Origin of the sequence: Nonlabens ponticola, assembly GCF_003966335.1 — a bacterium.
GTDB lineage: Bacteria > Bacteroidota > Bacteroidia > Flavobacteriales > Flavobacteriaceae > Nonlabens > Nonlabens ponticola.
In genome coordinates, this window is the sequence record NZ_CP034549.1 from 2660686 (window position 1) to 2718356 (window position 57671).

53 protein-coding genes and 1 other RNA gene (2 of these 54 only partly in view) are annotated in these 57671 nt (G+C 39.5%); 38 read left to right on the top strand and 16 right to left on the bottom strand.

Annotated elements, in window-relative coordinates; translation table 11 throughout:
* Window positions 1-1168, top strand: the 3' end of a protein-coding gene (locus EJ995_RS12045; protein ID WP_126448634.1) for a PEP/pyruvate-binding domain-containing protein. The gene continues 1364 nt to the left of window position 1, outside the view; the window shows 1168 of its 2532 coding nt (coding positions 1365-2532); its start codon lies beyond the left edge, outside the window; the stop codon is at window positions 1166-1168.
* Window positions 1161-2222: a hypothetical protein gene (locus EJ995_RS12050; protein WP_126448635.1), complete on the top strand. Its 1062-nt coding sequence runs from the start codon at window positions 1161-1163 to the stop codon at window positions 2220-2222. The genes EJ995_RS12045 and EJ995_RS12050 overlap by 8 nt, the downstream gene beginning before the upstream one ends.
* On the opposite strand, the gene EJ995_RS12055 is transcribed toward EJ995_RS12050, so the two are convergent.
* From EJ995_RS12055 to EJ995_RS12065, 3 genes are read right to left on the bottom strand one after another with little or no spacing between them, the layout of a single operon-like run.
* Entirely contained in the window at window positions 2211-3353 is a 1143-nt protein-coding gene (locus EJ995_RS12055; protein WP_126448636.1) for a phosphotransferase, read from the bottom strand. The two genes, EJ995_RS12050 and EJ995_RS12055, sit on opposite strands and share 12 nt — an antisense overlap.
* Window positions 3350-4480 (bottom strand): DUF3419 family protein, encoded by a 1131-nt coding sequence (locus EJ995_RS12060; protein ID WP_126448637.1) that lies wholly within the window; start codon window positions 4478-4480, stop codon window positions 3350-3352. Before EJ995_RS12060 ends, EJ995_RS12055 begins: the two co-directional genes overlap by 4 nt.
* Window positions 4477-5877, bottom strand: coding sequence for an AMP-binding protein (locus EJ995_RS12065; protein ID WP_126448638.1), 1401 nt, complete (start codon window positions 5875-5877; stop codon window positions 4477-4479). The genes EJ995_RS12060 and EJ995_RS12065 overlap by 4 nt, the downstream gene beginning before the upstream one ends.
* Window positions 5878-6263: 386 nt before the next feature.
* Between EJ995_RS12065 and EJ995_RS12070 the strand changes: the two genes are divergently transcribed.
* Entirely contained in the window at window positions 6264-6887 is a 624-nt protein-coding gene (locus EJ995_RS12070; RefSeq protein ID WP_126448639.1) for an HAD family hydrolase, read from the top strand.
* Between the two features lie 512 nt (window positions 6888-7399).
* Window positions 7400-7831, top strand: a complete 432-nt coding sequence (locus tag EJ995_RS12075; protein WP_126448640.1) for an FKBP-type peptidyl-prolyl cis-trans isomerase — start codon at window positions 7400-7402, stop codon at window positions 7829-7831.
* Between the two features lie 177 nt (window positions 7832-8008).
* Here the strand turns inward: EJ995_RS12075 and EJ995_RS12080 are convergent, their stop codons facing one another.
* Window positions 8009-8386, bottom strand: a complete 378-nt coding sequence (locus EJ995_RS12080; RefSeq protein ID WP_126448641.1) for a PH domain-containing protein — start codon at window positions 8384-8386, stop codon at window positions 8009-8011.
* 220 nt (window positions 8387-8606) lie between these two features.
* Between EJ995_RS12080 and ffh the strand changes: the two genes are divergently transcribed.
* From ffh to EJ995_RS12095, 3 genes are all read left to right on the top strand, one after another.
* Window positions 8607-9935, top strand: coding sequence for a signal recognition particle protein (gene ffh / locus EJ995_RS12085; RefSeq protein WP_126448642.1), 1329 nt, complete (start codon window positions 8607-8609; stop codon window positions 9933-9935).
* A gap of 140 nt (window positions 9936-10075) precedes the next feature.
* Window positions 10076-10465, top strand: coding sequence for a four helix bundle protein (locus EJ995_RS12090; RefSeq protein WP_126448643.1), 390 nt, complete (start codon window positions 10076-10078; stop codon window positions 10463-10465).
* A 77-nt stretch (window positions 10466-10542) separates the two neighbouring features.
* On the top strand, window positions 10543-11433 hold the full coding sequence (locus EJ995_RS12095) for a bifunctional 5,10-methylenetetrahydrofolate dehydrogenase/5,10-methenyltetrahydrofolate cyclohydrolase (RefSeq protein ID WP_126448644.1): 891 nt from the start codon (window positions 10543-10545) through the stop codon (window positions 11431-11433).
* A gap of 117 nt (window positions 11434-11550) precedes the next feature.
* Here EJ995_RS12095 and EJ995_RS12100 read toward each other — a convergent pair whose 3' ends face one another.
* A complete protein-coding gene (locus EJ995_RS12100) occupies window positions 11551-12351 on the bottom strand; it encodes a hypothetical protein (protein ID WP_126448645.1) in 801 nt (266 codons plus the stop codon).
* Window positions 12352-12398: 47 nt separating this feature from the next.
* Here EJ995_RS12100 and EJ995_RS12105 point away from each other — a divergent pair, with 47 nt between their 5' ends.
* The 8 genes from EJ995_RS12105 to EJ995_RS12140 all read left to right on the top strand — a co-directional run bounded on the left by EJ995_RS12105 (window position 12399) and on the right by EJ995_RS12140 (window position 18101).
* The gene (locus tag EJ995_RS12105) at window positions 12399-12893 is read left to right on the top strand and encodes a YkgJ family cysteine cluster protein (RefSeq protein ID WP_126448646.1); all 495 of its coding nucleotides are present in this window, start codon (window positions 12399-12401) and stop codon (window positions 12891-12893) included.
* A 102-nt stretch (window positions 12894-12995) separates the two neighbouring features.
* Complete coding sequence (locus EJ995_RS12110) at window positions 12996-13463, top strand: TlpA family protein disulfide reductase (RefSeq protein WP_241234648.1); 468 nt, start codon at window positions 12996-12998, stop codon at window positions 13461-13463.
* On the top strand, window positions 13463-14167 hold the full coding sequence (locus EJ995_RS12115; protein ID WP_126448647.1) for a thioredoxin family protein: 705 nt from the start codon (window positions 13463-13465) through the stop codon (window positions 14165-14167). Before EJ995_RS12110 ends, EJ995_RS12115 begins: the two co-directional genes overlap by 1 nt.
* Window positions 14168-14218: 51 nt before the next feature.
* Entirely contained in the window at window positions 14219-15616 is a 1398-nt protein-coding gene (locus tag EJ995_RS12120) for an MBL fold metallo-hydrolase (protein WP_126448648.1), read from the top strand.
* A gap of 2 nt (window positions 15617-15618) precedes the next feature.
* Entirely contained in the window at window positions 15619-15939 is a 321-nt protein-coding gene (locus EJ995_RS12125; protein ID WP_126448649.1) for a rhodanese-like domain-containing protein, read from the top strand.
* Between the two features lie 3 nt (window positions 15940-15942).
* Window positions 15943-16347: a rhodanese-like domain-containing protein gene (locus EJ995_RS12130; protein ID WP_126448650.1), complete on the top strand. Its 405-nt coding sequence runs from the start codon at window positions 15943-15945 to the stop codon at window positions 16345-16347.
* Window positions 16348-16353: 6 nt separating this feature from the next.
* Complete coding sequence (gene kdsA, locus EJ995_RS12135) at window positions 16354-17172, top strand: 3-deoxy-8-phosphooctulonate synthase (RefSeq protein ID WP_126448651.1); 819 nt, start codon at window positions 16354-16356, stop codon at window positions 17170-17172.
* A 251-nt stretch (window positions 17173-17423) separates the two neighbouring features.
* Window positions 17424-18101 carry a hypothetical protein gene (locus tag EJ995_RS12140; RefSeq protein ID WP_126448652.1) on the top strand — a complete coding sequence of 226 codons (678 nt, stop codon included), beginning with the start codon at window positions 17424-17426 and terminating at the stop codon, window positions 18099-18101.
* A gap of 392 nt (window positions 18102-18493) precedes the next feature.
* Here EJ995_RS12140 and EJ995_RS12145 read toward each other — a convergent pair whose 3' ends face one another.
* Window positions 18494-20746: a response regulator gene (locus EJ995_RS12145; RefSeq protein WP_126448653.1), complete on the bottom strand. Its 2253-nt coding sequence runs from the start codon at window positions 20744-20746 to the stop codon at window positions 18494-18496.
* A gap of 290 nt (window positions 20747-21036) precedes the next feature.
* Here EJ995_RS12145 and EJ995_RS12150 point away from each other — a divergent pair, with 290 nt between their 5' ends.
* The 3 genes from EJ995_RS12150 (at window position 21037) to EJ995_RS12160 (ending at window position 25595) form a co-directional block, all read left to right on the top strand.
* Window positions 21037-21726: a T9SS type A sorting domain-containing protein gene (locus EJ995_RS12150; RefSeq protein ID WP_126448654.1), complete on the top strand. Its 690-nt coding sequence runs from the start codon at window positions 21037-21039 to the stop codon at window positions 21724-21726.
* 123 nt (window positions 21727-21849) lie between these two features.
* Complete coding sequence (locus tag EJ995_RS12155; protein ID WP_126448655.1) at window positions 21850-25116, top strand: S41 family peptidase; 3267 nt, start codon at window positions 21850-21852, stop codon at window positions 25114-25116.
* 23 nt (window positions 25117-25139) lie between these two features.
* The gene (locus EJ995_RS12160; RefSeq protein ID WP_126448656.1) at window positions 25140-25595 is read left to right on the top strand and encodes a GNAT family N-acetyltransferase; all 456 of its coding nucleotides are present in this window, start codon (window positions 25140-25142) and stop codon (window positions 25593-25595) included.
* On the opposite strand, the gene EJ995_RS12165 is transcribed toward EJ995_RS12160, so the two are convergent.
* Complete coding sequence (locus tag EJ995_RS12165) at window positions 25583-25939, bottom strand: DUF1801 domain-containing protein (protein WP_126448657.1); 357 nt, start codon at window positions 25937-25939, stop codon at window positions 25583-25585. The two genes, EJ995_RS12160 and EJ995_RS12165, sit on opposite strands and share 13 nt — an antisense overlap.
* A gap of 316 nt (window positions 25940-26255) precedes the next feature.
* Here EJ995_RS12165 and EJ995_RS12170 point away from each other — a divergent pair, with 316 nt between their 5' ends.
* A complete protein-coding gene (locus EJ995_RS12170; RefSeq protein ID WP_164549918.1) occupies window positions 26256-26864 on the top strand; it encodes a fasciclin domain-containing protein in 609 nt (202 codons plus the stop codon).
* A 470-nt stretch (window positions 26865-27334) separates the two neighbouring features.
* Window positions 27335-27931 (top strand): fasciclin domain-containing protein, encoded by a 597-nt coding sequence (locus EJ995_RS12175; protein WP_126448659.1) that lies wholly within the window; start codon window positions 27335-27337, stop codon window positions 27929-27931.
* 75 nt (window positions 27932-28006) lie between these two features.
* Here EJ995_RS12175 and EJ995_RS12180 read toward each other — a convergent pair whose 3' ends face one another.
* Complete coding sequence (locus EJ995_RS12180) at window positions 28007-29227, bottom strand: NAD(P)-dependent oxidoreductase (protein ID WP_126448660.1); 1221 nt, start codon at window positions 29225-29227, stop codon at window positions 28007-28009.
* Between the two features lie 154 nt (window positions 29228-29381).
* Here EJ995_RS12180 and EJ995_RS12185 point away from each other — a divergent pair, with 154 nt between their 5' ends.
* The 3 genes from EJ995_RS12185 to EJ995_RS12195 all read left to right on the top strand — a co-directional run bounded on the left by EJ995_RS12185 (window position 29382) and on the right by EJ995_RS12195 (window position 31243).
* The gene (locus EJ995_RS12185; protein WP_126448661.1) at window positions 29382-29795 is read left to right on the top strand and encodes a hypothetical protein; all 414 of its coding nucleotides are present in this window, start codon (window positions 29382-29384) and stop codon (window positions 29793-29795) included.
* A gap of 293 nt (window positions 29796-30088) precedes the next feature.
* Window positions 30089-30487, top strand: a transfer-messenger RNA (tmRNA) gene (ssrA, locus tag EJ995_RS12190).
* A gap of 312 nt (window positions 30488-30799) precedes the next feature.
* Complete coding sequence (locus tag EJ995_RS12195) at window positions 30800-31243, top strand: hypothetical protein (protein WP_126448662.1); 444 nt, start codon at window positions 30800-30802, stop codon at window positions 31241-31243.
* A gap of 358 nt (window positions 31244-31601) precedes the next feature.
* Here the strand turns inward: EJ995_RS12195 and EJ995_RS12200 are convergent, their stop codons facing one another.
* Window positions 31602-34391 carry a T9SS type B sorting domain-containing protein gene (locus tag EJ995_RS12200; RefSeq protein WP_126448663.1) on the bottom strand — a complete coding sequence of 930 codons (2790 nt, stop codon included), beginning with the start codon at window positions 34389-34391 and terminating at the stop codon, window positions 31602-31604.
* A gap of 563 nt (window positions 34392-34954) precedes the next feature.
* Between EJ995_RS12200 and EJ995_RS12205 the strand changes: the two genes are divergently transcribed.
* From EJ995_RS12205 to EJ995_RS12240, 8 genes are all read left to right on the top strand, one after another.
* Window positions 34955-36268, top strand: a complete 1314-nt coding sequence (locus tag EJ995_RS12205) for a sensor histidine kinase (protein ID WP_126448664.1) — start codon at window positions 34955-34957, stop codon at window positions 36266-36268.
* Window positions 36258-36677 (top strand): response regulator, encoded by a 420-nt coding sequence (locus EJ995_RS12210; RefSeq protein ID WP_126448665.1) that lies wholly within the window; start codon window positions 36258-36260, stop codon window positions 36675-36677. The genes EJ995_RS12205 and EJ995_RS12210 overlap by 11 nt, the downstream gene beginning before the upstream one ends.
* A 205-nt stretch (window positions 36678-36882) precedes the next feature.
* On the top strand, window positions 36883-37725 hold the full coding sequence (locus tag EJ995_RS12215) for a bacteriorhodopsin (protein ID WP_126448666.1): 843 nt from the start codon (window positions 36883-36885) through the stop codon (window positions 37723-37725).
* 91 nt (window positions 37726-37816) lie between these two features.
* Window positions 37817-38227, top strand: a complete 411-nt coding sequence (locus EJ995_RS12220) for an HYC_CC_PP family protein (protein ID WP_126448667.1) — start codon at window positions 37817-37819, stop codon at window positions 38225-38227.
* A 66-nt stretch (window positions 38228-38293) separates the two neighbouring features.
* Window positions 38294-39058 (top strand): hypothetical protein, encoded by a 765-nt coding sequence (locus EJ995_RS12225; protein ID WP_126448668.1) that lies wholly within the window; start codon window positions 38294-38296, stop codon window positions 39056-39058.
* A 10-nt stretch (window positions 39059-39068) separates the two neighbouring features.
* Entirely contained in the window at window positions 39069-39725 is a 657-nt protein-coding gene (locus tag EJ995_RS12230) for a heavy-metal-associated domain-containing protein (protein WP_126448669.1), read from the top strand.
* On the top strand, window positions 39725-40552 hold the full coding sequence (locus tag EJ995_RS12235; protein ID WP_126448670.1) for an NHL repeat-containing protein: 828 nt from the start codon (window positions 39725-39727) through the stop codon (window positions 40550-40552). The genes EJ995_RS12230 and EJ995_RS12235 overlap by 1 nt, the downstream gene beginning before the upstream one ends.
* Before the next feature lie 63 nt (window positions 40553-40615).
* The gene (locus EJ995_RS12240) at window positions 40616-41359 is read left to right on the top strand and encodes a heavy metal translocating P-type ATPase (protein WP_126448671.1); all 744 of its coding nucleotides are present in this window, start codon (window positions 40616-40618) and stop codon (window positions 41357-41359) included.
* A 58-nt stretch (window positions 41360-41417) separates the two neighbouring features.
* Here the strand turns inward: EJ995_RS12240 and EJ995_RS12245 are convergent, their stop codons facing one another.
* Window positions 41418-41918, bottom strand: coding sequence for an OmpH family outer membrane protein (locus EJ995_RS12245; RefSeq protein WP_126448672.1), 501 nt, complete (start codon window positions 41916-41918; stop codon window positions 41418-41420).
* 112 nt (window positions 41919-42030) lie between these two features.
* Complete coding sequence (locus EJ995_RS12250; protein ID WP_126448673.1) at window positions 42031-43380, bottom strand: DEAD/DEAH box helicase; 1350 nt, start codon at window positions 43378-43380, stop codon at window positions 42031-42033.
* Window positions 43381-43575: 195 nt separating this feature from the next.
* On the opposite strand from EJ995_RS12250, the gene rlmF reads away from it, so the two are divergent.
* Both rlmF and EJ995_RS12260 read left to right on the top strand, forming a co-directional pair.
* Window positions 43576-44430 carry a 23S rRNA (adenine(1618)-N(6))-methyltransferase RlmF gene (gene rlmF / locus EJ995_RS12255; RefSeq protein WP_126448674.1) on the top strand — a complete coding sequence of 285 codons (855 nt, stop codon included), beginning with the start codon at window positions 43576-43578 and terminating at the stop codon, window positions 44428-44430.
* A complete protein-coding gene (locus tag EJ995_RS12260) occupies window positions 44430-44594 on the top strand; it encodes a Lacal_2735 family protein (protein WP_126448675.1) in 165 nt (54 codons plus the stop codon). The genes rlmF and EJ995_RS12260 overlap by 1 nt, the downstream gene beginning before the upstream one ends.
* Before the next feature lies 1 nt (window position 44595).
* Here the strand turns inward: EJ995_RS12260 and argS are convergent, their stop codons facing one another.
* Complete coding sequence (gene argS, locus EJ995_RS12265; protein WP_126448676.1) at window positions 44596-46380, bottom strand: arginine--tRNA ligase; 1785 nt, start codon at window positions 46378-46380, stop codon at window positions 44596-44598.
* Window positions 46381-46459: 79 nt separating this feature from the next.
* On the opposite strand from argS, the gene EJ995_RS12270 reads away from it, so the two are divergent.
* A complete protein-coding gene (locus EJ995_RS12270) occupies window positions 46460-46885 on the top strand; it encodes a hypothetical protein (RefSeq protein ID WP_126448677.1) in 426 nt (141 codons plus the stop codon).
* Window positions 46886-46942: 57 nt separating this feature from the next.
* Here EJ995_RS12270 and EJ995_RS12275 read toward each other — a convergent pair whose 3' ends face one another.
* Entirely contained in the window at window positions 46943-47527 is a 585-nt protein-coding gene (locus EJ995_RS12275; RefSeq protein ID WP_126448678.1) for a hypothetical protein, read from the bottom strand.
* Between the two features lie 159 nt (window positions 47528-47686).
* Here EJ995_RS12275 and EJ995_RS12280 point away from each other — a divergent pair, with 159 nt between their 5' ends.
* The 3 genes from EJ995_RS12280 (at window position 47687) to EJ995_RS12290 (ending at window position 53802) form a co-directional block, all read left to right on the top strand.
* Window positions 47687-48586 carry an ABC transporter ATP-binding protein gene (locus tag EJ995_RS12280; protein ID WP_126448679.1) on the top strand — a complete coding sequence of 300 codons (900 nt, stop codon included), beginning with the start codon at window positions 47687-47689 and terminating at the stop codon, window positions 48584-48586.
* 2 nt (window positions 48587-48588) lie between these two features.
* Window positions 48589-52257, top strand: a complete 3669-nt coding sequence (locus EJ995_RS12285) for an ABC transporter permease/M1 family aminopeptidase (protein WP_126448680.1) — start codon at window positions 48589-48591, stop codon at window positions 52255-52257.
* 117 nt (window positions 52258-52374) lie between these two features.
* Window positions 52375-53802: an SDR family oxidoreductase gene (locus EJ995_RS12290; RefSeq protein ID WP_126448681.1), complete on the top strand. Its 1428-nt coding sequence runs from the start codon at window positions 52375-52377 to the stop codon at window positions 53800-53802.
* An 18-nt stretch (window positions 53803-53820) separates the two neighbouring features.
* On the opposite strand, the gene EJ995_RS12295 is transcribed toward EJ995_RS12290, so the two are convergent.
* The 3 genes from EJ995_RS12295 to EJ995_RS12305 are packed head-to-tail and all read right to left on the bottom strand — an operon-like array spanning window position 53821 to window position 56421.
* Window positions 53821-54498, bottom strand: coding sequence for a hypothetical protein (locus tag EJ995_RS12295; RefSeq protein ID WP_126448682.1), 678 nt, complete (start codon window positions 54496-54498; stop codon window positions 53821-53823).
* Window positions 54499-54558: 60 nt separating this feature from the next.
* On the bottom strand, window positions 54559-55500 hold the full coding sequence (gene ctlX / locus EJ995_RS12300; protein ID WP_126448683.1) for a citrulline utilization hydrolase CtlX: 942 nt from the start codon (window positions 55498-55500) through the stop codon (window positions 54559-54561).
* Window positions 55501-56421 (bottom strand): dimethylarginine dimethylaminohydrolase family protein, encoded by a 921-nt coding sequence (locus EJ995_RS12305; protein WP_126448684.1) that lies wholly within the window; start codon window positions 56419-56421, stop codon window positions 55501-55503. It abuts the gene before it with no gap.
* Window positions 56422-56611: 190 nt separating this feature from the next.
* Here EJ995_RS12305 and EJ995_RS12310 point away from each other — a divergent pair, with 190 nt between their 5' ends.
* On the top strand, window positions 56612-57671 hold the 5' portion of the coding sequence (locus EJ995_RS12310; protein ID WP_126448685.1) for a DUF4198 domain-containing protein. Its footprint extends 101 nt past the window's final position; 1060 of the gene's 1161 nt are visible here — the first part of the coding sequence; it begins with the start codon at window positions 56612-56614; the stop codon falls past the right edge of the window.

A 57671-nucleotide genomic window follows, 5' to 3' on the forward strand; every position in this document is an offset into this window, starting at 1 on the left:
ATTAGATGAATTATTGTATCAATGGGACGTGCCTATCATCAACGACTTTAAGGTCATGATGAGCAATGGTAAGGTAAAACGGGCATTGGAAAGCATAGGTATCAAGAAAACGGAAGCTTTTCTAGCCCTTTATTTATCAAATGATCATGAGATTGAAAGTGCCTTTCCTACCAGACTTATGATTGATCTAGCAAGCGAAGTTGATCGTGATCCAGAGTTATGTAAACTTATAAAAGCCTTACCTCAAGAATTGCATCATCAAATTAAAGCTAGCTATCCAGAATTTTATTTGAAGGTAGAAGATTTTATGGATAGATATGGTGATCGCACTATTGGCGAACTGAAGCTTGAGACTATCACCATGCGGGTTCAACCTCAAATTTTCTATCAATACCTTAAAAACTTATTCGGCTACCACAGTATTGATAAAGCTCCACAAAATTTACAGGATACAGCAAAGAAAGAGCTGGTGGAAGCCCTAGATGGTAAGTCCTTTTTTACAAAGCGATCTGTCATTAATAAGCTCCATCAATTACAGGATAGCATTAGACGTCGCGAAAGTTTGCGACTGGACCGTACCAGGTTATTCGGTATGTATAGAACTCTTTATAGACAGTATGCCTCGCATCTAAAGAATCAAGATTTTATTGATCAAATAGATGATATATTCTACCTGACAGAAGATGAATTGATCAATGATCAACAAGATCATTTCAAAGAGCTTATCACAGAACGTCAAGGCCTTTTTGAATCATATGAATCTCAAGAAGTACCATCTCGTATTGTCCAGCCATATCCACCGGTAGGAAATGAAAAGCCTAAACTTGATGACAATGAATTAATGGGTCAAGGTTGTCATCCTGGTGAGGCAACTGGCGAGGTTCTCGTTATCACAAATCCTACAGATGATTTGAATGTCAAAGACAAAATCATAGTCGCTCAACGTACTGATCCTGGATGGTGTGCGTTATTTCCATCTTGCCGTGCTGTCATTATTGAAAAAGGAAGCATGCTTTCCCATTCGGTTATCTTACTACGTGAATTAGGAATTCCAACGATTATCAATGTACCTGCGGTGACTAAAATCTTGAAAACCGGTCAAGAAATTAAAATGAATGGCAGTACTGGCCACATTCAAATAATACAGAGAACTACTAAGAATGATTGAGCGGAAAGTTTATGAAAAAGGTACAGTAGTAGATCAACCATGGGCAGATCTATATGAGGTGGTTTATGGCGAGTTGGAATTTAAACCTGATGAGCCTGCTCATGTTACTCAGTGGCTTTTTAATCACTATGCATCTAGCAATGATATCATTGTTTACAAAGCTACAGGTAGTTTGAGCCTTGTGGGAATTTTTCCACATGGATCTGATACTGCTTATTTCGGCTATTGGGAAACCATCAATGATCTTGATCTTAACCAGCAAGCATTTAAACTGCTGGAAGAGGATGCTTTAAGACAAGATTATACCAGCGTGGTAGGACCATTACATTTTAATACATATCATCGATATAGGCTGCGATTAGGATCAGTACCTAGTTGGAAAATGTTTGATAAAGAACCCGTAAATCCTACATACTATCCAGAAATTATGGAACAATTAGGGTACCGCATCAAAAACACTTTTCAAAGCCATTGTTTATCTCATGAGGTAATTGAGCAAATGTATGAGGTGGCAAAGTCATTGAGTAAACAACAAGTTCCAGAAGAAATTATAATCAGCCAACTGGATAAATCCTTATGGCTAAAGTATGCTGATCAGATATTTGAACTAACGTCTCAAATCTTTTCTGGCAATGCAAACTATAGTGGCGTTACAAGAGCCGAATTTGATTTGCAATACAATGCTGCGTTTGCGGCTGGTCTGTGCCCGCATTCCTCAAGCTTGCTTATCGATACCGTAAATGATAGACTAGCTGCGTTAAGTTTATGCCTGCCTAATTACCATGGTTTAGAAACATCAACTCCTGTGTATGAAGATGATTATGCATCGCTGCAACAGCCTACTTTACTTGCTAAAACCGTAGGCGTGCATCCAGATTATAGAGGACAAAACTTAATGAATGCTATGGGTATGTATGGAAGTGCTGGTTTTATAAATAGGTACGATCAAGTAATTTTTTGCTTGATGAAAGAAGATAATGCATCGCAAAATTTCACTAAATATCTTAAGAAAGAAACAGCATTGTATGGATTGTTTGAAAAATCAATTGGTTAAATAATCCTCGCAAAATTGATCAAGTAAAAAATAGGTCTGGTAAACGCGTTCCAAAAATGGATAAGGAGTAATCTTGTGAGCCATAGTATACAAACCTAATCTGTGCAGCGCAAATTGAGATGCAGCAAGTTGTAGTGTCCCGACAAATTCTGGTAACTCTTGTGGATAGTCGTAGTTAACATTGAGATGCTCGTGATAACGATTGATCAGGGTTTCTATCTCACCTTTTCTATCTGCGGTGATTGCAAAACAAATAAATTCTGCAAGATCATAGTGAGGTATGTGCATAGTTGCCAGTTCCCAATCATAAAGCAATAAGCTATCATTTTTAATACAGCAATTGCGCAGGTTGCAATCATTATGAATGATTGTTTTGGGCAATTCATCTAATCCTGCGTAAAGTTGAGGTATCTTCTCTAAGTATCTCTCAAGAACAATGCATTGCTCTGACGTGATCAAATTAAGATCTCGCGAATTGTTCAATAGACTAGATAGGACAGGTTTTATTTTCTTGTAAAAATTAGAGCTAGGTAAATCATACTGCCATTCATTATCTATCAATCGATCAGCGAGATGCAAAGCATCACCATGCCAACTAGCTAGATCTATGATGGCGCTGGACAAGTCATTATGTGTCCATACTTCTGGCTGCATGACCGTGTTGAGATTTTGCTGCGCGTACAGATCTTCCATAAGTATCATGAATATCCCTTGTTTTTCATCGCGATGCGTACCATAAATAGTTGGCATAACAGCGTGTGTTACATGCTCATATAAGTACAATTCCTTGAAATGACTGTTTTCAAATCCCATTAAAGTAGCATACGCTGGATACACGTCCTTTAAAGGCGATGAGGAAAGTTGAGATAGTCCAGTTAGCATTTCAGATGTTTCAGAGCCAAAGGTCTTTACCTTGAGAACCATTTTTTGTTTCTGAGGCTCTTGGTTTATGCGGTAATCTACACTATAGCCAAAGTGCCCAACCGATAATCCTTGCTGTGACTGATTAAGCGATGTTAGAATACTTGATGAATTATCAATCGCATAAGGCTCAAGCGATAATATCTTAACCTTTTTTTCCAATCTATCACTCATCATTTGTGCGATGAAATTTTTGGAAATCTCTATCAAAAAGCTGTCATTTTTTCCAGTTCGTGTACTCTAGCAGGATCTGGATGGATTTGAAGCACACGCTTGTTTAAAAAATAGAAACATGCAGTCGTTGCGATACACTGATATTGAAGCCTTGCCTCCATCTCCGCATCAGACTGGCGAGTAATTTGTTGATCCTGAAGCAAGTTCCAATACACAAGCTTTAAAGACCGTGATCGGGAGAACAACTGTGATACGGCAGATTGAAAATCTGCAGGACTTACGTATTCAAAAATGTTTGATAGTGAGGCTTTGGTAACTTCTTGCCCTGGCGCAGAATTCAAGTAATGCATTGCTTCATCCTTAACCACAGTGACTTTATGAACTTGTCTGGCAATGGTATCAAAATTTTGTTCCTGATAACATGCTGGCCATAAATGAGGATCGATATTCTCGCAACCGTACATGAAGAACCTTGAATAAAAGTTATGGTTCAGTAATTCAACTTTTGAATGTTCTAGTAATCGCTCATAAAACACTTCTCCTGTCGATTGACTCGTATAAGTGAAGAGCTTTGGGTCACGTCCTTGTGACAAATTGTTCTTATTAAAATAGCTGATGAATAATTCCTTGAATGCAGAATTGTCCAGTTCATCAATAAAAAAATCGGCTTGTTGTGATAATTCTTCAAATTTGAACAACTTATCTACTTTAGGCTTTAGATCAACTGGTAGTGATTCATAGAATCCGTGTATATATCTTTCCAGCCTACCCGATTCCATCACCTTATCACCTGTGGTTTTGAAAAACGCCTTTGTCCATTCTAGCAAGTCCTTATCCATAGTCGCTGACAGGATTTGTATCACTTGCTCTTGCGATATTTTATTAGACAAACCCAAGAAAGAAGTCAATAATTCGTGATTGTGGTACTGGTATATGTGCAACTTAACCCTTAGTAATTGATTTTGATGCTCATTGACATCAACCGCAGTTACACTTTGTGGCTCGTCCAGCAAAGCATTAAGTGCATTACATCCAGCCGATGTAATGACCAGCACGTGATCCTGTGTATTGATGTCAAGTGCACGCCGCATGTTATCGCCACTTTCCCATATCATGGAATAACGCAATTGATCTAGATCTATATTAGAAAAAGCTGACTTCATAAGTCATTATAACGAATTTTGGACAAATGTCTTGCATCTACTGGCAGAAATGGATGTTTCTCGACGAGAATCGACTGTATATCGATAATTTTTGTCAAGCAATCAATTACTCGATTACTAGATGCAAATCCAGAGAAATGGATGCTTGCCTTATTGGGATAAATGATTACTCCAACTTGCGATATTTCTAGCTTGGATAATAAATAATGCTCTATTTGATATGCATAATATCCACCGTAGGTCATGGCATTATCCTTGCGCGCAACTAGATATAGCTCGTTATTTAAAAGATATCCGTAGTCACCGGTGTGATAAGACGACTTACTAATCACATGTTTCCCAGAGACCACGATCTCTCCTATAATGTCGCCATCACCGTTTTTCACCGCGTCATCCTCAATAATTTCAAGCTCGATATCTGGATGAATGGTTCCTACACAGTAGCCTAAAAGTGGATCAAGCGATGCATTGTATTCTTTTACTGCTATGGGCTCTGCCTCGGTAGATCCGTAGATGACGTACAATTGAGCGTATTGAAATGCAATTGATACTCTATCCAGTAATTTGTTAGGGACTGGAGAACCGCCTATACCAATCATTCTTACAGTAGAAACATCAAACTCTCCATCGCTGGATTTTTCTATACAATCCAACAGATGTGTAAAATAAAACACATTACCCGTCAATCTAGTCACGCCATGTCGCATGATTTGCTTGAGAATCCTCTCTGGCTCAAGGTTCTCTAGTTTCCAATCAGGTATATCTGGTACGACCGTTGTCACTCCAGCATTGAGATTATGCAAAAGCAGGTTAGGAAAAAGAGGTAAATCGATCTCGTCGTCTTGAGGATAAAATATCTTTAGAATAGCCTCGTGCTGGTTGATAAGATCTTGGTGGGTACGCTGGATAGGCTTACTCACATCAGTACTGCCAGACGTATGCGATATGAGAGCTAATGTATCACCATCCAGAACCTTAAGTTTAAAAAATCTATTTTTTGAAAGAGCTATTCCTTGCAGCATTTGAATACCTAGACTATTACAAAGTACCCTAATGAGAAAATTGTTAGAATCAAGTATCAAATATCTGATTTTGTGATTCCAAATAAATGATAGCAAATGCCACTTAGAACTTTGACGAGGTAAACTCGTGAGTGCGACACCTTGATGCAAACTCGCTAGGATAACATGCAAATTTTTATTTGAAATACTAGACATTGGCAGTGCGAGCGAATTTTTCACGGTACCCAGTGAATTAAAGTAACTCTCAAAAGAAATAACTCTATCAGCCAATTGCCCGTATGTCAATTCTAGAATAGCTGGATTTGGCCAGATAATCGCCGTCTTTTGAGCATGCTTTACAGCTAGGTCAAAGAAAGTAGCAAGGAGGTTGGGCATAGGTATTTAAAAGTAGTGCGTTCAATGTACAATTTATTTAATGGCCGTCATTGTAAGATGAGATCGAGCTAGGTTACAAATCGACAATAAGGATCGATGTTACTATCATTAATTTAGAAATTGGTGCCTGTCAATGATCTCAATCCGTTTCATAGCCACGCAATTTCCTTGTTCATTAGTAAGTTTTCAGTACGCTTTCGCGAAAGCGAACTAACCAACATTACCCAAACAATAGTAAGTCGTTCGAATATTCTCCAGCTCCTAAAAAATGACCTCTTAATTAATTTTGTTTAAGATTCTAATTCCCAAAGAACATCACTGCATTAAACTTTAAACCGTAAACTAAAGCAATGAACAACTAGCTACCTTTGAGTCAAAATAGCCTAATGCCCATAAAAAATATCATCTTCGATTTTGGAGATGTGTTTATTGATCTAGACAAAACGTTTGTTTTTAAACAGATGCCAGTAGATGATCAGGAAGCTCGTGAACACTTACAACTAGTCAATGAGAAGTACGAAGTTGGTGCAATTACAACCGTAGATTTTTTAGATGGTATTCAATCTATATATCCACAAGCGTCTCATGAGGAACTAAAGAACATCTGGAATAGAATGCTACTAGGGTATCCAGATTATAGGCTTGAGTTTATTGAGAATCTTGCCACCACACATAAGTACAGATTGTTTTTACTGAGTAATACTAACGAGCTGCATATTGAGAATGTAGCGCAACAAATGGGCGACAGCAAATACCGTAGGTTCAAATCGTGCTTTGAAAGGTTTTACTTATCGCATGAGATCGGCCTACGTAAACCTAATACTGACATTTTTGAATTTGTACTTCGTCAAAACAGGCTTTCTCCTGATGAAACCTTGTTCATTGACGATACCTTGGAGCATACCTTGACGGCAAAAAGTCTGGGCATTCATACTTGGCATTTGAAAGTTGATGAGGATGTGGTTGATCTTAAAAATCATATCGATACATATAATAATTTAACGCAATAACAACTAGATTGTTAGCCTGTACGATAGCCGTAATATCCTTTGCAGTGATGTGTAGACTTTAGGCATATAAGCTTTCTTGCCTGACGAGCAGACAATCGCGGACCCGATTGGCTCGTTTTTATATTTGACTAATAGACTAATAATGGATATTTGCCAGCCATCAACTCTTACAGGTCATAGACACTTGGATGGATATCATCAAAATCCATATCGTTATTTTCGATGTCATCGATATTATTATCATCTTACTCTTCAATGACCTTATCTATGACATCAATTAATATATTACCCTCATCACCTAGCGGCTCAAATAATCTAAAATTCAAACCGGCAGTTCCTGTCGTAGAATCATCAGCAGCACAGCAGTCTGGAATGACAAAATTTATATTTTCAATAGTTGGTTTTTTTTGGAGTTGTTAAGTCTTTCTTAAATACATGAATCTCAGACACTCAAATTTTGCAGTTGTTATTAGAATTTTACCTTAGTGCAAAACAGTAAAAAACAAGTTTTTATGAGTACAGTACAAGCAAATGACACGGTAAAAGTTCATTATACAGGAAGACTGAAGAATGATGGTCGTGTTTTTGACTCTTCAGAAAAAAGAGAACCTTTGACAGCACAATTAGGTCAAGGACATTTGATCCCAGGATTTGAAAAGGGATTGATTGACATGAAAGTCAATGAGAAAAAAACCGTTGAAATTCCTATGGCAGAAGCTTATGGTGATATTAATAAAGAATTATTTCATGAGGTACAAAAAAGCATGTTACCGCAGGAAATCAAGCCTGAGATAGGTATGGCCCTCATGTCTAAAAACCCTGATGGGACTGAGCATCAACTGCGAGTAGCAGATGTCAAAGAAGACCACATCATCGTGGACGCAAACCATCCACTGGCAGGACAAGACTTAGTCTTTGACCTAGAAGTAGTCCAAATCAATTAATGATTAATTAAAATTGCTAAATGCCTTTTTGAATTTCTTCAAAAAGGCATTTTTTATACAGCAATTTCAAGTTTACAGATTTTGAAAGTCGCTTTGTGCTGCTCCTAGTGGACTGATTGATTCTATATCAATAACCATTTATCGCAGCTGGTCAACAACCCTAAACCATAAACTTTTTCAACAGGTCTTTTCCGCTAGAAGTCGCTGTACTTTGAAGACGTCAACAGCTTTAGAAAATTTCTTGCTTACGCTGGGCAGATTCTCACTGGATATCCAGATCTTAAGCTCTGCATCGCGGTCAAAAGTACCTGCTGTTTCTAATGAGAATCGTGATATGCTCTTGTAAGGCATGGATTTCATCTCGATCTTTTTACCCGTCAAGCCTTGCTTGTCAATCAATAACAAGCGTTTTGAAGTAAAAATAAACGTATCTCTAAACAGGATAAATCCCATCTCAATATTCTCACTATCAATAAGCAAGTGACCGTATTCCTTTTGTAATTCATCAAGCGACACCTCGCCAGCGTTGCCCAACATTTTATCTAACAATCCCATAGTTTTAATTTTCCGATTTTAATAAGATAAGACTAATTCAAGAACTAAATCTAGACTTTATTCTACCATTATCCTTATTTATCTTGTTCATGGGTTAGTTGTAATTACGCTTTCGCGAAAGCAAAATTACCACCATCACCACTGCATATTACCTGATTAAAACCTTGAACGCCAACTGTTGAAATTCTATCTTTGAAGCTTTCCAAAACAGTGTAGGAATATGTTTGATAATTTAACGGATAAACTGGACAAAGCGATGCACGTCCTTAAGGGACATGGTAGCATCACAGAGGTCAATGTAGCAGACACGCTCAAAGAAATACGTCGTGCCCTTGTGGATGCCGATGTTAACTATAAAATCGCCAAGGAATTTACCAGAACGGCCAAAGAAAAGGCACTAGGTCAAGGCGTACTCACAACGCTCAAACCTGGTCAATTACTGACTAAGATCGTTAAAGATGAGTTAACTGAACTTATGGGCGGCAGCGTAGAAGGCATTAATTTATCAGGAAATCCATCGGTGATTCTTATGTCTGGTTTGCAGGGATCTGGTAAGACTACCTTTTCTGGTAAACTAGCTAACTATCTCAAAACTAAAAAGAGCAAAAAGCCACTACTCGTTGCTTGTGATATTTATCGTCCCGCGGCGATTGATCAGCTGCATGTAGTAGGTGAATCCATAGGTGTTGAGGTATTCTCAAATCGCGATGAGAAGAATCCCGTGAAAATTTCTGAAGCAGCGATTGCTCATGCTAAGGCTAACGGATTTAATGCCGTCATTATTGATACCGCCGGTCGTCTAGCGATCGATGAACAAATGATGAACGAGATTGCCGAGGTTCACGCAGCCGTTAAGCCTCAAGAAACGCTCTTTGTAGTGGATTCTATGACGGGTCAAGACGCTGTGAATACCGCTAAGGCCTTTAATGAGAAACTGAACTTTGATGGTGTAGTACTTACCAAATTGGATGGTGATACTCGCGGTGGTGCTGCTCTTTCTATAAAAAGTGTGGTTGACAAGCCTATTAAATTTATAGGTACGGGTGAGAAAATGGAAGCCATTGATGTGTTCTACCCAGAACGTATGGCAGACCGTATCCTAGGAATGGGTGATGTTGTATCGTTAGTTGAAAGAGCTCAAGAACAATTTGACGAAGAAGAAGCCCGCAAGCTGAGTAAGAAAATCGCTAAAAATCAATTCGGTTTTGATGACTTCCTATCTCAAATCCAGCAGATCAAGAAAATGGGTAACATGAAAGATCTTATGGGTATGATTCCAGGTGCTGGCAAGATGCTCAAGGATGTGGATATCGACGATGATGCCTTTAAAGGTATTGAAGCCATCATACATTCCATGACCGTTGAAGAACGCACAAAGCCACAAGTGATTAATGGCTCTAGAAAAAAACGTATCGCAAAAGGTAGCGGTACCAGCGTAACCGAAGTCAATCAACTGCTCAAACAATTTGACCAGATGAGCAAGATGATGAAGATGATGCAAGGCGGCAAAGGAAAGGCAATGATGCAAGCCATGAGTAAAATGAGGTAAAGCGTATTACTTAATTGCCGATTGGTAATTTTCAATTGCTACGCAATTTTGATTGCCAATTGTTTATTTGTGATTGACTATAACAACCAACAAAATGCTAACGTGATTTTTCATTTTTAACAATTGAAAACTCTATAACTATGGCTCATTATAAATCCTTTGAAGAATTAGAAATTTGGCAGCGTGCAAGAATTATTTGTGACGATGTTTATAATCTTTACCTCGTCAGTGATTTGCAAAAAGATTATGGGCTTTGGAATCAGATTAATAAATCATCCGGCTCCATAATGGACAACATTGCAGAAGGTTTTGATAGAGATGGAAACCGAGAGTTTATCCAGTTTTTAAGTATTTCAAAAGCAAGTTGTGGTGAAGCAAAATCACAACTATATCGATGTTTTGATAGAAAATATCTTGAGCCACAAGAGTTTGAAGATATTAAACGAAAGATGGAAGAATGTAAAGCACAAATTGCTGGCTTTATGAAATATCTCAAAAACAGTGATAGAAAGGGAAACAAATACGATTAGCCAATTTCATTAAAATTGGCAATTAACAAATTGCAATAGCAATTAAAAATCACTAATAGGCAATAAATTAGACCAACATGACCATACTAGACGGTAAAAAAACCAGCAATGACATCAAGAACGAGATCACATCGATTGTCGATGAGATGAAGGCCAACGGCGAGAAAGTACCGCATCTAGCCGCTGTAATAGTTGGTAATGATGGTGCAAGTCTTACTTATGTAGGTTCAAAGGTACGTGCCTGTGAGCGTGTAGGTTTTGAGAGTACGATGGTGCGCATGCCTAATACGACTAGCGAGACTGAGCTACTACGCGAGATCAAAAAGCTCAACGACAATCCAGAAATTGATGGTTTCATCGTACAGTTACCGTTGCCTAAACAAATTGATACTCAAAAGGTATTGATGGCGGTCGATCCAGATAAGGATGTGGATGGGTTCCACCCTACTAACTTTGGACGTATGGCGCTGGATATGAGTACGTTTATTCCTGCAACGCCTTTTGGGATTCTAGAACTATTAGATCGCTATGATGTGCAAACTAAGGGAAAACACACGGTTGTAATAGGTCGTTCACACATTGTGGGTCGCCCTATGAGTATCTTGATGGGAAGAAAAGGCTTTCCAGGTAATTCTACGGTTACCTTGACACACAGCCATACCAAAAATATTACCCAGATCACCTCACAAGCTGACATCATTATTACAGCCTTAGGCGTTCCAGGATTTTTGAAAGCGGAAATGGTAAAAGATGGCGCCGTTATTATTGACGTAGGAATCACTCGAGTTCCTGACGAGTCTCGAGAGCGCGGTTATTACATTACGGGCGATGTGGATTTTGAGAATGTTTCCAAAAAGGTGAGCCATATCACGCCCGTTCCAGGTGGCGTTGGCCCGATGACGATCGCCATGTTGCTCAAGAACACGTTGCTGGCAAGAGAGAGACATCGCGAGGCTGCAGGTAAGTAGCAGGTGCTTATATACCTTTGGAATGTTGATGGAGCTTGTTATGATTATGCTTTCGCGAAAGCGTAATACTCAAAAATCTTATCCACAAGTCCTAATACTGCAGGAATCTATAAATAATTATCTACCGCCATTGGCTCTTAAGTCGGCAAGGCATTGTGAATCAAATTCTGGCACGCTGGACAAGCCCATAAGATCGAGAATATTACCGCCGTTTACTTCAAAAAACATGAGGCATCCATCAACGTCGCAATGTTTGGGATTATTTGCATCCTCATGATCTGATTGTAGTGGTGTTCCTAGGTTTACCAGTCCCATTATGTGACCAAACTCATGGTTATAAACTGTCGATTCCAAAACGACTCTAGATGGCTGTCCTACACCACCACTAAATTCCTCTATCGTTTCCTGAAACATAACCAGCGAGGTATTTCTATAAGCCGTACCCAAAACTACCGAGTTGCCCTGATTTGCCGCATTGGGTCTATTTGCAAAAATGACGGAGACTGCTATCGCATTTTCAGTATTGAATTGCGTGCGGTTGTCCTCTTCTATCTGTGCAATTTCATCTATCGTATAGCTGTCCTCGTTTTCTACCTGAATATTGCGTTCTATGATTTGTATGCCATCAGGTTTGTTCAACCGCGCTTCTAGAAAATCCTCAAGATTATCGAGCGAGGCAGATCTTGGTTCTGCGCCGTTTAGGTAGATAGCCTCTATCACTAGTTGATCAAAGTCGGCAGTGGTAAGCAGCTCTGCAGCGCTGGCTCCAGTAGATCTGGCGTTATTGGGTATAGAACCATCACCGCCATCGTCATCACCTACTCCTACCATATCGTCAGTAGATGAGCTCTCGTCGCTAGAACATGAAGCAATACATATGACAAACATTAAAGCTATGTAATAAAGGGAACGTTTCATAAGACTATTAATAGGGATTAATTACTGAGTCAAAGTATCTTTGGAAAATGGTACCTCTAGACAAAATTAAAGATCTAGCAAATCAACGCAAAAAAGAAAACCTTGGTTTTTTCAAAACCCTGCGTAAGCAAAAACCCAAAAATCTTGATCAAATTGCTCAGCAAACTCACGACGAGGTTTTTCAAGAGATTGATTGCCTCAAGTGCGCTAATTGTTGTAAAACGACAGGACCATTGTTTACCGATGCAGATATAAATCGTATCGCTCGTCATTTTAATGTGAAGCCCGCTACATTTATTCAAACCTACCTAAGAATTGATGAAGATGATGATTATGTATTGCAGTCAACACCATGTAGCTTTTTAGGTGATGACAACTACTGTAGTATTTATGAAGTGCGCCCTAAAGCCTGCCGTGAATATCCACATACGGATAGACGTAAATTATATCAAATAGGAACCATTACCATTGCCAATACTGGTATATGTCCTGCGGCTTATGAAATCGTGGAGCGCATGAAAGATCGCCTACCTGTGAGATAACGCGGACCAAATCCTTTATTTTTTGCCAAAAATCTATCGATGCATTGCTAAGGTGTGTTAATTACGTTTTTACGGTTCGCAGTTTGCTGTACCTTAGATATAATGAGAAAACTACTTCTTCTTTTGACCATCGTGGCACTAGGCGGTTGTGCAAATCAAGAGCCGTCTAGCGCAACCATCATTAAGCGTGAAGCCTTGCATGATTTGATGGCTGCAACGACCAATCAAGATGTCAAAGTATTGAACTTTTGGGCAACTTGGTGCGCACCGTGTATCGAGGAGATGCCGGCTTTTGAAGCTGTTAATGAAGACAATATAGAAGTCATATTTATATCACTTGATGACGCTTCAAAATTGGAAGATCAAGTCAATACCTTTTTAAGAGAAAACAATATTGTTTCTCGGGTTGTATTACTGGATGATCCATACGCAAATGAATGGGTTCCTATGGTAGATTCTCATTGGGATGGCGCCATACCGGCGACACTTATAATTAAAGGAGATAAAAAACGCTTTTTCAATCAAACCTTTAACGAGGATGAATTGAGAGAAGCTATAAATACATTATAATGAAGACACTCAAGATACTTACTGCAGTTTCAATAATTGCCTTGTTGGGAGCACTTACCTTCGGTATGCTTAATCTAGATACTGTAAATATTAATTATGCTAGTAATCCAGACTCAATCGATAAACAGGAACAAAAGCTAGAGCCCGCGATCACTGCCGATGGATTAAAGGGTTATGATATTGGTGATATCGCGACCGACTTTAAACTCATTAATATTGATGACACCTACGTCTCACTATCAGATTTTCCTGATGCCTTAGGATATGTGGTCATTTTTACCTGTAATCATTGCCCGTATAGTAAAGCCTATGAAGATCGCATCATAGCTTTAGACAAAAAGTACAAGAAACTAGGTTACCCAGTCATCGCAATCAACCCTAACAATCCACAAGAATATCCAGATGACAGTTTTATCAATATGAAGAAACGAGCAGCCGATAAGGGATTTACATTTCCTTATTTAATGGACTCTAAACAAGATATTTATCCACAATACGGCGCTACTAAAACGCCTCATGTCTTTTTACTTAATAAAGAAGAAGGCAACAGTGTGGTGCGCTACATCGGTGCCATCGATGACAATCATCAGGATGAAAATAAAGTGAAAAATCATTTCCTGGCAAACGCAATTGATGCATTATTAGAAAATGAAGAAATCTCACCTACCAAGACTATCGCAATAGGTTGTTCTATCAAAAAATAACCACGCTGTAAGTAGTTGGCCTAATTTGTATTTTTGCACAAAATTACAGCCATGATACTGGAACAGTATTATACTAAATGTCTTGCTCAAGGCACTTATTACATTGCTTCTAATGGTGAAGCAGCGATTATAGATCCATTACGCGAGGTACAACAGTATATAGATCGTGCTCAGGATGACAAGGTGAGGATTAAGTATATATTTCTCACTCATTTTCACGCAGACTTCGTTTCCGGCCATGTTGATCTAGCCGATAAAACGGGAGCGACAATAGTTATAGGGCCTAATGCTGTTACAAGTTACGCTTTCGCGAAAGCGGAACACCAGCAAAAGTTCTTTATAGGTGACATAAGCCTAACTTTACTGCATACACCTGGTCACACGCTAGAGTCATCCTGTTATTTACTCAAAGATGAAGACGGCAAGGAACAAGCGCTTTTTACAGGGGACACCTTATTTATTGGTGACGTGGGAAGACCTGATCTTGCAGCCAAATCAGAAATGACTCAAGAAGATCTTGCAGGGATGCTTTATGATTCACTTCATAAACACATTTTACCGCTACCAGATGATATTACCGTATATCCGGCGCATGGTGCAGGCAGTGCCTGTGGTAAAAACATGAGCTCAGAAACTAGTGACACGCTAGGGAACCAAAAGAAAACGAACTATGCACTTGACACTAATTTGTCTCGCGCAGACTTCATCAAAGAACTTACTTCTGGTATAAGCGCACCACCAGCCTATTTTCCACTTAATGTTCAAATGAATAAAGGTGTCAACAGCAGTATTGATGAGGTTATCAAAAGAGGCGTTACCCCTATAAATGCAGCTGCATTCAAAGCACTTGCCGATGATCCTGAATTTTTGGTACTAGACGTAAGATCTCCTCAAGAATTTACCGCAGGACACGTTCCAGGATCTTGGTTCATAGGATTAGACGGTCAATTTGCACCATGGGTAGGCGCACTGATTGAAAATATTGATCAAAAAATAATTCTTGTCGTTGAGCCTGGACGTGAACGAGAAGCTGTGACCAGACTAGCTCGTGTAGGATACGACAATGCAAATGGTTTTTTATATGGAGGTTTTGAATCCTGGAAAAATGCAGGATTCGATGTTGCTACCACGGGCAATGTGAGTGCAAAACAGTTCTTAGATGGATTGAACGATGGTAGCATTAAAAATGCAATAGACAGCCGTAAATCTGGAGAGTATGAGAATTCCCATCTTGCGGAAACAGAGCTTCTACCTTTAGCTGGCATTCATGCCCATCTACCTCATTTAGATAAAGAAAAAACGTATCATGTTCATTGTGCCGGTGGTTATAGGTCGGTAATTTTTGCCAGTATTGCTCAAGCAAATGGCATTGACAATATGATTAATGTAGAAGGTGGATATGGCGCTATTAAAAAAGTCGCCAAGCCACAACAATTGATTACCTTGTAACTATGGAAAACATCAACAACCAACGCTGGAAAGAACTTACCTCACAAGATGATAATAAGGTCATCCTTGACGTGCGCACCGATGAAGAAGTGGCGGATGGTATCATTCCTAATTCCATTCAATTAGACATTTACCAACCACAAGAATTTATGGATGGTATCAATGCAATGGACAAAACAAAAACTTATTACATCTATTGCAGGTCTGGTGGTCGCAGTGCTCAAGCCTGTCAAATCATGGAACAGGCTGGATTTGAACGCACCTATAATCTAGAAGGTGGTTACAGCAATTGGGATGGTGACACTGCAATGCCTAAATCCTAAAGCATGAGCAATATAATTCGTGCAGTTTTAGCAATAGCATTCATAATCGCGCTGGTATCGTGTTCAAAAGATGCTGCGACAGTTACCCAGATATCAGTTGAAGAAGCTGAGACTTTGATTGAATTAGATGATGTTCAATTGATTGACGTACGCAGTGCTGTGCAATATGATAAAAAGCGACTTGATGGCGCTATCAACATTGATGTCGAGGATGAGCGATTCAATCGATTATTAGAAAATATGGATAAGGATGAGCCAGTCCTACTCTACTGCAATCAAGGAAATAAAAGTGCGCGTTGCTCGCAAATTCTTGAAGATCGCGGCTTTACTAAAATTTATGACATTGATGGCGGCCTGGCTAAATGGGAAGCATCGGGACGCAAAGTCATTGTTAAAGAAATAGAATAATCTATTATGAAATTATCACTCATACCCAATCTCAAGCATGTTGATGCCAATAACTTCTTTCTACTATGCGGCCCATGTGCGATAGAAGGTGAAGACATGGCGATGCGCATTGCTGAAAAAGTTGTGCGCATAACTGATGACCTAAACATACCTTATATTTTTAAGGGTAGCTTCAAGAAAGCTAATCGCAGTCGTATTGATAGTTTTACTGGCATAGGTGATGAGAATGCTTTAGAGATTTTGCAAAAGGTTGGAGAGAAATTCAATATCCCAACCGTTACTGATATTCATGAAGTTAACGATGCAGCACTAGCAGCACAGTATGTAGATGTTTTACAAATTCCTGCATTCCTAGTACGTCAGACTGATCTGGTGGTAGCCGCAGCAGAGACTGGAAAAGTGGTCAACCTTAAAAAAGGCCAGTTCATGTCTCCTGAGAGCATGAAACATGCTGCAACGAAAGTTACCGATAGCGGCAATGAACAGGTGATGATTACTGACCGTGGTACGATGTTCGGTTATCAGGATATGATTGTGGACTTTAGAGGTATTCCTACCATGCGCCAGTATGCGCCTACCGTGCTTGATGTGACTCACAGTTTGCAGCAACCCAATCAATCCAGCGGCGTAACTGGTGGTAGACCTGATATGATTGAAACAATCGCACGCGCAGGAATCGTCAATCACGTTGACGGACTTTTTATTGAAACGCATTTTGATCCAGCTAATGCCAAAAGTGATGGTGCCAACATGCTGGACCTACAACACCTAGAAGGTTTGCTAACTAGACTGGTAGAGATTAGGAAGACGATAAACTCTTTTTAATCTTCAACTGGTTGTAAGTATTGAGCTTTCGCGAAAGCGTAATTATGATAATCATTTAAAACGCCTTATTTCCAAATGATATCCTATCAAAAAGGATGAAGCTGCGGTAATGAGGAAGCTTATGTTTACTATTTATTGGCAGCGCGTATTTCAACGAAGAAATGTATCGATTAAAAACATATTTTAAAGCTGTACATCGATATTAGAGATTTTGATTGACTTATGGACGGTGGGTATAATATTTTTATCTCATGATAAAGAAACTCTCAAAAATTGTGATTAGCGGTGCTATCTGCTTGTGCGCTATCTCAATGACCGCTCAAATAGGTGTCAATACTAACGAGCCTACTGCAAACCTAGATGTCAACGGTACTTTAAGAGTGCGAAGTCTTGAAAAAACTACCAACGGTTTTCAAGCAAATGGAACCGTTCTATATATAATGGGAGTTGATCAAGATGGAAATGTGATTCCTATAGAAATAGGAGAAAATATTGTTCTTGAGAATAACATACTTAAAGTGCAACTTCCTGAACAAGACAACTCACCTGAAGAATTACCTAATGGTGGTCAATTAAATGAGTTATATGAATCCGGCGATGAAGCGGTAATCAACAACCTAGATCTAGGTATAGTTTTACCTGGCGATGGACGTGCTAGTTGGCCCGTATTCAAACTAGAAAATGGAAGCAATGATGAAGAAGTCCAAATTACCGGAATAAGGCCAGCTCCCAATGGCACGATGGCTTACCTATACCCTACTTCTGGTAGTATCATGCTGAGGAAAAACGATAATGATTCTGAGCCAGAAAATCGAATTGAGGCGCAAAATAATATCAAGATTAAGAAAAACGAGATGGCACTGATTATGTATGATGCCCAGATCCAAAAATGGATCGTTGTTTCTAGTCCGCAAAATGATGATGACTAATTAACCTTATAAGAGATTAAGCAAAAAATCCAAGTCTGCTCTACTCAAGGACTTGGATTTTTTTTTGCGCTAATCTCTGCAACAATGACAGATAAGTAGTGAAACATTTATCTGGAATGAACACGACTCCTATTTGTTTGATTAAATGTGTGTATATGTTTCCAGATGACGACAGTTAAGTTCCTAAGATAAAAGTAATAGATAGACTGCATATCACATGAGGTGCGTATGGTTATATAGATGTCTTAAATACGCCATGCAATATTATTACTCTATCGTACTTCATCTACTCAAGAAGGTGATTTATTATATCATCAATTAGGTAAATTTAGATTACAATCGAGGGCAAAACTTTTAACAAGCATCTCCATGAAAATAAAGAATAGTAACAGCTATCTTTTTAGGGACTTGTAAATAACATCCAGTAATTCCTCGGTTTTGAAAGGTTTGATGAGGAAATCATTGATAGAAGAATTTTTCATTCTGTTTTCTAATTCAATTTGCTCGACAGCCGTCAGCGCTATTACTGGCGTTGTTGTATCAAACTCTCTTATTCTTTTAGTAGCCTCAAAGCCATCCATTCCTGGTGGCATGTTGATATCCATTAAAATTAAATCATATTTATGTGCTTGTGTCAACTCAATAGCTTCGGCGCCTGATGCTGCAATACTCACATTCCCATTTAGATTATCAAGAATTTTCTTGGTGACCATTTGATTGATTTTATTGTCTTCTACAACTAAGATATCAAGGCCTTTTAAAGTTTGATGAACCGGCGCTGAGTCGTCGGCTATTAGCTCAGCCTTATCGTATTGCAGTTCAATAGCAAATGAGATAATGGTGCCAGCACCTTCTTCACTTTGTATATCTAAACGAGAGTCAAACAGACTTAATATTTTTTGAGATATTGGTAGACCCAAACCAGTTCCCTCGTTTGCAGAATGCTGTTGCAAATACTTAGTCTCATCAAAGATATATTCCAATTTCTCCTTAGTAATCCCTTTACCGGTATCTCTTATTTGAAATTGTAACAAATGACCAGATGCTGTTTCCTTTTCCAGATCAACTCTCAATTCTATCGTACCATCTTGCGTAAATTTATTTGCATTACCTAACAAATTAATCAGCACCTGCATAATACGTACAGAATCACCTACATAATAGTCCTCTATTCTATCATCTATTTCGACATTGAACTCATTATCGTGTTCTGGTGAGATATATTTTGCAGATTCTACTGCATGACTACACAACTCTCTAACATCAAATCGCTGATCTACAAGAACATTATTTGTGGAACGATTAAGTTTATTCATCTCAAGAACATTGTTAATCAATGACAGCAAATAATCTGCACTATATTTTAAAGACTCAATATTCTCTTGATGCTCGTCCTTTAAGGTCTCGTCGCTCATCAAAATATTAGAAATTCCCACGATTCCATACATAGGCGTTCTTAACTCGTGACTTATACGCGAGAAGAGAGCATTTCGGGCAATGAGTAAACGCTCCTTATTCTCTTTCTCTTTGAGGTAGATTTGGTTTTTTTCTTCCAGTTCCTCATTGAGCCGCTTTCTTCTATTAAAACCAATAAGTAACAATAGGATTAGTAGACCTGCGATACCTAAGGCGATCAGTGACCATTTTAAGGTATTTTCCTGTAAGTCATCCTTGCGTCGTATTTCTGCCTCGAGTTTTTCTGACCTTATCCTATTTTCTGCATCACGGGTTACTTCATCAACCTTAAATTTTGCAGTGGCATTTTGAACTGCGGTAATTCGATCCTGTTGGAATTTATCTTGCTGTAACTCTTCAAACTTTTGCGAGTTTTCATAGGCTTTCTGGTAATTACCTACTTGAGCATAAGCCTTTGACGCATAAGAATAGGAATTAATAAGTGCCTCTTGATAACCAGACAGTTGGGCAAATTTGATACTTTGTTCAAAATTCTCGAGTGCGTTTTTAAAATCATTTTTCTCAAAATGATATCTACCATAAAGTAGTTTCACACTAGCAGTGTAAGCATCAACCTTCATTTTATCGGCAAGACGATTTGCCGTCACGACATAGGGTAAAGCGTTATCGGATTTGTCATTTTTCAGATAAGCTTCAGCAATATTATAGTTTAAGATTAACAGCTTTTCTATATCGTCTTGATTCGTAAGAGTTAAGGCTTCTTCATATTTATCAATCGCTGAATCATATTGCTCAGTTAATAAAAGTGCATTTGCTAGGTCAATGTTAGCAGTAACAAGTGTTCGTTTTCTACGATTTTCATCTAGGCTAGTGTTTTGAAAATCTGCTGCCTTCTCTAGAGATTCTTCAAAAACTTTGATAGATTGTAGGGTGTCACCTATTTCTAATAAAGCAAGGCCTAGATTACTAGATACGGCAACATAGTAATTATAAAATCTAGGTTGATCTGCTATAGATCTACCTTGTTGACTAAGCTCAATCGTCTTTACAAAATCCTGACTATCGTAGGATTCTCTTATAGAACCCAACATTTCTCGCAATTGTAGCTCCAATTCCTGTTCCGCTTTAGAATATTGGGAATTATCCTGTCCCAGGACAATATGCGAAAACAGAAATAGGATAGAGCTGAAAGCTATCGTTAATTTTATCCTGTTATTAGGTATTGACATCGTTTGTAGTAATGGTTTGAAACGGTTCTAAATCAATAATAACTCATTATTGGTGGATAATTCATTGCAAATTGCTTTTAACTTGAATTTAAATTAATGCTGTATACGCTAGCGCCTTTTATCAACAGTTAGAATATAAAAAATACTTACACTTCTTTATCGGACTAACGGCAATATTTTTAGCTATCTAGACAAACGGTTCTTACTTGTTTAGAATTTAGTTAAGTATCTTTAAAATCAAGTGATTGACAAAGCAATGAATTATCATTGTACCTACAAAGTTATAATTGATGAGGATTTTTACAATTGCATTATTACTCTCTTCCTTCATAGGCACGTCGCAAGACCTAACTATGATGCAAGGCGGTGCATTGTCGATAAGTGAGAATGCTTCCTTATTTATTAATGGCTTTGAGATTACACCATCGACTAACTATGAACTGTCCGATTCAAATTCTTTTACTGTTTTTAATACTTCTATAGAAGAGCCGATAAGCGTTGGCAGGGTATTTCAAATGGAAAGTCCGTTGAGCGCATATCAAGGAAATGTACGATTGTATTATCAAAATATTGAACTCAATAATCTGGACGAGACAAAATTAGCAATGATAGTTCAAGATGAACAGGCTACCTGGAACATGGTAGAAAGTAATCTAGATGAGACGCTTAAAATTGTTGAGTTTGATTTCCAGGAACCAACAAATTTTCAGGGAATCACCGCAATTAACAGACAAACTCTTACCATTGACGAGAGTTTGATGTCCTCTATTAGAATTTTCCCGAACCCTACAGCCGGTATCATACAAGTTGCTACTAATCGAGCTGTCAAACTAGAAGTTATGAATTTGATAGGGCAAACAGTACTTGTTTCTCAAGACGCTAGCATCGACCTTTCTGATTTGGCTACTGCCACTTACCTTGTCAAGATTACTGATGTTTCTTCAGGAGCAAATGTGTTTAAAAAGATTGTCAAAAAGTAAGAACACGTTACAATAATCAACTGTTTTTAAAGAGTCAGCTTTCGCGAAAGCGTAACACACTCAAATTACCCAACAATATTATTAGGTCTTAAATGTGTAAATTAGTGTTCTAACTAGTTTGCCATGAGATACTTTTTCACACTCTTTCTTTTTTCATTCATTCTTCAAGCTACCGCGCAAGAAACCAAGCTATTGAGGCAACCAACCATTCACGGTGATCAAGTAGCCTTTGTGTATGCCAATGATTTATGGAAAACCTCTATCAATGGTGGTGACGTGCAGCGACTTACCAGCCATGAAGGTTATGAAAGCAGCCCACACTTTTCGCGCGATGGTAAGCATATTGCCTTTACCGCACAGTATGATGGTAATGTAGATGTTTTTGTCATTCCATCCCAAGGCGGCACGCCGCAGCGAGTGACCTATCATCCGGCATCAGACCATGTACAAGGATGGACGCCAGATGGCAAAATATTGTTCAGGTCAAACAGGGAAAGTAGACCAACCGAGACAAACAAGTTCTATACAATAGGGATAAACGAAAACTTCCCAAAAGCGATGCCATTGACACGAGCGGCATATGGAGACATCTCGGAAGATGGAAAACACGTTGCCTACACTCCTATTACTTCATGGGATCCTGAATGGCGCAACTATCGTGGCGGTCAAGCCATGCCTATATGGATCGTCAATCTGGAAACCCTAGAATTACAAACTACTAGTCAACCTACTAAGGAGCGTCATCTAGATCCGGTATGGCTCAATGGAGTCGTGTATTATTTATCTGAGCGTGATTATACTAGCAATATATGGAGCTACAATCCACAATCTAAAGAGGAAAAACAAATCACCTTTCATAAAAAGTTTGATGTCAAGAGTCTAGATGCAGACGATGACCAGATTGTCTATGAGCATGGTGGTACGTTAAAATTAGTAGATCCATCCACTATGAATGGACGACAATTGAGCATTACGGTCAATGCTGATCTTAACTTCTCGCGGCCTCGATGGATTGATGTAGAAGCTGATGATTTGAGAAATGCAAGATTATCACCTAATGGGCAGCGAGCTATTTTTGAACACCGCGGTGAAGTGTTGACCTTTCCTAAAAAAGAAGGTTCCTACCGCAACCTGACCCAAAGTAGCAGCACGGCAGATCGTGCACCTATCTGGTCGCCTCAAGGTGATCGTGTGGCATACTTTAGTGATGCATCGGGAGAATATGAATTAATCATCGCAGATCAAAAAGGCACCGTTCTTAAGAAAATAGCATTTGACGATCCTACTTTCTATTTTGAACCAGACTGGTCACCAGATGGTAAGTATCTGTCTTTTACAGACACACACTACAATATCTGGATCACCGATATTTCAAGCGGGTCGTCAAAAATTGTCGCGACTGATCGCTATGCGCATCCCAATCGATCAATGAATCCCACCTGGTCGCCAGACAGTCAATGGATCGCGTATGCAAAACAGCAGGAAAGTCATTTCAAAGCAATTTTTGCCTACAACAACAAAACGGGCAAAACGATACAAATCACAGATCCACTAGCTGATGCTATCTCACCTGTATGGGATGCTGGCGGTAAATATCTTTACACGCTTGCAAGCACCGATTATGGTTTAAAATCTGGCTGGTTAGACATGAGTTCATACGATCCATCAACCACTAGAAATGTTTATGCGGTAGTATTATCATCTCAAGACGAATCTCCATTAAAGCCATTAATGGATGAAGAGAAAGAATTATCAACTAAAGAAACTAAAAAGAAAAAAGACAAGAAAGACAAAAGCGATCCAGGCGAGATGGAAAGTAAAATGGTCACCGTCAACATCGATGAGAACGGTATCTACAACCGTGCCGTGGCGCTAGATATAAAGGCGGCAAACTATGTAGCATTAATGCCTGCTCCTAAAAATCATGTGTTCATTGCTAAGGATGTTGATAGTGAATCTGGTTATGAATTGCATCGCTACAATGTTAAGGATAAAAAACTAGAGGAATATGCGACTGGAGTTAATCAAGCCACCGTTTCCAGCAATCGAGAACATGTTTTACTTAACAAGGGTAATTCGTGGATGATATCCGCAGCCGCAGGTAAAGTGGATGCTAGCGAAGATAAAATCAATACCACTGCTTCTATAAATATTGATCCTAGAGAAGAATATGAGCAGATATTTAAAGAAGGCTGGCGATACATGCGTGACTTTCTATATGTAGATAATGTTCATGGTGCGCCATGGGACGATATCTATAAATGGTATGCGCCGTGGATCAAACATGTGAGACATCGCACAGATCTCAACTATGTAGTAGACATAATGAGTGGTGAGGTAGCCATAGGCCATTCCTATGTTTCAGGTGGTGACCTGCCAGACGTCGATCGAGTGAATGTTGGATTATTGGGTGTAGACCTTGAATTAGATGGAGATTATTATAAGATCACAAAAATTTACAATGGCGAGCAATGGAATCCAGAAACCAATGCACCACTTGCTATTCCAGGCATGGATGTCAAGGCTGGTGATTACCTACTGGCAATTAATGGTAGAGAATTAGATGGTGAACATAATCCTTATTACCTATTGCAGCAGACAGCCAATCGTGAGATTTATATCACCGTTGCAGACAATAAATCTGGAAATAATAAAAGAGAATTGCTGGTTAAACCTATCTATAGTGAGAATGGTTTAAGATATGTGGATTGGGTAGAAGGTAATCGTCGCAAGGTGGATGAATTATCTAACGGTAAGTTGGCATACGTTTACGTACCCAATACCAGCAACCCAGGTTTTACTAGTTTTAATAGGTATTATTTCTCACAGCAGGATAAAAAAGGTGTAGTCATCGACGAGCGCAACAACGGTGGTGGATCTGCAGCAGACTACATGATTGATGTACTCAATCGCAAACCAATAGGCTACTTTAACAGTAAAGCAAACGATCGCAGACCATGGACAACTCCTATGGCAGGAATATTTGGTCCCAAAGTCATGATTATAAATGAACGAGCTGGATCTGGTGGCGATTTATTACCCTATATGTTCAAACAACAGGAAATCGGGCCACTTATAGGCACAAGAACTTGGGGTGGCCTTGTAGGAACATGGGACACACCGCCATTTATAGATGGCGGTCGTATGGTGGCGCCACGTGGTGGCTTTTATGACCTGGATGGTGAATGGGCTGTAGAAGGTGAAGGAATCGCTCCAGACATTAAAGTCATCCAGACACCTAAACTCACAGCACAAGGCAATGATCCACAACTAGAACGTGCCGTGCAGGAAGCGATGGAATTACTCAAAACCCAAGAATTCAACATCAAGCCGGAGCCCACAGCTCCAGTTAGATGGAAACGTCCAGCCGGTTATGAGAATGACAATTAAACCAGGACGATAAGTATCACGCCTTGAATTGTGACATCATTCAATTGAACCCAAGTGCAGCAGCAACACTTACCTCGCTGGCATTAAAGTCCAAAGCATATTGGGATTATCCAGCAGCATGGCTTGATTTATGGAAAGAGGATTTAAAAGTTGATCAGGAATACTTTGAAAAATTCATGCTATACGGTATTTACCGTTATAATAAGATTATAGGCTTTTACAGTTATCAATTACAAGATCGCACTGCATACATTGATATGCTTTTTATTGACCCAATATTTATAGGTCGTCAATTAGGTTCTCGATTATTAAGCCATTGCTTGAATAAGATTAAGGATCACGGTATACAAACAGCTTATCTATATTCTGATCCTCATGCACAGGTATTTTATGAGAAACATGGTTTCTGCGAAACAGGAAAGATAAAAACTGCCATTCAAAATAGGTTTTTACCTATCATGACTTATCAGCTTGATTGATGTAAATTTTTCAGGTTTTTCAATACCGCCATAATCAGTTTATCATTGATGTCATCAATTGTGGTAAACCGCAAAGACCTTAATGATTGGCGTCCATCACCAGCGATTAGTTGATCATTGTATTGCGGCAATTGCACCGCATTGATGAATCCAATCTCGAGAAAATCCCTGCGGTAATTGATGAAGCAATACATATGTTTTCCATCTAGGTAATAAAATGGCAACTTCCATTTATAAAGAAGCTCGGCTTCAGGCGAGACATGTTCTATCAAGGACTGCAAATGTATCGCAATCTCCTTGAAGGGCTCTGGCAAGGCAAGAATATATTCTTCCGCTGGATTCATGTTTGAATATTATTGATGTATTTAGCTTTCGCGAAAGCTAACAAAAAATCGACCTATCAACCACAGGAAAGATTGTATCAGCACATAAAGACTGTTTGAAAACTGCTTGCATTGCTTGAAAAGCTCAGTATCTAATCAATTTTATACTGCCCTTAACAACCGTTCTTAATTAACCACAAAATTAAACCCAAGTTGAGGTTAAAACGAACATTAATGGCGTGTACACGTCCAAAGTGTAATTATTTTAGACACGATAATGGATGAGAAATGCTATGACCATCTAATTATTAGAAAAATAACCTTAAAAATAACAACTATGAAAATTGAAAAAAGTATCCAAAAATTAATGTTCCTCATGGTTCTATTTGTGGGATTTGTATCCTGTGATGACGACGATGATAATAATGAGGACAGACCGACAACTGCCGAGGTGGTTGCAGATGAGAACGACTTGAGTTTATTAGAGCTTGCACTTGATGCCGCAGGATTAACTGCTACTCTGGATGGTGAAGGTAATTTTACCGTATTTGCACCTACAAACTCTGCATTTATCAATTTACTAAATGAACTAGGTGACGATTATGACAGCTTAGATGATTTTGATGAAGATGTAGAAATCGATCTACTTAGAAACATCTTATTGTATCACGTAGTGGGCGTAGATTATGATAGTGATGATCTTGCACGTCTAGATGATGACGATGATGATGAACTTGCGACGTTGTTTGCAGGTAACACATTAGATATAGATGTGGATGGTGACAGTGTACAAATAGGTGATGAATCAGATGTAGATGCAAATGTCATAAATGCAAATATCAGGACATCAAATGGTGTTGTTCACAAGATTGATAAGATATTATTACCGCAAGAGGCTATAGATTTTTTGAATAGCTTAGACGATGATGATGACGACAATGACTAATTAGTTGTTATCATAGAAATTTTAAACCCTGCATAAAGCAGGGTTTTTTTATGCGTGGTAATTCTAAACAAGTTATGTTGTCAGGTCATCCATATTTTATGTTACTATGAAATGCTTTCATAACAATTAACAGATGCATGGTTTCTAAGAAAACAATATATTCCTGTTAACAATTGAGTGCATTGAGCATGAAAAAGCCAAATATAAATACGTCGAAAAACACTAATAACGATCAATAGACAAATTACCAGCCATATGAAGTTTTAGATCATCAAATTCAGTCCAAATGCTATTTAGACTGAATTTGGTTTTATTCGTTTATCATATTTTCAATTCCGTGCCAAATGATAAAAATTTAGCGTTAAATACCTGTTTTTCAGCTTAGTAATTGAAGGATTGATTTAGATTTATATACTATTATCTACTCAACGATAATAGAATAATTTACACTCTACAATTTTATTTTAGGCATGCGAACAATCTCTACTCTCAAAAAAACACTTTTACTGCTATCCTTTGGATTAGTCATAATTTCATGTGATTCTGACGATGATATCAGCGTTCATCAAAAATCAGTCGCGGAAGTCGTAGCCATTCAAACTGATTTGAATGACTTAAACGAAGCGTTAAGTATCACTGGTCTAGATGTTATTCTTGAAAGCGATGGACCGTACACATTTTTTGCACCTACTGATGAGGCATTTGCAAAATTATTGAGAAGTACAGGTCACCACTACTCGAGTGTTGATCAATTTGACAGCCCTGCCGAAGTTGAATTGCTAAGAAACATCTTGCTATATCACCTGCTACCAGATGAAAACATTTTCAGCATACAATTCAATAACAAGCAAGGTCAAATGACTACAGCCCTAGACGCAAATCAATTCACTCTTGTAATGCACGACAATGAGATCGTAATTACAGATGCCTCAAGTCTAGAAGCTCGATTGACTAAAATGGATATGGGTGGATCTAATGGAGTTGTTCACAAAACTGATAGAGTATTATTGCCACAAGAAGCATTTCAACACATTGATGTCTTGAATGGCGCCGACGACATTGAATAATATAGAAGTAGTATCTTATAATACAAAGACCCTGCATGATTGCAGGGTCTTTGTATTTCACAATGTTATTAGCAGCTACTCGCCGTCTACGTAATCCTGGAGATATGAAAAACGATCTGTCAGGGTACCGTTTGCAGTAGTCATTCTAGATCGTTCAAGAATGCCATCTTGATCGCCATTGAAAAACGCCGGTAGCACATGTTCAAGAAACATTTCACCAAAACCTTCGCTCGCGTCGTGCGGCAATTCACAAGGTAAATTGTCAACCGCCATAACGGCAATTGCGTTGTCGGCATTAAAATCAACTTCTTTCTCACTAACTGGGTCATATCCATAGAAAGGGTCTGCTATGGTAGAAGGTCGTATGGTGCTGGCTATTGGACCGTCGATATCACAGCTAACGTCTGCAACAAGTGAGATGTTGAATTTTTCATCACGGGCATCTTCTCTAGTAAAAAAGTACGGTGCGCCATCACCGTAAAAATGTCCTGTGATAAGCATATCTCCTACCGCGGCGTACTTCATGAAATCGCTCTCCATTAATTCTGGATTGTTGTAGCATTCCGTTTTTGTAGGTTGGTAGCCGTCTTTTCTAATCATATAGTCTTCTACATCTAGTTGCGTGAAAACTACTTGCGAGTTTTTAAACTGACCTAACTGTAAAAATTCCTTAGGCTTGATCTCATGAATTTGTAGATGCTGCAATATTTCACGTATGCCGTGTGCCACCTTACCAGCACCAGTGGCGATGATATTCATAGGTGGTAGTAAATTCTTTATAGCAGTAAGCTGTGATTTAAGGGCTGCATAATCGGGCAAATCATCTGCCTTAGGTAATTCATAAAGACCATCTCTTAAGCCTAGTATTCTAAAGGCGTTGTATGCGCCTACAATACCTGCGTATCTACCAAAGCCTATGAGCCTTGCACCACCAGCGTCGATAATGGTCTCATGGTCATATAGTTCAATCTTTTTGTCTAGTATCGCACGCAACAAGTCACGATTGTAGGGCTGTTTTTTAATAGTATGAGAAAAGAAGAAGTATTTTTTTCCTGCTATCAGTGCTTCTGTAGGTACTTCCTTTACTCCTATCATGACATCTGCGCTTGAGACATCATCGCTAACCTCTAGTCCAGCAGCTTTATAGGCATCATCGCTGTAGATTCTTATAGGTGATGATTCTATGAGGAATTCCGCTTTCGCGAAAGCGTGACTAGCACCAGCCACTTGCATAGGCGTCATGACAACGCGTCTATCTGGTGGGCTTTTTCTTTCGGCAATCAAGGCAAATTTCATAATACAGTTGTCATAAAGTAAGAAAGCAAGATACTAAAATGTACTGCCAACCTGAATAAAGGGAATAACGTAAAATCGATCAGGAAAAGCATGATAGTTTACAGGCATTAGACGGGCGCATCTTTGTATCATGATAATCACAAAAACATTTATAATGAAAAAATTAATCTTAGTAATCGCAGTAGCATTGACAAGTATCATGAGTGCCAGCGCACAGGAATCTATGCATGATAAGGCAGAACATTCTATGAAAAAACATGTTGACATCATTTCACTAGATCAAACACCTGGCGAGTTTACGGTCAAGCAATTAGAACTGGTTCCTGGAACCTATAAATTTGAGATTAACAATAAAGGAGTCGGTCATGATGTTGGATTCGTGCTAGTCCCTAAAGGGAAAGACATAAACAATCCAGAAAATCATATCAAGGGAGCTTATGTGACAGCACCAGTAGCCAATAATAGCAGCCAGTCATCAAAAACGGTGACGCTTACTGAAGGTGAATACGTATACTTTTGCCCGCTTAACCCTACAGCGACTGACAATACCATCGTGGTGAAGAAATAACGCAAAAATGAGTTAGGGTCTGTTCCTCGCTCATTGTCGAAGAAGATCTCGTGACATTGTTACGGGATTTTTTTATTTGCAACCAAAGCGCTTTTCTTTTTTGGCACAATTTTTAAGCCTTACGGGAATAAAGCAAGTTATATTTGTAGTCCAATTTTTCAGAGTTCAGAGTTCAGAGTTCAGAGTTCAGAGTTCAGAGTTCAGAGTTCAGATTTGGAATTTGGAATTTGGAATTTGGAATTTAAGATCACGTAAGTGATCGCCAGATTGGAATTTACCGCAATAGCGGTTCTGGGGTCGACTGGTTTTGACAGCGAGACTGGGTTGATTGTAAGCATGTAGAGCGCTGGGACATAGCTCTTAAATATCATGATTCAACTTTTTTAAACGGCGAGAATAACTACGCCCTAGCAGCATAATCTGAATCATAGTAGGATGTGCCTCGGCTTGTAAGACAAGCATGCAGGAATTCTCTCAAAGGCCTTGGTTTATGGCACTTGATATAGAGAATTCGTAAAAATAGACCTATCCTCATCAGGTCTTTGATGTTGAGGAGACACTCAATTGAAGATAAGGGATGCGTTGGTGGTTTCTGACCGGCAAGTCCACGAAAACCCAAACAGAAACTAAACATGTAGAAAGCGATGAAGTCGCTCGTTTGGACGGCGGTTCGAATCCGCCCGACTCCACAACTTAAAACCACATTACACTGTAAGTCAGTATAATGTGGTTTTTTATTTTGACTTACACATATCTTATGGATTTGTAAAGATTTAAAATTGTTGATTGAATAATTTGTCTGTAGTATTTTTCGATGATGCTATTTTCTTTATAATCATATGAAAAATGTGAGAAAGACATATAAATTATATTATGAAAGTTCTCATGAATATTCTTTGACCAAGACCGTCAACATATAACCACTTTCGTATTCCATAATCGGTCAGTAGATGCGTTCATATTTTGAAAAGCAACGCGGCGAAAACATGAAAAAGTAATTCTTTATGAATAAATTAAAAAGTATAGTTCTGTTTCTCCTTATGTGTTTATGCTCATGCAATGGCGAGTCAATCAAAGAGTTGAGCGATGCTCATTATGAAGAAATACGCGATATCCAGCTAACAGCAGTAGTAACTGATATTGATGATCCATGGCAGCCGTTTCACGGATTTGGCCTGATATCTCTTGAAATCATTGATAGTAACACTGAAATGTATGATCCAAGACCACATTTTGATGAATATCTCTTCATACTAAAAAAGGATCAAATGGAGCTCTATCAGTCGCTTTCTTTACTATCGATTGGTGACACAGTTAAAGTTGATATGCCAAATAAAAAAATAAGATATTTTTTGAATGAATATAATAGGGTTGAAGAATTTACACCACAGCTGTACGATGAGCCATTTTATCATTATTTCATAGAAAGAGATCTACAAAAGTTATGAATTAATTTTTTTAAAAAAAAACGAAAAAATGATAGTTGGTACTTGTGAGTACTACCCTAAGTAAAATTCTTAAATTTCTTAATTGATTTATTCAACATCATAATTATGAAGTTATAATTTTTACCATACAATAGCAGCATATTACTTGCCACTACAAATAATAGCTACAGCTATTGAAACACTATTAGGCAATTTTAATAGGTAATTATCTAGCTCGTCTTGTTAGATCCGAACTGTTTTGTAGAATTTTCGAATGCACTTCAATACATATTTTGATTGACTCGCGTCGGTATTCATTAGTGTAAGAAACTATAAGATATGACTAAGTTTTCGCGAAAGCGTAATAGATACAATTACCTCAACGTTTCAAGGCAAAATGTCCACGTGTCATCTTGTTGTTTGCCGTTGTCAACGTGTACCAATAATCGGTACTAGGTAATGGCTCGCCATTATAGGTTCCATCCCAACCGTTGCCATTGATCTCTAATTCAACAAGTAATTTACCGTATCGATCATAGAGTAAAAGTTGGCTGCTAGGATCTAGATTTTTGCCGCCGCGTATATTCCATGTATCATTATATCCATCACCGTTGGGCGTGAAAAATTGTGGGACACCTATGGTGATCAACTCTTGCTGCTTGTAATAGCAACCTTGTAAATCACGTACGGTAACTTCTTGCAGGCCATCATCTGTCTGAATGCGATCAAAAGTGTATTCATAAGCGTTACCGCGACGATCCATGTCAAACCACTCGCCATCTTCCAGACGTACTTGATATCGAGATGGTTGATCACCTAGATCTTCTAGTATAATAGTTATCTCATGAGAATCAAGACTAGTCACAAAATCAGATTCAATCTCAAGATCAACCGGTTGTGAACTTTCTCTTATCAGCGTTTGTGACTGGGTTGAGCAACCGGTTAAGAATGATGTGATATCAACCTTATAGATTCCTAGATCGTTGGTTACCAGTCTATTTTCTGTAGTTTCTAGTACCTCACGTAGTCCATTATACTCTCGTGTCCATACAAAGTCATAGTCAGCTACTGGCAAGTCCACAGAAATCGTTACTGGGTCAGATGCCGTTCCCGTAGCTTTATTGATGCAAACGGAATACTCTTCTGGCAAACTAATTAACGGCATCGTATCCAAGCTAAATGTAATCATCGATGTATCATAGCATCGAGTATTCCTATTTGTGATCCTGGTATAGAAGGTGGTTTCTCCTGCCAGGATAGTGGTAGATTCAGGCAATCTATTACGATCACTCACGGCGTCATCCATGGTATTATAATAGTCAATCTCAAATCGGGTATGATTTGCATGAAATAGATTATTGTAATCCACAAACTGCAATGTTTCCTCTCCAACAATGTCATCACTGTTGTCGCATAAATTGATGATATCAGGTATCAGTGCGGTAGGTGCGTTTTCTACATTTATGGTAATTGAGGCACTGGCACGATCAAATCCTGCACTAGCACCTGTATCAATTACTATCACATGATATTCAGTAGTTTCCTCAGGCAAAATCTCAATCGATTGATCAGTCGACAGGATCTCCTCGCTGCCTACAATATTCCATTGATACGTATAGGTTCCCACAGGCTCATCTGGTTGTGGTTGAGCATTTAAAGTCACTGATTGACTCTCGTTGGCGCATAAGATGTCATCACTTGCATCGATGGTTACTTGAATAGGGCAGGCATTGAGAGCAATCTCAAATGATTGCTGAGCCATACAACCGCCACTTGCTGTGCGATCATATGCATATAGTATCGTGGGATTTTCAAAATCCTCATTGGTTATTGTAGACCCTATATCATAACGTGTACCACCACCATCTGGCAGCGTATAATAGGCAGCAGCCGCAGTTATGTTTTCTCCAGTAATTACTGGTAGGACATACGTCTCACAATCCTGAACATCGTCAATCGTATTGATCACAGGAGTCGCATCAATTGATAATTGAAAGGATTTTTGCGCAAAACATGCACTACCAGATGGATTGTCATATGCGTATAGTCTTGCTGGATAGAAAGGGAATGAATCGTGTGATAGCTCTTCTCCTATTTCATATCTATCGCCTTGACCGCCAGGCTCTGTATAATAGGCCTGGTTTCCTGACAAATTATCGCCTTTCAATGCTGGAAGTACATAGGTGTCACATGCAGCTTGATCCTCAATTTCTTCTAAGGTAGGAAAGTCTGTGGCATTGCTATTTACATTGATGTTGACTTGCTTGACAGTTTCGTTTCCATTGATGTCAGTCACTGTTACATCAATGATTGTTTTTCCTTGATCGCTACAAGTAAAGGTAGATTGACTTAATGTAATCGTATCAACGGCACAGTTGTCAGTAGGCGTATCTATTATAACATCATTTGCATCAATGGTTGCACTATTATCGTCTCCTAGATCTATCTCAATATCTTGAACTTCATAGACAGGCGATTCTACATCGCGCACGATGACATTAAAAGTACATTCCGTTTCAGCGCCATTCTCATCAGTAGAAATAAAAGTCACTGGTGTCGTACCTACAGGAAAAAAACAGCCAGATTCTAATCCAGGTTGTTGTTTTACAGGCGTTGCGATAAATCTAAAGTTATCTATGCTCGCGTCAGCATTGTCACCTTGTTGCTCCCATATCATGGAAGTAATATTTTGCCACTCAGGAGTATCGGGAAATTCCACTTCACCCGTTTGTTGCGGTATAAAGGTGGCACCGCAGCCCGTAGTAAACTTCATATTGGTAGTACAGGCTATAAAACGCAACGGTGTAAATGGGTCACCGCCATTATAGGTCCATGTGTTTCCCGTATTGGCATGAATGAGTGCACCCTTGCGATTATCACAAGGAATAGGCCACGGCGCATCTATATGACTACCGTCATTACCGTCTAGGCGCATGCCGTTCTCTATATAAGGACTATCAAAAACATTCTCACCGTTAAAAATCATTACAATCTCCTCGCTAGGGCTAACGTTAGATGTAGCATCAGGAAAATTTACCGTGGCACCGCACTTACCTTCTTCGGCATCGACGATTACATCAGCTGGACAAGTAATTATATTTGTTGTTCTTATCACCAGCGATTTGTGCGTGACGGCCATACTATCTCTCGCAATAGATTTTTCAGACATCGCATGAGCTGTCAGGGTTAGCGAGACGAGTAAAACAATTATATTGAGGTAAAGATTCTTCAGGGTACTATTATTCTCAGGTAAATGTGTGTTTCAATACCTCAAACCTACATTTTTTATCCATTAAAGTATCAAAACATCGATTAAAAACATACTCATAGTGCATTTCATCGGTGTTTTTACTGTTTTACATAGATCAATGACCTAGAGTGATAATTTGATGTTTAGAAATTTGCTTTCGCGAAAGCATAATCCCTAACGACTTAAAAACGATTGACCATCATTGGATTTAGTTTCAATAACTTGGTTTTCATGAGTTTAAAAGCGCTTATGACTGGTAGTAGTTCTTAATCACTCGTATTTTAAAAAATCTCTTTTAGAATATTATAAAGAACGCCAGCGTTGATTAATCATTAATTTGCAGCGCAAAGGGAACTTATGGTGCAAATAAAAAACTATATCGTTGTTTTAAACGTAGATAATTGCAATTGACCGATCACTCTCTGAAATCTTACGAAAGGCTCATAGCGTGAACATGCATCTACTCTCTATATAAAGCTTCTATGTTCACTCAAAGAAAACTAAGCAGTGTCTACTGGATATTCTTGATCACCATTATTCTATTGGTGCTGGCAAAGGCATTGACTGTACTCTATTATATTGACCGGCAAAAAGATGACGCACGATATGTCAACCTTTCTGGAAGACAACGCATGTTGAGCCAACGTATTACTAAACAGCTATTGTATCTCAACCTTAAGGACGATACCGCCGTTTATCCATATAATATGGACAGCCTGCAGATAAGCTTGACCGAATGGAAAGACGCACAGCAACTATTGGTAAATGAAGCTGCACCACAATATGACAATGAAGAGCTATCTACCCTTCTAGAGAATGCCCTGGTATCCATCAACGATATAGAAGATGAGGTTCAAAATGTACTAACAAATGAATCTAAAGAAGCTATAAAGAGGGCTACGGTCACCGCATCAAACAGAGAGGTGCGTTTTCTTAAAAATATGGATAGCGCCACAAATTTATTTCAACAGGAAGCAGAGTCTAAAACGGCTCAATCTCGCAATGTTGCCTTAATTCTAGCAGTTATAAGCCTTTTAGTTATTCTTCTAGAATTCATGTTAATAGTGCTTCCATCGTTTAAAGCGCTTTTTGCCAAAAATGCCCAACTAGAGCAAGCTAATAAGCAATTATCAGAATTTGCGCAGATAACCGCGCATAACTTGCGATCACCCATTGGGAACCTCACATTTTTAAGCAACTTTTATAAGAATGCAGAATCTGACGAAGAGAAGACAGAGTTATTTGAAAAATTTGATATTGTAATAGGTCACCTAAGTGAGACCATAGATGTGCTCATCGACAGCATCAAAATCAAGGCACATACAAATGTAGAATTCGAAACCTTATCTTTTGAAAAGACACTAGATCATACCATGCAATTACTGTATGCAGACCTAAAACGAACTAACGCAACTGTAAAAGCTGATTTTTCTAAGGCACCGACCATTACATACCACAAAATATATCTTGATAGTATTTTCCTTAACTTGATGACCAATAGTATTAAATATAGAAGTCAAAAAAGAGAACTGATCATTGTTGTAAGAACAGTTTATCACAAGGATCAAACCGTGATGTATTTTACTGACAATGGCCAAGGTATAGATTTAGATCGCCAGGGCGACAAAATCTTTAATTTAGGAAAAACCTTTCACCGCAATGCAGACGCCAAAGGTATAGGCTTATTCATGACACGCAACCAGATTCAAGCTTTAGGTGGCAGTATTGATGTGACGAGTAAACCCGATGAAGGAACAACATTTATAGCAACTTTTAAAAATCACAATGGAGACTAAACCATTTGTAATAAGCCTTATTGACGATGATGAGATCTACCAGTACGGTTTTAAACGCACCATAAACATTACCAAATTTGCTAAGAAATTACTGATTTTTAGCGATGGTGAACAGGCGATCAATTTTCTCATTGATAACATAGCCAATGCTAGTGAATTGCCAGATGTGATTTTTCTAGATATCAACATGCCTATCATGGATGGTTTCCAGTTTATGGAAGAGTACGTGAAAATAAAACCACGAGTAGGTAAACCGATTACTATTTATATGGTATCATCTTCCATCGATCCTGCAGACATAGAAAGAGCACAAGAGATATCAGACATTTCTGACTACATCATCAAGCCCATTCAGCTTGAAACGCTAGAAGAAATAATCATAGAGCTTGAAAAAAAATACAATGATTAAGCTGTATTAATTGGGATGAACAGTGTCATTGTATTTTCAGATCTCTTCATTCTCATGAATCAAATGCTCTAGAATCTTACTAGGGTAAATGTTATAATAAATTAAAAGTCAAGGATAACAAGGTCACTAGTTTGTACTTTGAACAAGTCAAACTGATAGGGGTTTGCAAACTCAAAATAAAAACTAACTGATTAATTCTACCATCATGACTTTACAGGATTTAGGAAATTCAAATTTTGAAAACTACATCGGTGCTTCCGAAGGTCTGTCCGAAATGGCTTACCAGATGACATCGCATGTACTTACTTTAGGCTATGCAGTTATGCTAGCTGGACTGCTTTACTTCGTTTTAACCATAAAACAAGTATCTCAAAAATATAGAATGTCAAATATCTTATCGGTTGTGGTAATGGTATCAGCATTTCTTCTACTTTATGCACAGGCAAACAACTGGACAACCAGCTTTGAGTTTGATGCAGAGCGTGGTCGCTATTTTCTTGCTGATGGTGAGGACCTTTTCAACAATGGGTATCGTTACCTCAACTGGTTGATTGACGTACCAATGCTGTTATTCCAGATACTATTTGTAGTTTCCTTGACTAAATCTAAGTTGTCATCAGTAAGAAACCAATTCTGGTTCTCTGGTGTAATGATGATCGTTACTGGATATATTGGACAATTCTATGAAGTTTCTAACTTGACGTTATTCCTAGTTTGGGGTGCTGTCTCTACAATATTCTTCTTACATGTTCTTTACTTAATGAAGAAAGTAATTAATGAAGGTAAAGAAGGAATTCCTGCCAAGGGTCAGAAGATCTTAAACAACATTTGGATTTTGTTCTTGATTTCATGGATGCTATATCCAGGTGCATACTTGATGCCTTATCTTGGTGGTGTCGATGGATTCCTATACAACGAGAGCGGTATTGTAGGTCGTCAAATGACTTACACCATTGCAGATGTTACTTCTAAAGTAATCTACGGTGTACTTTTAGGTAACCTAGCAATGTTCTTGAGTAAAGAAGAAGGTTACAAGGTAACTGACTAATATTCCTTATCAATACAGTATTAAAAGGATGCCATGCGGCATCCTTTTTGCTCTTAAAACATAACTAACACCAATTTTGTAAATTTGCATTATGCATTCATGGACACATAGAATTCTTGCTATCGCGATGTCGCTGCTGCTGCTAGGCACAACGACCTCGTTTAGTATTGATGCCCATGTGTGCGGCGGTGAGATTGTAGACATCTCACTCACAAACGATAGTGACTGCAACATGCAAATGATGGATCATGAGATGCATGACCTCATGAAAAAAATGGGTTGTTGTCAAGATCACAATCTAGCATCAATAGGTCAGGACGATGTGCAACCATCCATGAGTGACTTCTCGCTGGATCAACAACAATTCATAATAGCATTCACGCATTCTTATGTAGTTCAATACGTGCTGCCCGCAACTGCCGCAACAAGCTATAGTTCTAATCCAGAGCCGCCATTGCCGCGGCAACCGCTATACATACTACACGAGTCCTACCTTATTTGATAAAACGGAATTCATCATCATAGCTGTGCGCTAGCACAGGATTATTCCATTTTATTAAATACGACAATGAAACAATATTTATTATTGGCTGGTTTGGTTTTCGCTTTCGCGAAAGCGCATTCACAAGGACCACCCATAACAGCAGACAAGCCCATCATGTTAGGTGGAGGCAGTTTTACAACAAAAACATTAACCGAAATACGTAACACAGAGCGAGGCACCGCCATTCATATACCGCTCATGTTGCATTATCTACCTACGGCAAACAGTCTAATAGCAGTACACTTGCCCTACATCAATTACGATTTGCAAGACGCATCTGGTAGCGACCTGGCTGATGTCAAAATCATGGGTAAGTACCAATTTTATCGCAAGGATGGTACCGGCAGGACATTCCGTATGGTGGCCAAAACCTTACAGACACTACCTACAGGTCCAGAACTGGATCTTATGGATTTGAGTACTGGTAAATACGCAGGATACTACGGTCTGGTATCGGGTCTTGAGACACTTAAATACGGTATTTCAACTGAGATAGGTTACAACTGGCAACCTGATGGTACGTTGGATGAATTCAGGACAAAGCTAGGTTTTGGACTACCACTACTCAAGCCACAATATCCTAATAAACAAGTAAACCTTTATTTTGAATATACCAGCGCCTGGTTGCATGAACGTGACTGGTACCAACTGTTGTATTCTCAAGGTATTCAATATGCGCGCAAGAACATCACCTTTGATCTTGCCGTGCAATTACCATTAGTACAAGAAATCGCGCCTGACCGCGCACTCAATTATTCTGTGTTTCTAGGAACACGCTACACATTTTAAAATGACTATTATGAAAAATATACAGATGATTACCGCATTTCTTTTTTGCTTTTTTGCTTTCACTTCGACAAGCTCAGCACAGAGCGCGAAAGCGGACGCCCAAATATCCAAAGAACGAGACCAATTTGAAGTACAAGTCGATGGGCTTGGTTGCCCATTTTGTGCGTACGGTCTAGAAAAAAAATTCAAAGAATTTAAAGGCATCAAGGATGTCAAGATTGACATCGAGACTGGTGACTTCTCATTCTCGTATCCTGCAAGCAAGGAACTAACCATGCAAGCAGTGACTGAGCAGGTTAAGAAAGCCGGGTACACACCACAAACAGCTAAAATCGTAAGAGCAAACGGCACCATTGAGACCAATGAACCTAAAGCAACCGTAGCAGAACTAGGTACATTGACCACGTCAACAATGATGGTAAACGGTAAATGCGGTATGTGTAAGGCACGCATCGAGAAAACCGTTGCAGATTTACCTGGCGTTCTAGATGCCTCATGGGATGTGAAAACTAAGCAACTTGTGGTGAATCACGATGCTACCATGACCAATAAAGCTGCCATTTCCAAAGAGCTAGCAGCCGTAGGTCACGATACTAAATCCAATAAGGCTAGCGATGCGACTTATGATGCACTACCAGCATGCTGCCACTATAAACGAGCTATATAATGAAGAAGTTTTTATACATCATCCCGATTGTTATCGGGATGATTTCTTGTAAAGAAGATAAACCAATTGTTATGGAATGGCAATTGGACAAAGTCATTGAATTTGATGGTATCAACCCTATAGGATTGGCGAGCTATGGTGAGAACATCGCTATTAGTGATGGAGATCATAATCGGCTCGTAATGATTGATCAAGACGGCACCCTAATCAGTGAGGTAGCAGATTTTGATCGTCCCATGCACATCGATGTTAAAAATGACATCATTTATGTTCCAGAATATGGTCGTGACTCTATCGCAATGGTTGCCAATCAAGAAAGATCCTACCTTAAGTTATCAGACTCGCTGGATGCACCAGCTGGCATAAGTATTTTCAATAATGAAATTGCCATTGCAGACTTTTACAACAACAAGATTCATTACAATGATGGATCTAGCTGGTCAAGCTTTGGTAAAGAAGGAAAGGCGCTAGGCGACTTCTACTACCCTACTGATGTTCAAATTACTGATGATTATATCTATGTAGCTGATGCTTATAACAATCGCGGTCAAGTATTTGACAAATCAGGTAAGGTGATAAAAGCCTTCGGCGAGGATCAAAATTTCAACGCTGCTACAGGCATTTACGTGAGCGACCAAGAGATTTTCCTGACGGACTTTGAGAACAATCGTGTGGTCATTTTCAGTAAAGATTATACCGTCCAGCAAGTTATTGAATCAGGAATTGACAAACCTACTGATATGATTGTGGTAGATAATCAACTGTTTATCACTAATTATAGAAAAGGGGAGTTAGTGATTTATAAGCTGCAACAAGTATCTAGTTAAATTGATTTTGTTGATTACGCTTTCGCGAAAGCGTGTTCCCTCTAAACCAATTCAAATATGACCATGAAACACACTTATAACATTGAAGGAATGACCTGCACGAGCTGCAGTGCTGCCGTTGAGAAGTCGCTTAAAAAAGTTGCTGGTATCGACGAGGTAAGCGTTGATCTGGAAAACAAACAAGCAACGGTAGAAATGAAGCAACATGTGGCTCTATCTGAGCTGCGTGAGACTTTGCCTTCAAAATATTCCATTTCTCAAGTTGAGGAAACAAACAATTTTAATAATACAGGCGCGACCTCAACTACCATGATGTCCAACAATGTAGAAGAGAGTAAATGGCAACAATTAAAACCGTTATTCTTGATTTTGGGATATATCGCGGCGGCTACAATCTTGCTCAATTACTCACGTGATAATTGGAATGGGGCGATGCTGGATTTTATGGGATTGTTCTTTATCGTTTTTAGCTTTTTCAAGATTCTTGATCTTCAAGGTTTTCCTGAAAGCTTTAAAATGTACGATCCACTTGCCAAGATCTTTCCGGCATACGGCTGGATCTATCCGTTTATAGAAACAGCACTTGGATTGATGTTCTTGATGCGATTTGAGATTGACATTGCTTTGATAATCACTTTAGTTATCTTGGGAATAACCACTGTAGGCGTGACTAAAACATTGTTGGATAAAAAATCCATTCAATGTGCTTGTCTGGGAACGGCACTCAAATTACCTATGACCCAAGCTACCTTTATTGAGAACGCCATCATGATTGTCATGGCAGTGGTCATGTTATTTATCCTTTAAAAACATAAATGCCCAGCTCTTGAAAGCTGGGCATTTTGATGTTGAATAGGCTTATCGCTTACTTACCTTCTGTATCGATACCTAGTTTCATAGCGACTTCCTTAGTGATGTTCACACCAGGCTCTGCATAGATAAGAACTTTACCGTCAACGACTGCTTTAAGTCCTTTTGCCTTTGCAACTTCCTCGATCGCTTTGTTCAATTTCTCGAGAATTGGCTTCATCAAGTCATTTTCTTTAGCGCCTAATTGCAGCTCTGCCGCCTTGCTTGAGTTTACATATTCTTTTTGTAACGCAGCTGCCTGTTGTTGGATGTTTTGCTGTTCTGCTTCAGTAACATTAGGCTTCTGAGCTTGATACTGCAATTCTTGCATTTTAGCTGCAGACTTTGCTTCCATTTCTTGAAGATCAGCTTGAAGCTTTTGAGTAAGTTGAGTGATCTCTTTACGGATAGGTTCAACTTCTGGCATGTTTGCAAGAATAGCTTCATACTGCACATATCCTGTTTGTGCCATGGCACTACCTGCGACTAGAAATAATAATAAAAGTACTTTCTTCATTTTTGAAATTTTAAAGGGCGCAAGATAAGCAATCTACTTATGTTGCTATTAGTTTGGATGCGATATTCAAATACTAGACCAAAGTTGCAACAGATAGTTTAATAATATTTAACTACTTCTTATTGCGCCTATTATAGTTTTTATCACCACGCGTTTTAGGCTTCTTGTATTTTTTGGCAATCTCTCTTCTATAGCTACCGCCTTGATTGGTTTTCTTATTCTTGTCTTTTTTTTCATGAAAAGAAGCACCTTTCTCATCCTCAATCACCGTATGTGGATTGTAGCGCTCTACAACCCGAGGTTGCTCCTCTGGTGTTTTTTGTTTTGAGATCTCAACTTCTTCGGGCAAAGAGATGACAGGAATCTCTTGACTCATCAAACTTTCAATCTGCCTTTTGTATTCTTCTTCTTGTTCCGTATAGAACAACAGCGACGTTCCTTTTTCATCAGCACGACCAGTACGACCTATGCGATGCATGTAATTTTCTGGAAATTTGGGTGTGTCCATGTTTATAACGTGTGTGATCTTGTCAAGATCCAGACCACGTGCCATGACGTCTGTAGCAATCAAGATGCGAGCATCGCCACCGTCAAACAACTCGATACTGCGCAATCGGTAATTTTGAGTCTTGTTAGAATGAATGACCGCAAGCTCACTACCGTAATGGGGTGATAATATTTCCTGTAGTCTATCGGCACTCTTTTTTGTTTCTACAAAAACCAGGACTTTAGAATATTCTTGAGCATTGCTCAATAGGTGCATGAGCAAATTTGCCTTGGTATAATAATTAGGAACAGGATAACAGTATTGATCTATATTCTCTAATGGTGTTCCCGATACGGCGATGCTTATTTTTTCTGGATTGTAAAAATAGGATTTGATGAATTCTTCAATCTGATCTGTCATCGTCGCTGAGAACATGATGTTTTGCCTGCGTGTAGGCAGGTGATCAAAAATATTAGTCAGCTGAAATCTAAAACCCAAATCCAGCATCACATCTACCTCATCAATCACGACCTTTTTACAATACTTGAGTTTTACCGACTGTGCTACCGTTAGGTCATACAAACGACCTGGCGTAGCAATGAGAATGTCGCAACCTTCGGCAAGTGCTTTCTTCTGGGTATTGATGTTTGTACCACCGTAGACACCTAAAACACGAGTGTTTATATACTTTGCATAGCTCTCAACTTGCTCTACTACTTGCACTACTAATTCTCTGGTAGGAACTAAAATCAATACGCGTGGATCCAACGACTCGCTATACTGTAATTCATGAAGTAAAGGCAACATATATCCCAATGTCTTTCCAGTACCAGTTTGTGCAATTCCTATGGTATCACGACCACTCAATATTACTGGGAAAGCCTCTTCCTGTATAGGTGTCATGGTTTCAAATCCTAGATCTACCAATCCATTTAGCAATGGCGTCTTAAGATTAAGGTCTGTAAAGGCTTTCATAATCGTGATTTGATGCAAAGGTACTTCTTTGAGAACTTGAAAACTTGCGTAGAGATAATGAAACCAGTTCAACGTGACAAGCTAGTGCTCGTATTACGCAGAATTTATCTCAGCGCCTCAAGCAAATTCGCCGGGCAAATGCTGAAACCAGTTTAGCATGACGAGAAACGATTACCAACCGCCTATCTTTGCTGGGTGCATTTAAGAAACATACATCGATACGGGTACGACTTTCCTAAACTGGTCGCCGCTCACCCTAAATTACAGGATCATATTATAAAAACGCCTACCGGTGCCGAAAGCATAGATTTTGATCAACCGGCGTCTATACTGGCTTTCAACACGGCATTGCTCAAGCATCACTACAAAGTCAAGTACTGGAAGTTGCCCGCAGGAACGCTTTATCCACCTATTCCTGGGCGTGCAGATTACATTCATCACCTCGCAGATCTTGTAGGCAAAGGAGAGAAGAAAGGACTAGATATAGGCTGTGGCGCGAGTGCCATCTACCCTATTCTGGGTAATGCCATCTATGATTGGACGATGGTAGGTAGCGATGTAGAAGATAGCAGCATCGCATCAGCGCGCGATAACACATTAAAAAATGACGCTATCGAGATACGCCAGCAAGTAGATAAATCAAATCTTTTTACAGGTATCATCAAAGAGGGAGAATATTTTGATTTCACGATGTGCAATCCACCTTTTTACGGTAGCGAGGAAGAAGCTCTCAAGGAGAATTTGAAAAAACAGCGTAAACTAGGCAAAAATCAAGATGGTCGCAATTTCGCTGGTATGGCTCACGAGCTTTGGTGTAATGGCGGTGAGGCCTTGTTTGTAAAACGATTGATTAAGGAATCAGTTTCTTTTAAGGATCAGGTAGGATGGTTTACTAGTTTGCTTTCGCGAAAGCAAAATCTACCAAAACTTCAAAAACAACTCAAAAGACTCAACGCAGATCAACAAGTGATTACCATGCAGACTGGGAATAAGGAAAGTAGAATCCTCGCATGGCGATTTGTAGATCAGGAACCTAATAAAGAAGCGTAATGTTCGGACTATTCAAGAAAAAAACTGAGGCAGAAAAACTGCAAGAGCAATACTCAAAACTCATGGCAGACTACCACCGACTTTCTACCACAGACCGCGCAGCGAGCGACGCAGCCTATGCAAAAGCTGATGAGATCGCCAAAAAGCTGGACTCGCTTAAATAACCTACATCTGGTCTGGTACCTGAATACCTAATAACTGGCAACCTGTCTTTATAACTTGTGCCGTTTTATAACTCAACAATAATCTGAAGTGTTTGAGATCTGCATTGCTTTCCTCAACAATTTTGGGCACGTTTTGATAAAAACTATTGAACTCTTTGACCAGATCAAATAAATAATTTGCCACCAGCGCTGGACTATAATTGCGGGCTGCTGCTTGTACTGTTTCGGGAAACTGCTGAAGCAATTTGACGATGGCTAGATCCTTGTCAGTCAATTCGAGATTAGTTGCCGCGGTGAGTTGCTGATCATTAAAACCTGCCTTACTTAAAATCGATTTTATACGGGCATGTGCATATTGAATGAATGGTCCAGTATTACCCTGAAAATCTACCGATTCTTTAGGGTCAAAAACCATGCTTTTCTTTGGGTCAATCTTGAGCATGAAATACTTGAGAGCTCCTAGGCCTATCATGCGGTATAATTCCTCGCGCTGCTCTTGATCCAGACCGTCTAACTTTCCTTGTTCTTGTGCTATTTCTCTTGCGGTATTGGTCATTTCGGCGATCATGTCATCTGCATCAACGACCGTTCCTTCTCGAGATTTCATTTTACCATGCGGTAGCTCAATCATACCATAACTCAAGTGGTACAGGTTGTCTGCCCATTCATAGCCCAGCTTTTTGAGAATCAAAAACAGCACCTTAAAGTGGTAATCCTGCTCGTTACCCACAGTATAAACCATGCTATCAATATTGTGATCCTTGACGCGCTGTATAGCGGTACCTATATCTTGAGTCATGTAAACGGCCGTACCGTCACTGCGCAATACGATTTTTTCATCCAGACCATCAGCCGTTAAATCAATCCAGACAGATCCATCCTCTTTCTTGAAGAAAACACCATTGTTGAGTCCATGTGCAATCACATCCTTACCTAATAAATAGGTGTCGCTCTCATAATACAAGCTGTCAAAGGTGACGCCTAGATCGCGATACGTGGTGTCAAAACCTGCATAAACCCAGCCGTTCATCATCTTCCACAATTTAACGGTTTCTTCATCGCCTTGCTCCCATTTGCGCAACATTTCTTGAGCTTCCAGAATGCTAGGCGCATTTTTGGCAGCTTCTTCCTGTGTTTGACCTTGCGCGACTAGTGCGGCAATCTCCTTTTTATACTCTTGGTCAAACTTCACATAGTAATCACCTACCAATTTATCACCCTTCACGCCTTGAGATTGAGGCGTCGCATTATCACCATACTTGACCCATGCCAGCATGGATTTACATATATGAATACCGCGATCGTTGATGATTTGGGTTTTGGTAACTTCTTTACCTGCAGCCTCGATGATTTGAGCCATGGAATAGCCTAGCACTATGTTGCGTATGTGACCTAAATGCAATGGCTTGTTGGTATTAGGTGAACTGTACTCGACCATGGTACCAGCGGCATCTTCATCTATTACTTTCCTACCATAAGTTTCATTTGCTACAATTGAATTAAAATCTTCCAGAAATGCTTCTGTCTTTATAGAAAGATTTAAAAATCCCTTGATGACCTCAATGCCTGAAACTAATTTAGTTTGATACTGTAACTCTTCACCTATTGCCTGTCCTATCGCTGCTGGATTGCCTTTAATGTGGCGCAGCATCGGGAACACCATGATGGTATAATCTCCTGATTGATCCTTTCGCGTAAGCGTAACCTCAACATTTTCCAGCTTTACTTCATAGAGTTTTTCTACGGCTTTTATGGTTTCTTCCTGCAGTTGTTGCACTAGGTTCATGGGCAAAATTTAAGCCCACAAAGATAGGAATTATGAAAGGCTTGAAGTCTTATACAGACTAAGTTTGTAACTTGATGCCATGCTATATAATGTATCTTACAATAGACCTAAAATTGATCGTGCCATAAGTGATGAAGTAGGTGGTGTTTTAAGCTTGCGCGAAAGGTGGAAACTCAAAGGCTCTGGTTCTCCTCAACTCCACATTAATAGTTGTAGCATTCATATTCACAATCTATTGGTGCTGGATAACAATGCAGATAAATGTAATATCGAGATACGCGAGAAGGGTATTATCATCAGATTTAGATCATTGCTGGAAACATATGCATTGCCTATTCCCTTTTATAAACTCACGATCTACAAAGGCCGCGCTGAGGAATACAGCATTTACCGCGATGATTATTTTGTCAAGGTACGCGCCAATCATAAATCCATCCACAAATTCATGGGTAAAATAAGCCAGCTCAAAAGCGATCAGGGTTTCACTTATGTGGATGATTTGTAGGTAGCCTTTATAGACAGGCCGCAAACTAAGCTATCGAGAATATAATTAATTTTTATTCTACATGAACGCAAGTGCCAACCCTATTCCTATTCCCTTACTTTCATAAATGGTACTGCGCCCCAAACTGTCCTTTCCTGATTTAAGAGTTCTCTTACTATAAAATACATCTGCTTGCAGCAACGTTTTTCCAAGTGGTATTTGGTAGCCAAATCCTAGGTTGATCAATCCGCCAGTTTGAAAATTGGCATTCCTGATACTTGGATCTACATTGGTACCGATATCAAAGTAACCAAAAAACGAATTATTCTCTGCATTTGAATAGTATCGTACATCTAGATAAATGGGTAATGTATTGAGGTTAGGGTTTTGGAAACCGTCAAGTCCCAATCCTAAGCCAGCAGAAAATTGATCTGTCAAGAAATATCCAGTGATAGTGTTTAAGGAATAAACAGCCGTGCCGCTTGCAGATATTTCTGTCGCTACGGTACCCGAATCTGGTGTAAATCTTTCTCGTTCCAGCTCAAATATCGACTGCGCACCTATGCGCGTGATATTGAAAAGGCCTCGATCTTCTTGAGCTATACCAAGAGAGTTGATCGTGAGCGAGATAAAAAGAAGAATGTAATTAAGTTTAATATTCATAGCTGGTTTTGAAATAATCGAAAAAGTTTTTAGTAACAACTTCTATACCATGGGATTAATTCGGATTCTATATCCTTAGTTACATGAATGATATAAGGTAGTTTCACATTTTTGTAACAAATCCATTGTATGGATTACTAACAAGCAAATACTACATTCATGATTTTAAGTCTCAAGAACGTTTCTAAAACGTATAGCAATGGCGTCAAAGCACTAGACGATGTAACTATCGATATCCATAACGGCATGTTTGGTTTATTAGGACCTAATGGCGCTGGTAAATCCTCACTAATGCGCACGATAGCTACCTTGCAATCGCCTGATAGTGGTGAGATTCATCTTGAAGACATCAATGTACTGGAAGAAAAAATCGAATTCCGTAAAACGCTGGGCTACCTGCCACAAGAATTTGGCGTATATCCTAAGATGAGCGCGCAGGATTTGCTGCATTATTTTGCTAGCCTTAAAGGTATTTCAAAGAAATCAGAGCGCAACGCCATCGTTGACAAAGCGCTAGAAGTAACTAACTTGACCGAAGTAAGACACAAGCATGTAGCTGGTTATTCTGGTGGTATGAAGCAGCGTTTTGGTATTGCTCAACTTCTGCTCAATGATCCTAAACTCATCATCGTAGATGAACCTACCGCAGGTCTTGACCCAGCAGAGCGTCACCGTTTTCTCAACGTATTGCGTGAAATAGGTACCAATCACATCGTGATATTCTCTACTCACATTGTTGATGACGTCAAGGAATTATGTACAGACATGGCCATTTTGAATGGTGGTAAAATTCTAGCACATGCGACTCCTAAGGAACTGGTTGCATCGCTTACTGGCAAAATATGGACGACCACAGTAAGCCGCGAGGAAGCAGAAAAACTACAAAACGAAGTGAACGTTATTTCCAGCAGTTTTGACCAGGATAATAATCTCAAGGTGAGAGTTTATGGTGATAACCAGCCATCTGCCATATTCTCGCCAGCAGAACCTACTCTTGAGGACGTGTATTTCACAACCTTGAACAGCGAGCAGCATGAAGCATTAACTGAAAACGCTTAATCATGTTTGCAACCATTTTTACCCACGAGATCAAAACATGGTTTAAGAAACCTATGTTTTACATTTATACAGCGGTCGTTTTTTTATTGGCGCTTCTTCTATCTGCATCTGCAGTTGGTGTTTTTGACAGTGATAATGTCACGGTCACCGCTGCTATTAAATTGAATAGCGCCGTAGGTATTTACGGTACCGTTGGCGTTTTTGCTTTGATCACCTATCTACTGATTCCATCAATAATTGGTGGTACGATTCAGCGTGATTTTTCCAACAACATGCACAATGTCTTGTATTCCTATCCGCTGACAAGGATTAGTTATTTGCTAGCAAAATTCAGCGCAGGAATGTTGATCACTTTACTGGTCATCGTTTGTAGTGTGTTAGGATTGACATTAGGATATTATTTACCAGGAGCTAACGAGGCCTTGGTAGGTCCTTTTGAGATCATGAATTACTTACAGCCATTCTTGATTTACATCATTCCTAATGTATTCTTTTATGGCATTATCGTATTTTCTGTAACGGCATTCCTGCGTAATATCAATATTGGTTTTATGGTGGTGTTGATTATCATCATTGCTCAAGCCACGGCTGGTAGTTATTCCCAAACTATGGATGACACCTACTGGCTAGAATTATTGGAACCTACAGGTGATATTGCGACCCTTGAAAAAATAAAATACTGGACTCCAGAAGAACAAAGCAATCTACTTATTCCTGTCGAGGGCACCTTGCTCTACAATCGTATCATCTGGCTAGGGTTCTCTATTCTGGTGTTTGTGGGCTTACTCTTTAGCTTCAACTTTTCACAGTCTGCGACTGGCATTAGACTTAGAAAGTCTAATGGCCTACGAGTGACAAAAGCCAACTTCAGCACGCTACAACGTGTGGTGATGCCTAAGGTGACTCAGGATTTCAGCTTTTTCTCGCAGCTCAAGACTTCTTGGGTACTTGCCAAAGCTGATCTGAAATACATCATCACGGCCTATCCGTTTATTATAATTACGGTGATTGCGTTTGCCTTTTCATTAGTTACCATGCTGGCGACTGGTCAGGTATTTGGAACTGATATCCTGCCTAAGACCTGGTTGATGCTGCAATTTGTCACCGGTATTTACACCTTATTCATATACTTCCTCGTGTTTTTATACGGTGGTTTGATCATGGATCGTGCTCGCGCAGCACACCTGAGCCAGATCATGGATGCAACGCCTACCAGCAATTGGGCGATATTGCTGTCTAAGTTCATAGCCTTGGTCCTTATGGTATTCACGCTGCTATTCATCGTGATGCTCAGCGGTATATTCATACAGACCTACAATGGGTTTACTGAGTATCAAATACCACTGTATTTGTTTGATCTATACGTGGTCAACAGTTGGAATTTCCTGCCGTGGATATTTTTGACCTTATTCGTACACACACTCATCAAGAACAAATGGTTGGGCTTGATTGCGCTAGTAATTTTTGCCGTTGGCGTGCCTTTCTTGTTAGACGCCATAGGTGTTGAGCAAGCACAATTTAGATTCAATCAAGGTGGTGGCTCGCCATCGCATAGTGATATGAATGGTTATGGATTTGCCTTGCCTCGATACTATTTCTATAAATTGTATTGGCTAGCATTGGGCATCGCCTTGTTTGTGATGGCTTTATTATTCTATAGACGTGGTATGAGCACTGGTGTTGGTGAACGTTTTGCTTTCGCGAAAGCGAGATTAACCACATCAAAGCTAACATCATTAATTGCCTCACTGGTGGTATTCCTAGCCATAGGAAGCTACATCTGGTATGTCAACAATATTGAGAACGAGGTTATGACCGGCAAGGAACGTGAATTGCTACAGGTCAATTTTGAAAAGGAACTGGGTCAGTTTGCTAATGCACCACAGCCGCAAACAGTGGCGATCAATACCTTTATCGATATATTCCCTGAATCACGAGATTTCAAGGCTGGAGCTACCTACACGCTGGTCAATAGGACTGATGTTGCCATTGATACGCTGCATGTAAATTATCCGGATCGCCCTACAGAAATTGAAATAAGCCGCGCTAGCAAGGTGGTTTATGACGATGAAGATTTTGATTACCGTATGTATGAATTTGAACAAGCATTGCAGCCAGGCGATACGATTGAATTTAAATTCAATACATGGAACGAGCCTAACACGTGGCTAGAGAACAACTCGCCAGTTCAAGAGAATGGAACCTTCATTAACAACGGTATTTTCCCATCCATCGGGTACAACGAGCAGGTAGAGATACGCAACACACAGGTACGTGAGAAATATGACCTACCACCCAAGGATCGATTACCGGCGCCTATGATTCCTGGTGTGCAGGATCGCAACTATCTAGGTCCTAACGCACACTGGATAGATTTTGAAGCAACGGTAAGCACAGCGCCAGATCAAATTGCTATTGCACCAGGTTATCTTACCAAGGAATGGGAAGAAGATGGTCGTCGTTATTTCCATTATAAAATGGATTCCAAAATGCTGAATTTCTACGCGTTTTTGAGCGGTAGATATGAAGTCCTGAAAGATCAGCACAATGGTGTAGCACTAGAGATTTACCATCATCCAGCACATACCTACAACATTGACCGTATGATGAATGGACTCAAGGAAGGTCTGGACTACTACAATGAGAATTTTACACCTTACCAGCATAGGCAGGCTCGTATTATAGAGTTTCCTAGAACGGCTGGTACCTTTGCCCAGGCATTTCCTAACACCATACCTTTTAGTGAAGGCATAGGATTCATTGCAGATGTTGATGACGAGAGCAATGACGATGTGGATTATCCATTTAGCGTGACGGCTCACGAGCTGGCACACCAGTGGTTTGCACACCAGATCGTTGGTGCAAATGCTAAAGGTGCTACCCTACTTTCTGAAAGTCTGTCAGAATACAGCAGCTTGCGTGTACTCGAGAAAACTCGTGGTATGGCAGACTTGCGCAACTTCTTGAAAGACGCTATGGATACCTACTTGCAGGGCGGCACAACAGAGCAGATAGGTGAAAATCCGTTGATGTATAATGAGAATCAGCAGTACATCCATTACCAGAAAGGTTCATTGGTTTTATATGCCATGAGCGACTATCTAGGCGAGGACAAATTCAATGGTGTGGTCAAGGATTTTCTAGAAAAATACAAATTTCAAGGAGCACCGTATCCACTCGCGACCGAGTTTGTTGAGGATATAAAGACAGTTACTCCTGATAGTTTGCAGTATCTAGTCACTGATATGTTTGAGACCATCACGCTGTATGATAACAAGGTCAAAAAAGCTACTTATACAGAAAATAGCGATGGGTCTTATGATGTGAATATCAATGCCTATATCTCAAAATACCGTCGCGGTCCTAAAGGTAAATTCAAGTATGCCGGACAGCAAGGCGACAGCTTGACCTTTACTCCGGATGGTAAAAAGACCGCTATTAAATCCTTACCATTGGCAGACTATATTGAGATAGGCGTTTTTGGTGAGAATGATGAAGATACCAATGAGCCTGAGGTACTCTACCTAGAAAAGGTAAGGGTAGATCAAATTGATAACGATTTTAGTGTTCGCGTCATGAATAAACCGGTCGAGGCTGGTGTGGATCCTTACAATAAATTGATTGATCGCATTATTGATGACAATCGCAGGAACGTTACTGAGAGTGAATAGAGATCTATAGAATCTTTCAATTCAAGCCACGGTCAACAGCCGTGGCTTTTTTATGTCGCCTGTTAATATTTTCAATGAAATGACCATAACCTGCATTGCTGCCATTACCTTTAAAACATGAAGGTATTATTGACAGGTGCAAACGGTTACATAGGTGTACGATTACTTTATGAGCTACTCAAAGCAGATCATGAAGTAGTTTGCGCCGTGCGCAGCGCCTCTCGCCTATCTGTTCCTGACGAGATCAAGGAACAAATCGAGATCATAGAAATTGATTTTCTCAAGCCGCCTAAGATTAATCCGATACCGCAGGATGTTGATGCGGCTTATTACTTGATCCATTCCATGACTAGCAGCACCAGCTCATTTGATCAAATGGAAGCTGATAGTGCCAACAAATTTGTTGAACTGATTCAAGAAACATCATGCAGGCAGATCATTTACTTATCAGGAATTGTCAATCAAGAACAACTTAGTAAGCATTTGCTTTCGCGAAAGCGTGTTGAAGAAATACTATGTGCAAGCAAAATACCTTGTACGGTATTAAGGGCTGGAATTATCGTGGGTAGCGGCAGCTCCTCTTTTGAGATTATACGTGATTTGTGCGAGAAATTACCCGTCATGATCACTCCAAAATGGGTCAATACGAAGACGCATCCGATTGCCATACGCAATGTGATGAGTTTTCTAGTAGGCGTTTTAGGAAGAGACGATTGCTTGAATGAGAGTTATGATATAGGCGGCAAGGACGTGCTAAGCTACAAGCAAATGATGCAGCAATATGCCAAAAACAGAAAGCTAAATCTATCCATCATCACGGTTCCTGTGATGACGCCTAAACTGAGTTCCTACTGGTTATATTTTGTCACCAGTACTTCTTATAAACTAGCCACTAACCTTGTGGACAGCATGGCCGTTGAAGTCATCGCCAAAAACAATGATCTAGCAGATCGATTAGGTATCCAACTTTACACTTATCATGAAGCACTCAACATGGCTTTTGCCAAAATTGAGCAGAATAACGTTGCCAGCAGCTGGAAAGATTCTATGGTAAGCGGTAGGTTCAAACGCAATCTCAATAAATTCAAGAAAGTACCTACCTATGGATGTTTAAAGGATGCCCAAACCCAAAAAACCGATAACCCTCAAGAAGCGCTACAGCGCATATGGTCCATAGGTGGCGATAATGGATATTACTACGCTAATTTCCTGTGGAAAATACGCGGCTATGTGGACAAACTAGCTGGTGGCGTTGGCCTAAGACGTGGTCGCACCAATCAGGACAAAATCTATGCTGGTGACTCGCTGGACTTTTGGCGTGTGCTGGTAGCCGATAAGGAAGAAAAAAGACTGTTGCTTTTTGCTGAAATGCGCGTTCCTGGCGAGGCCTGGCTAGAGTTTGAAATTGATGAAGACAACGTCGTACATCAAACAGCCACCTTCAGACCTCGCGGATTGACTGGTAGGTTGTATTGGTACAGCATGTTACCATTCCACTATTTTATTTTTAATGGAATGATTAGGCATATTGCTACTGGGAAGTGATCTTTTAGTTATCAGGAATTAGTTATACTCAATTGAAGTCCAAGGTTGCGAATCAAAATCGATATAGAAATATCGAATAATGTCGCTGTTTTGGAATAGTCCATCATCATTCGAATCTTCAACAGTTCTATAATAAACCCGATTTTCAGCTTTTATATATTTCCAATCTATGAGCTCTTCATTTTCTGGCGAGATCCGATGAAAATTTCTACCATCTGAATTGCTTAAATACAAACTTTTCAAATCATCAGTTTCAATGGATTGATCTCCATTTGAGTCTGAGTCATAAACTGTATAAAGGAAATATGAGCCTTGGTTTTGTGCCTCCACGGGTTTCAAATAACTGAATGAACTAATCAAAACTACTTCATTCGTCAAATCAGTGATCTCGTCAGTGTCAACCTTTTGAAATTTCATATTATAAATTTTTCCGCTGAAACCTCCGTCATAGGAATTAACAAGGGAAAATTGGAAACGTGACACACTAGATTCTGAACTCATGTAAGAAGACCGGTAGCCACCTGCCGTCGGCTCACCTACTACATGAATAATATGATCTAAGCTATCTATTTCAATTGGTAAATCCTGAAGAATAGTCAAAGAAGTATCTCGGACGACTTTGGTTTCATGTTCCTGTTTGGTTTTCGTCTTCTCGTCACATGAAGTAAGAGTTATTATAATCGCCGTGATCATCATTGCAAATAGACATCTCATGTGCTAGAATCATTTTTAATTAATAGGCAGCAATATAATTGATTATCTCCTAGGCAAGAAAACCTCAGCCATCATACAGCGCACGCTGCCGCCGCCTAAAGTTTCAATGGTTTTGATATCTGGATGGATGATCTCGTTGAACTTCTCTAGTTGTTTAATTTGGTTTTGATCTAGTGAGTTGTAGGCTTGATCGCTCATGACCAGAAACTTCTTGCCAGTGGCATTTTTGACCTGGATCATATTGCCAGCAAATGCATTTACTTGATCTTCTGTAATGGCTACCACATGCTTACCATCTGCTTTTAAATGTTTTAAGACGTTCTTGCGTTGTTTTTTCTCATCAATACAGTCTAGACAGATTACCGCAAACTCCTCGCCTAGCGCCATCATGACGTTAGTGTGATAGATAGGTAGGCGCTTGTTATCTACCGTTTGATATGCGGTAAAAATGACTGGTGTGTATTCAAAATCTTCACAGAATTCGATCAACAAGTCTTCATCGGCTCGCGGTGAGATGCTGCAGTAGGCTTTTTCATTGACGCGGTCCAGCAGCAAGCTGCCTGTTCCTTCTAGAAAAACGTCTTCATCTTCGGCACTGGTGTAATCGACGATGTTGTTGATTTGGAATCCTTCTTCCTCTAGCCTATCCAGTACCTCAGGTCTGCGTTCTAGTCTACGGTTTTCGGCAAACATGGGATAGAGCACTGCATCTCCATTGGCATGTGTAGACAACCAGTTGTTGGGGAAAATACTGTCAGGAGTATCGTGTTTATCATCATCACTTACAATGATAACGTTGATGCCTTTTACTTGTAACGCTTTCGCGAAAGCGTCAAACTCATCCTGCGCCCTGCTGTTTGCAGTTGCATCCTTGATTTCCTGATGAAAATCTTGATCCTGGTAATAATTATTGACGGCAGTTTCTTCATTTAAACGGAACTGCACGGGACGCACCATGAGAATGGTATCGGTAATTTGACTCATTTAATCTCTGATTAAGGGTAAGGTAGAACAGCGCAACAGGCCTTCCTGCTTGGCGATCTCAGCATAGGGAACTTCTTCTACGGTGATGTTGTGTGAACGCAGCCAGTCATTCAATCTTGTAAATCCACGTTCTGAAATGACGACATCTGGAGCGATAGAAAAGATGTTGGAATTCATGTGGTACATCTCATCTTTGGTGAGTTCAAAGCAGTTTTGCTTGCCAAAAAGATCTACCAAGAACTCATACTCTTCTTCTTCAAGAAAACCATTGCGATGAATGATGCACTTGTTGTGACCAACAGGCTGGAAACAACAATCCAGGTGCAAAGCATTGTCTCTCGCAACTTCGTTAGACTTGCGCAGATTAAAACTGACAACTTTTTTATTTGGGAACGTTTTTTCTAACCATTCAACCGCTTGAACATTGGTACGAGCAGTAATGAAATTAGGATAATCATCGCCGCGATAAGTACCTACAAAAATGTAATCGTTGTGCACCATAACGTCGCCACCTTCTACATGAACTTCTTCTGGTGGTTTGATGATTTTGCTAGGATCGATCTTATTAAGAATATGCTGAATCGCCTCTATTTCCTGATCACGATCTGGCAGGATATTAGACTTGACAAATGTATCACCGATCACGAAGCCTATATCTCTAGTAAAAATCTGGTTGTAATCCTGAATCTGTACTGGCGAGAAGATCGCCACATCATACTTTGATAGGACAGCTGCAACATGTGCCATCTCGATAATCATATCTGGATTTTGAGGATAAGTTCCTGCGGCAATATGCTCTCGTGATTTTGGGTCATAGGCTTCTTCAAGACTAGGCGCAGCACCATTGCTCATGGCGGTTCCTAGAATGACGGCTCGCAGCCTGGCAGTCTCATTAGGTATGTGTAAATCGATTTTATCCATGTAGCGAATTTACCACTTAACCCAATTCTTATGAGAATCAAATAAGATCTCTGACAAGTGAGTTTTCAACGATTTAAGAGCATGACATATTTAAAGTTTCTGTTTAAAAGTTGAGGCATATATTTCATGGACACAAAACTGATGAGCTACCTAGATCGTACTTTTGGCATCCAACAATAACCTGATATTCATGAAGAAGTATTTCTTTCTAATCCTTTTAGTTTTTGTCCTCTGTAGCCACGATATGTTTTTAAAACTGGATTCCTATTTCCTTGAAGCCGATAGTGATGCCGTAATCCAACTTTATAATGGGACTTTTGACGCTAGTGAGAACGTCATCGATCGCGATCGCATGATTGATGCGAGCATAGTAGCAAATGGTCAACGCACAGCCATTCAAGAAAAACAGTGGACTGAAAAAGACAGCACCACCTTTTTAAATTTCAAGACTGGTGCCTCTGGAACTTATGTAGCTGGCGTTTCTACCAAAGCCAGAAATATAGAGATGCAACCCGAGGCTTTCAACAATTACCTAGAACATGATGGCGTCATAGACATGCTCGCATCTAGAAAAGAAAACGGCGAACTAGAATCTGATGCGATTGAGAAGTATTCTAAACACGTCAAAACCATATTTCAAGTAGGTGATCGTTTGACTGACGACTGGAATACCAACTTAGGTTATCCTATCGAGTTCATACCGCTATGCAATCCTTACAGTAAGCATACAGGCGATAGTCTGACATTTAAATTACTGAAAAATAATGAGCCGCTAGCTAACCAATTGGTCATCGTGGATTATAAAGCGGCACCTGGCGGACATACGCACAGTGAGAACAACAATCAGCACTCTCATGATAATGGTGAGACGCACTCGCATGATAATGAAACTAGTGAAGAGCACACTCATGATGATGGCACGACTCACTCACACGAAAATGAAAAGAGTGACAATCACTCGCACGATCAAGAAGCTGCAGAACACACACATGAAGACGGTACCAGGCATTCTCATGATGCAGAAAGCAAATCTGAGGCGACCGCTGACCACACGCACGATTCTGGAACTCAAATGCGTACTAATGACAATGGCGAACTCACCATTAAATTAGAAGAAGATGGTATCTGGTTCTTACGTACCATTCACATGGTAGAAAGTGAAGAAGATGGACTGACCCATGAATCTAATTGGGCTACTGTCACATTTGAGGTTACACACGATCATGCAGATGCGCACTCTCACGATGAAG

Coding starts and splice junctions, on each gene's coding strand:
- EJ995_RS12130 (WP_126448650.1), top strand. CDS start 15,943: ATGAGCAATATAATTCGTGCAGTTTTAGCAATAGCATTCATAATCGCG.
- argS (WP_126448676.1), bottom strand. CDS start 46,380: ATGAACCTAGTGCAACAACTGCAGGAAGAAACCATAAAAGCCGTAGAA.
- EJ995_RS12220 (WP_126448667.1), top strand. CDS start 37,817: ATGCATTCATGGACACATAGAATTCTTGCTATCGCGATGTCGCTGCTG.
- EJ995_RS12225 (WP_126448668.1), top strand. CDS start 38,294: ATGAAACAATATTTATTATTGGCTGGTTTGGTTTTCGCTTTCGCGAAA.
- EJ995_RS12280 (WP_126448679.1), top strand. CDS start 47,687: ATGATTTTAAGTCTCAAGAACGTTTCTAAAACGTATAGCAATGGCGTC.
- EJ995_RS12105 (WP_126448646.1), top strand. CDS start 12,399: ATGGTACCTCTAGACAAAATTAAAGATCTAGCAAATCAACGCAAAAAA.
- EJ995_RS12235 (WP_126448670.1), top strand. CDS start 39,725: ATGAAGAAGTTTTTATACATCATCCCGATTGTTATCGGGATGATTTCT.
- EJ995_RS12295 (WP_126448682.1), bottom strand. CDS start 54,498: ATGATGATCACGGCGATTATAATAACTCTTACTTCATGTGACGAGAAG.
- EJ995_RS12240 (WP_126448671.1), top strand. CDS start 40,616: ATGAAACACACTTATAACATTGAAGGAATGACCTGCACGAGCTGCAGT.
- EJ995_RS12230 (WP_126448669.1), top strand. CDS start 39,069: ATGAAAAATATACAGATGATTACCGCATTTCTTTTTTGCTTTTTTGCT.
- kdsA (WP_126448651.1), top strand. CDS start 16,354: ATGAAATTATCACTCATACCCAATCTCAAGCATGTTGATGCCAATAAC.
- EJ995_RS12210 (WP_126448665.1), top strand. CDS start 36,258: ATGGAGACTAAACCATTTGTAATAAGCCTTATTGACGATGATGAGATC.
- EJ995_RS12125 (WP_126448649.1), top strand. CDS start 15,619: ATGGAAAACATCAACAACCAACGCTGGAAAGAACTTACCTCACAAGAT.
- EJ995_RS12145 (WP_126448653.1), bottom strand. CDS start 20,746: ATGTCAATACCTAATAACAGGATAAAATTAACGATAGCTTTCAGCTCT.
- EJ995_RS12290 (WP_126448681.1), top strand. CDS start 52,375: ATGAAGGTATTATTGACAGGTGCAAACGGTTACATAGGTGTACGATTA.
- EJ995_RS12250 (WP_126448673.1), bottom strand. CDS start 43,380: ATGAAAGCCTTTACAGACCTTAATCTTAAGACGCCATTGCTAAATGGA.
- EJ995_RS12200 (WP_126448663.1), bottom strand. CDS start 34,391: ATGTCTGAAAAATCTATTGCGAGAGATAGTATGGCCGTCACGCACAAA.
- EJ995_RS12115 (WP_126448647.1), top strand. CDS start 13,463: ATGAAGACACTCAAGATACTTACTGCAGTTTCAATAATTGCCTTGTTG.
- EJ995_RS12180 (WP_126448660.1), bottom strand. CDS start 29,227: ATGAAATTTGCCTTGATTGCCGAAAGAAAAAGCCCACCAGATAGACGC.
- EJ995_RS12205 (WP_126448664.1), top strand. CDS start 34,955: ATGTTCACTCAAAGAAAACTAAGCAGTGTCTACTGGATATTCTTGATC.
- ffh (WP_126448642.1), top strand. CDS start 8,607: ATGTTTGATAATTTAACGGATAAACTGGACAAAGCGATGCACGTCCTT.
- EJ995_RS12270 (WP_126448677.1), top strand. CDS start 46,460: ATGCTATATAATGTATCTTACAATAGACCTAAAATTGATCGTGCCATA.
- EJ995_RS12100 (WP_126448645.1), bottom strand. CDS start 12,351: ATGAAACGTTCCCTTTATTACATAGCTTTAATGTTTGTCATATGTATT.
- EJ995_RS12075 (WP_126448640.1), top strand. CDS start 7,400: ATGAGTACAGTACAAGCAAATGACACGGTAAAAGTTCATTATACAGGA.
- EJ995_RS12260 (WP_126448675.1), top strand. CDS start 44,430: ATGTTCGGACTATTCAAGAAAAAAACTGAGGCAGAAAAACTGCAAGAG.
- EJ995_RS12305 (WP_126448684.1), bottom strand. CDS start 56,421: ATGGATAAAATCGATTTACACATACCTAATGAGACTGCCAGGCTGCGA.
- EJ995_RS12165 (WP_126448657.1), bottom strand. CDS start 25,939: ATGAATCCAGCGGAAGAATATATTCTTGCCTTGCCAGAGCCCTTCAAG.
- EJ995_RS12065 (WP_126448638.1), bottom strand. CDS start 5,877: ATGCCCAACCTCCTTGCTACTTTCTTTGACCTAGCTGTAAAGCATGCT.
- EJ995_RS12195 (WP_126448662.1), top strand. CDS start 30,800: ATGAATAAATTAAAAAGTATAGTTCTGTTTCTCCTTATGTGTTTATGC.
- EJ995_RS12275 (WP_126448678.1), bottom strand. CDS start 47,527: ATGAATATTAAACTTAATTACATTCTTCTTTTTATCTCGCTCACGATC.
- EJ995_RS12120 (WP_126448648.1), top strand. CDS start 14,219: ATGATACTGGAACAGTATTATACTAAATGTCTTGCTCAAGGCACTTAT.
- EJ995_RS12080 (WP_126448641.1), bottom strand. CDS start 8,386: ATGGGATTGTTAGATAAAATGTTGGGCAACGCTGGCGAGGTGTCGCTT.
- ctlX (WP_126448683.1), bottom strand. CDS start 55,500: ATGAGTCAAATTACCGATACCATTCTCATGGTGCGTCCCGTGCAGTTC.
- EJ995_RS12155 (WP_126448655.1), top strand. CDS start 21,850: ATGAGATACTTTTTCACACTCTTTCTTTTTTCATTCATTCTTCAAGCT.
- EJ995_RS12095 (WP_126448644.1), top strand. CDS start 10,543: ATGACCATACTAGACGGTAAAAAAACCAGCAATGACATCAAGAACGAG.
- EJ995_RS12185 (WP_126448661.1), top strand. CDS start 29,382: ATGAAAAAATTAATCTTAGTAATCGCAGTAGCATTGACAAGTATCATG.
- EJ995_RS12245 (WP_126448672.1), bottom strand. CDS start 41,918: ATGAAGAAAGTACTTTTATTATTATTTCTAGTCGCAGGTAGTGCCATG.
- EJ995_RS12070 (WP_126448639.1), top strand. CDS start 6,264: ATGCCCATAAAAAATATCATCTTCGATTTTGGAGATGTGTTTATTGAT.
- EJ995_RS12215 (WP_126448666.1), top strand. CDS start 36,883: ATGACTTTACAGGATTTAGGAAATTCAAATTTTGAAAACTACATCGGT.
- EJ995_RS12140 (WP_126448652.1), top strand. CDS start 17,424: ATGATAAAGAAACTCTCAAAAATTGTGATTAGCGGTGCTATCTGCTTG.
- EJ995_RS12170 (WP_164549918.1), top strand. CDS start 26,256: ATGAAAATTGAAAAAAGTATCCAAAAATTAATGTTCCTCATGGTTCTA.
- EJ995_RS12090 (WP_126448643.1), top strand. CDS start 10,076: ATGGCTCATTATAAATCCTTTGAAGAATTAGAAATTTGGCAGCGTGCA.
- EJ995_RS12150 (WP_126448654.1), top strand. CDS start 21,037: ATGAGGATTTTTACAATTGCATTATTACTCTCTTCCTTCATAGGCACG.
- EJ995_RS12060 (WP_126448637.1), bottom strand. CDS start 4,480: ATGAAGTCAGCTTTTTCTAATATAGATCTAGATCAATTGCGTTATTCC.
- EJ995_RS12050 (WP_126448635.1), top strand. CDS start 1,161: ATGATTGAGCGGAAAGTTTATGAAAAAGGTACAGTAGTAGATCAACCA.
- EJ995_RS12285 (WP_126448680.1), top strand. CDS start 48,589: ATGTTTGCAACCATTTTTACCCACGAGATCAAAACATGGTTTAAGAAA.
- EJ995_RS12110 (WP_241234648.1), top strand. CDS start 12,996: ATGAGAAAACTACTTCTTCTTTTGACCATCGTGGCACTAGGCGGTTGT.
- EJ995_RS12175 (WP_126448659.1), top strand. CDS start 27,335: ATGCGAACAATCTCTACTCTCAAAAAAACACTTTTACTGCTATCCTTT.